Genomic DNA, 57671 nt, shown 5'->3' with positions numbered 1-57671 from the left:
GTACGCGCCCGTGGTCACGCGCTTCGTCACGTATGACGTGCAACTCGATCCCGATATCGTCGCGTATGGGGAGCGCATTCTCGCGCTGCCCGAAATGCAACAGTGGATCGCCGAAGCACAGAAGGAAGTCGATGAAATCGACGAACTCGACGTCGAGTTCTAGCGTTCGAGCGTTTTAGACGCGGCGCACGGGGCGCCGCGTTGCTGCCGTACCGATTTATTTGCGCCCGCTCAGCTTGAACACCGAGACGACTTCCGCGAGCTTGTCGGCTTGCGCGCTCAGGTCGGCGGCGGCCTGTTCGGCATCGCTGACGAGCGCCGCGTTCTGCTGCGTCACTTCGCCGATCTGCGTGACGGCCGTGTTCACCTGCTCGATGCCGCTCGACTGCTCCTTCGAAGCGACGCTGATTTCGCCGATGATCGTCTGCACCTGGCCGACGCGCTCGACGATCGAGCGCATCGTCGTGCTCGCTTCCTCGGCGATGCGGAAGCCGCTCGACACCGTCGCCGTCGATTCGGTAATGACCGCTTCGATTTCCTTCGCCGCCGCCGCGCTGCGCTGCGCGAGCGCGCGCACTTCCGACGCGACCACCGCGAAGCCCTTGCCGTGCTCGCCCGCGCGCGCCGCTTCGACGGCTGCGTTCAACGCGAGAATGTTGGTCTGGAACGCGATGCCTTCGATCACGGTCGTGATGTCCGCGATCTTCTTCGACGACTGGCTGATCTCGCCCATCGTCGTGACGACGCGTTCGACCGCGCGGCCGCCGTCGAGCGCCGCTTCCGATGCGCTCGTCACCAGCGTGTTCGCCTGCGCCGCGTGACCGGCGTTCTGCTGCACCGTCGACGTGATTTCCTGCATGCTCGCCGCCGTTTCTTCGAGGCTCGCGGCCTGCGTGCCGATACGCGACGCGATCTCTTCACTGCTCGCTGCGATCTTCGCCGTGCCGTCCGTCATATCGGACGAGGCGGTGCGCACCTGCGTGACGATGCGCGCCAGACCTTCGCCGATGCCGTCGATGGCCTGCATCAGACGGCCGATTTCATCGGCGCGCCGGTCGTGACTCGCCGACACGCGCACGCTCAGGTCGCCCGACGCGAAACGCTCCGACGCCTTCGCCGCTTCGTCGAGCGGGCGCGACACGAGGCGGCGCACGGCGATCAGGAACACGACAGCAAACACGCCGACCAGCACGAAGCCGATCAGCATGAAGCGGTTGCGCGTCGAGACCACGTCGGCCATCACTTCGTCGCGCTTCGCGACGCCGCCGACCAGCCAGCTCCACTCCGGCACCGTGACGAACGACACGAATTTGTCCTGCGCGCCCGTTTCGCCGAGCGTCGCGTCCGCGCTCTTGTATTCGATCTGGCCTTCTTTCTCGTCGAGCATGCGCTTGTAGGGCGCCGCGTTCTCGTCGCCGACCTGGCCCGCTGCCGCCGGATGCACGAGCAGCTTGCCGCGATCCGCGCCATTCGACGCATTCATCACGAAGTAGTAGCCCGTGTCGCCGATCTTCAGCTGACGGATGCCGTCTTCGACCGACTTGATCTGCGTGTCCACGTCGACGCCGACGAACAGCGCGCCGATCACCTTGCCGCTCGCATCGTTGATCGGTTTGTACTGCGTGATGTAGCGCTTGCCGAACAGTGTCGCGAGACCCGTGTAGGTCTTGTTCGCCGCGACCGGGCCGTAAGCCGGGCCCTTGCGGTCGAGCAGCGTGCCGATCGCGCGCGAGCCGTCCTGCTTTTTGAGCGAGGTCGTCACGCGCACGAAATCGTCGCCTGTGCGGGCGAAAATCGTCGCGATTGCGCCGCTTTGCGTGAGGAACTGGTCGGGAATCGAGAAGTCGTTGTCCAGCACCTTGTCGCCCGCCTTGAAGACGGGCGCCTGGGTGCCGCTGACGTCGATTTTCTGCGACTCGTCGAGCGAGTAGTTCGGCGGCAGGAAGCTCGCGAAGAGCGTCATCGAGCGGCCGACTTCGGCGGTGAGCGCCTTGTCGAACAACGAGATCATCGCCGCGATCGAGCGATCTTTCTCGGTCATGCGCGACAGCACCTGGTCGCTGATCTGTGTGCCGGCGGTGCGGGTCACCGCAAATGTGAACGCCGCGAAAATGGCGGCGACCAGCGCGCACGACAGCATGGCGAGCCTGGCGCCCACGCTGGCGCGGCGCAATGAAAGGATATCCATGTGTGGTTTTGCAGATAATGGGATGAGAGCTGCCCCCAGTGCGTCGAGCGACGTGTAGAGACAGGCTGAAACCTATTTACGGCAAAACCGGGCCTTTCCTTTAATTTTGAAAGGTAGAGATTTGATTTAAATCAATGCGTTGAACGCCAGGTTCGTAGTAGGAGCGCGTTGGTCACGACGCTGACGCTCGAAAACGCCATCGCCGCGCCCGCGATCATCGGGTTCAGGAACCCGAACGCGGCAAGCGGAATGCCGATCAGGTTGTAGACGAAGGCCCAGAACAGGTTCTGGCGGATCTTGCTCCACGTGCGGCGGGAAATGTCGATAGCGTCGGCGACCAGCGCCGGGTCGCCGCGCATCAGCGTAATGCCCGCCGCGTGCATCGCGACGTCGGTGCCCGTCGCCATCGCGATGCCGATGTCGGCGGCGGCGAGCGCGGGCGCGTCGTTGATGCCGTCGCCCGCCATCGCGACCACGCTCGACGTGCGGATCTTCAGGTCGTGCACGACGCGCGCCTTGTCGGACGGCAGCACCTGCGCGTGAACCTCGTCGATGCCGAGCGCGGCGGCCACGCTCTGCGCGCTGCCGTCGTTGTCGCCCGTCACGAGCGCGCTTTTCACACCCATCTGCGACAGCCGTTCGATCGCGGCGCGCGCGCCCGGCTTCAGCGTGTCGCCGAACGCGATCAGCGCAAGCGCCTGTGTCGGCGCGTCGGCGTTGCCGCGCTTGATGAGCCAGGAAATCGTATTGCCTTGTGCCTCGAGTTCGCGAGCGCGTCCGGCGAGGGCGGCCGGCGGCGCGACATTCAGCTCGCCCAGCCAGCGGGTGCTGCCGATCGCGAACGTCTCGCCGCCGATATCGGCTTCCACGCCGCGTCCCGCAATGGCGCGCGCGTCGCTGCCGGTTTGCAAGGGTGTGCCCTTATCGTCCGCGTTTTCCGCTTCGAACGCTTTCACGACAGCCTTCGCCAACGGATGCTCGCTGTGCCGCTGCACGGCCGCCGCCAGCGCGAGTGCTCGCGTCCGGTCGACGCCTTGGGCCACCTCGAACGCCGTGACTGACGGCTGGCCGACCGTCAGCGTGCCCGTCTTGTCGAACGCGACCACGCGGACCTGATGCGCGATTTCGAGCGCCTGCGCGTCCTTGATCAGCACGCCGTGGCGAGCGGCGACACCCGTGCCCGCCATGATCGCCGTGGGCGTGGCAAGGCCGAGCGCGCACGGGCAGGCGATCACCAGCACCGCGACCGCGTTGAGAATCGCGGTTTCGGCGTCATGCCCGGCGAGCAACCAGCCGGCCAGCGTGACGAGCGCGATGGCCAGAATGGCCGGCACGAAGATTTCGCTGACGCGGTCCACCAGCCGCTGAATGGGCGCTTTTTCCGCCTGCGCCGTTTCGACGAGCCGGATGATGCGCGCGAGCGTCGTCTCCGCGCCGATGGCCGTCGTCGTCACGGTGATCGCGCCTTCGCCGTTGATCGAGCCGGCCGTCACGTGGTCGTCGGGCTGCTTCGGCACGGGCAGGCTTTCGCCCGTAATCAGCGATTCGTCGATGTGCGTGCGGCCTTGCAGCACGGCGCCGTCGACGGGTACGCGCTCGCCCGGCCGCACCGCAACCGTCATGCCGACGCGCACCTGCGCGAGCGGCACCTCGTGCTCTTCCGTCCCGACGACGATGCGCGCGCGGTCCGGCCGCAGCGCGTTGAGCGCGCGGATTGCATCGGTGGTCTGGCGCTTCGCGCGCGCTTCGAGCCATTTGCCGAAACGCACCAGCGTAATCACGACCGCCGACGCCTCGAAGTACAGATGCATCGTGTCGCCCGGATGCAGCGCCATCTGGTAGACGCTCACGCCATAAGCCGCCGACGTGCCGAGCGCGACGAGCAGATCCATGTTGCCGGACCACGCGCGCACGGCTTTCCACGCGGCCCGGTAGAAGCGCGCGCCGAACACGAACTGGACGACGGTGGCGAGCGCGAGTTGCAGCGTGGCGGGCAGCATCGCGTGCAGACCGAGCGGTTCCGCGAACATCGGCACGATGAGCGGCAGCGTCAGCAGCGCGCAGATCACGACGGCGCCGAGTTCGCGGCGTACGGCACGGCGCGCGGTGGCGTCCTTGTCTTCGGTGGCGGCGGGCGCGGTGTCGTCGGCGGTCAGCGGCGTCGCCTGATAGCCCGCTTTCGTGACGGCCGCGATCAGCTGATCGACGCCGACCGCGCCGTTGGTCGTCACGGTCGCTTTTTCGGTGGCGAGATTGACGGTCGCGGAGGTCACGCCGGGAATGCGCGCGAGCGCCTTTTCGACGCGGCCGGAGCACGCCGCGCAGGTCATGCCGCCGATCGCGAGTTCGGCGGTCTCGGCGGTCGGTCCGCCGCCGCTCGCGGGCGGCGCGGCGTCCTGCGCCGGCTGCGCGTCGTAGCCTGCTTTGCGCACCGCGCTGACCAGCGTGTCGACGGCGACGGACGCGTCGGCGTCGACGGTGGCTTTTTCCGTCGCCAGGTTCACCGACGCCCGCGCGACGCCCGGCACTTTCGCTAGCGCCTTCTCGACGCGCAGCGCGCACGACGCGCAGGTCATGCCGTGAATGTCGAGTTCCGAGGAGGCCGCCTGGCGGGATGAATCGGCGGTGCGAGGTGTGGCGAGTTCTGTCATGACTGCGAGGCTCCAGTTCGCGCGAGGGCGCATCGTTGGAACCAGTATTGACCTTCCCATGATGGGAAGGTCAAGGGGGAGATTGCAGATTTGCCCGACGTCATGCGTAAAGTCAGTCCTAATCGAGAGCAGGCGGCGCTTCCAGCATCGCCTCCGACACCGCGCGCTGCGCATCGCTGCCGCGCTCGCCCAGTGCGCTGGCCGCACCGCGCCGGTCGACGGATGCCTTGTTCTGGCCCAGTTTCCATTTGCCCGTCAGCCGGGTCACCTCGATTTCGATGCCGACGATGGCGCCGAGCATCTGCGAGATGAAGTCGGCGGGTGCGTCGCCCATCTTCCACGGTACTGGCTCGCCGGCTTCCATCTTGCGCGTGAGCCTCGCGACCAGCCCGCGCACGAACGCTTCGTCGTCGCGCACGGCGATCCGGCCGTGCGCATGCACCACCATATAGTTGTAAGTCGGCACCTGGCGATGTGTCTCGTGCTTGCTCGGATACCACGTCGGCGAGATGTAGGCGGTTGGCCCCTGGAAGATCACGAGGGCATCGGGCCGCTCGGCCGCTTCCTGCCAGACGGGATTGCCGCGCGCGACGTGGGCCCGTAGCGTGCCGTGCGGACCTTTTTCGGCGTCGAATTCGAACGGAACGTGATTGGCATCGAGCCCATTCGGGCCGATGGTCACGAGCGCGCCGAGCGGATGATCGGCGATCAGCCGATGGAGCGTTTCCGGACGGTTTTCTTCGAAATGGGCGGGCACATACATGACTCGGCTCCAGGGCGTGAAACGGCGGTTTGGCCGCCGCCAAACGGCTAACCGTACCGCAAAATTCGCGTGGGCGCTCACGTTCTCGCCTTATTGCTTGCGGGCTGGGCGCGGATAAGTTAAAACCCGATCTCAGAACAGGAATGTCAGGACAATTCGGCAAGTCTGGCGCGGGCGGGGGCTCGGCGGATCGGGCCCGTCCTGGCTCGAGATGACATCCAGGACCGCGGTTCATCGAATGATAAAAAATCGCCGAGATCAGTTTCCGTTTCAATTGGCCTGCGCGACGCTCGCAGGCGTGGCATTCCTCTCCGGCTGCTCGTCGACGCCCATCGTGGCGCCCAAGCCCACGGGCTGGATCAAGGACGAAGTCGCCGACTCCTATGTCTTCGCGTACCCACTCGTGCTGATGGGCGCGGCGCGCGACGCCGCCGTCGGCACGGGTCCAGGCCAGGCGCCCGTGAACACGCTGCGTCACGCGTCGGCGCTGCCGCCCGTCGGTGCGCACAATCCGCCGACGCCCGGCATCGACACGCTCGATTCGACCGCGTGGCTCGACGTCGGCGACGAGCCGGTGATCGTGTCACTGCCGTCGTCGGCGGGCCGCTATCTGGATGCGCGCGCGCTCGACATGTGGACCAACGTGCTGTGGTCGACGAGTACGCCGGGCACGGCGCATGTGTCGGGCATCAAGGCGCAGGCGGTGGCGTTCGCGAAGCCTGACTGGAAGGGCGATCTGCCCAAGGGCGTGAAGCGTATCGACGCGCCCACGCGCAATGTCTGGCTCGACGTACGAATCCAGTCGAACGGCGGGCGCGACCTGACGGCCGTGCGCAAGCTGCAGCGCGGCGTACGCGTGCTGCCGCTGTCCGTCTATGTGGGCGAGGAGTCGGCTGCGTCCGTTGCGCCGCGCAGCATGCCCGCCGACGCGAACCCCGGCACGCCCACCGAGCAGGTCGCGGCACTCGACGCGAAAGGCTTCTTCGATCGCGTCGCGCAACTGCTGCCCGACAATCCGCCTTCCCCCGACGATCCGCATGCGCTCAAGTTTCTCTCGGACCTGGGCGTCAAACCTGACGAGCCGGTCGAGTTGCCCGCCAAAGCCACGGACGCGATCGCCGGCGGTCTCGCCGACGGCCGTGCGCGCATCGCGACGCCGCCCAGCAACATGCTGACGGCGAACGGCTGGAGCTTTTTCGGCGAAGGCGTCGGCAACTACGGCCCCGACTACGCGCTACGTGCATATGCGGCGTACGCGCAGCCGGGCATCGGCACGAAGGACGACGAAGTGCGCGGCAGCGTATCGCTCGACAGCGACGGCCATGCGCTGAACGGCGCGAACCGCTACGTGATGCACTTCGCGCCGAACCAGGTGCCACCCGTGCGTGGCTTCTGGTCGGTCACGGCGTACACGAAAGACGGCGCGCTCGGCGACAGCACGCCGTCGCGGGCGTCCGTCGGCGACAAGGCGGGCGTGCGGCGCAATCGCGACGGCTCGGTCGACGTGACGGTGTCGGCGGCGAAACCGCGCAAGGCGTCCAACTGGTTGCCCGCCCCGCGCGGCGATTTCCAGATGGTGATGCGCCTCTACGCACCGAAGCCCGAAGCCAGCGACGGCACCTGGCAGCCGCCTGCCGTCGTTCGTCAATAAGGGTATCGATAAGCGGCTCGACAAATGGCAAACGTGTCGGTCGCATGACGGCGCGGCACGTTCTCACAACTGAAATCGGGCCGCTTACACTTTCTCACTTTTATTCGCCTGCAACGGTCGTCATTCTCATGACATTTGATGGTTTGCCGGAAGTTCGCGACGTATACTTCCGGCAAGCTGGATCTTCGTCACAACGGCGAGCTTTGCGCCGCCCTACCCGCGACCGAGCATGGCAAGCCCCACCAAAGCAACACTCGCTTCCTCCTTTCAGACCGTCCGCGAAGTAGCGCAAGGACGGCGCGCAAGACGCATCGTTCTCATCGTTTTCGCCGTGCTGGTCGTATTCGGCCTGCTGGGTTTCTTCGCGGCGCCGCCGCTGATCCGTCACATCGCCGAACAGCAGCTGAGCCAGCAACTGGACCGGCCCGCCAGCATCGGCCGGATCGCGCTCAATCCGTACACGCTCAATTTCGAAGCCGACCGCGTGCATATCGGCGAGCGCGGCGGCCAGGGCGATTTCGTCGACATCGAACGGCTGATCGTGCGCACGTCGTGGAGTTCGATTTTCCGGCTCGCGCCCGTCGTCGATGAAGTGCATATCGATTCGCCGCGCTTCACGATCGTCCGCTACGACGCGCAGCGCTTCAATTTCACCGACCTGATCGAGAAGTTCTCGAAGCAGCCGTCGAAGCCCGACAGCAAGCCCGCACAGTTCTCGATCTCGAACATCCGTATCGAGAACGGCAAGATCACCTTCGACGACCGGCTGCTCGGCGTCACGCATGTGATCGATCAATGGCGACTCGGCATTCCGTTCATTGCCACGCTGCCGTCGAAGACGGACATCTTCGTCGAGCCGCTGTTGCGCGCGCGCATCGACGGCAGTCCGCTCGCGATCGACGGACGGACCAAGCCGTTCGCCAAGTCGCACGAATCGCAAGTGTCGTTGCGCTTCGAAGGGCTCGATGTGCCGAAGCTGCTGTCGTATTCGCCGTCGAAGCTGCCTGTCACGGTGCAGGCAGGCAAGCTGTCGAGCGATCTGAACGTGACCTTCGTGATGACGGAAGACGCGCCGACGCTGCGCATCACGGGCACGACGGATCTCACCGACATCGACGTGCTCGACGAGCACAAGGCGCCGTTCTTCGCCGCGCGTTCGCTGCATGTGGCCGCGCAGACGCTGGAGCCGCTGAAGAGCGTCTATCGTTTCGACGACATCCGCCTCGACTCGCCAACCGTGCATCTCGCGCGCGACAAGAGCGGGGTGCTGAGCGTGCAGCGCACATTCGCGCCCGCGCCGGCCGCGAGTGAGCCGAAAGCCGCCAGCGCGCCTGCCGCGCCCGCCGTGGCATCCGGCGCGAGCGGCGCAGCGGCAGCCGAAGCCGCCAAGGCGGCGCCGCCGCTCGATCTGCAGATCAAGCATTTCGCGTTGTCCGACGGTGTTGTCGACGTGCAGGACGAAGCGGCATCGCGACCCGTATCGGCGGGGCTGAACAATCTGGCCGTCACGCTCGACGACTTCACGACGCTCGGCAAGACCCCCGCGCGCTACACGCTGAACACGAAGGTCCAGAACCATCCGCAGAGCACGCTCGGCGTCACGGGCAACCTGACGCTCGCTGCCAAAACGGCCGATGCGAAGATCGACCTGAAGTCGGCGCAACTGCCCATTCTGCAGCCGTATCTCGACACGGTGACGGCGGCGAAGGTGCTCGACGGCACGCTCAGCGTGCAGTCGAACCTGAGCGCGAACTGGTCGAAAGAGCCCGTGGATCTGCAGATCGGCGAGAGCCAGCTCGACCTGCAATCGCTGAAGCTGGCGGCCGCAGGCGCGAAGCAGCCGGCCGTTGCGATTGCGGACGGCAAGGCGAGCATCAAGCATGTGGATCTGGCGGCGCGCAAGGCGGAGATCGACGGCGTCGATTTGACGGGACTGTCGGTCGACGCGCAGCGCCTGAAAGACGGCACCATCGATCTGGCCGCGCTCGCCGGTCCGCCGCACGAGGAAGTGCACGAGCGCACCGTGATCCACGCGGCGAAGAAGGCGACGCAGGAAGGACCGCCGTGGCACTACAGCATCGGCGAACTGAATCTGAAGAACAGTGCGGCGACCTTCACCGACAACACGACGCCACGCCCCGTCAAAGTTGACGTGACGCCGCTGAACCTCAAGGTGCAGAAGATCAGCGACGACCTGAGCCGCGCGCTGCCCGTCGATCTGCAGGCGACGGTGAACGGCAAGGGCACGCTCGGCGTGAAGGGCGACGTGACGGCGACGCCGCTCAAGCTCGCGCTGAAGGTCGACGCGAACCGGCTGGATGCCGCCGCGTTCGAGCCGTACTTCGGCAGCGCGTTGAACGCGACCGTCGCGAGCGCGCTGCTCAACGCGAGCGGCGACGTCACGCTGGCACAAGGGGAGAAAGCGAAGGGCGTGCGTGCGACGTATCGCGGCGACGCCGCGCTCGTCGACGTGCGGATGATCGACAAGGCCACGTCGGACCCGTTCGCGGGCTGGCGCTCGCTGGCGCTGACGGGCATCAAGGCGAATTACGACGAGCGCGGCACGGACGTGGATGCCGCCAAGGTCACGTTCGCGAACTTCTACGGCCGCGTGCTGCTCGACGCGCAAGGCAAGCTGAATCTGAAGGACGTGGTCGCGCACGAATCTGGCGCGCCGCAGTCGCTGACACGCGATCAGAGCGGCAAGGGCAAGGAGCCGATTCCGTTGAGTCCGCCTGCCGCGTCGGAAGCGCAAGCCGCGGCGACGCCTGCTTCTGCTGCTTCCTCGACGAATACGGCCGTGACGGCGGCGACGCCGCCGCAAAGTCCCGTGCGTCTGCACTTCGGCCAGCTCGTGCTGCAAAACGGCCGCGTCAACTACACCGACAACTTCATCAAGCCAAACTACTCGGCGAACCTGATCGCGATCCAGGGCACGGTGGGCGCATTCGGCACGGAGTCGAAGCAGTCGGCGCCCGTCGACGTGTCGGCGAAGCTCGCGGCCAACGGCCCCATCACGATCCGTGGTTCGGTCAATCCGCTGATCGCGAAGCCTGCGCTCGATCTGACCGCCACGGCGCACGGCATCGAACTGACCAATCTGACGCCGTACTCGGCGAAGTACGCGGGTTATCCGATCACGAAGGGCAAGCTGAACGTCGATCTGCACTATCAACTGGCGAACGACCAGTTGACGGCGAACAACCACATCTTCATCGACCAGCTGACGTTCGGCGATCACGTCGACAACGACACGGCGACGAAGCTGCCCGTGAAGCTCGCCATTTCGCTGCTGAAGAACTCGCGCGGCGAGATCGACGTGGACATTCCCGTGTCGGGTTCGCTCGCGAACCCGGAATTCAGCGTCGGCGGGCTGATCTGGCATGCGGTGCTCAATCTGCTGCAGAAGGCCGTGACGGCGCCGTTCACACTGCTCGCACACGCATTCGGCGGCAACGGCGAAGAACTCGGCTATGTCGAGTTTGACGCGGGTTCGGCCGTGTTGTCCGACACGTCGCAGAAGAAGCTCGACACGATCGTAAAGGCGCTGTCCGACAAGCCGTCGATCCGCCTCGACATCATCGGGCGCGTCGATCCCGCCGTCGATACGCCGGCGCTGCGCACCTTGTATGTCGACCGGCTTGTGCGTCAGCAGAAGATCAAGGACACCGTCGGCAACGGCGAGAGCGTCGATCCGATGACGATCAAGGTCGACGACAAGGAATACGACAAGTACCTGACCAAGGTCTACAAGGATTCGGACTTCAAGAAGCCGCGCAATATCGTCGGCCTGACCAAGACGCTGCCCGACGACGAGATGAAGGCCGCGCTCGCCGAGCATGCGCCCGTCAACGACGCGAGCCTGCGCGATCTCGCCCAGCGGCGCGCACAGGCCGTGCAGCAGTACTTCGAAGGCAAGATCGACAGTGGGCGCGTGTTTATCGTGGCGCCAAAGCTCGACGCTTCGGGCATCAGCGACAAGGGCGCGACGACTCGGGTGGATTTCGGGTTGAAGTAACGCGCGTTTCGATCAATGGAGCCGGCGCCCGTCATGCGGCGCCGCGCTCACGCTTCTTCACATGTTTGCCGCGTTCGAGCGCGCGCACGTCAACAATCGTCAAGGATGACGGATCGCGAGCGGGTTCGTTTAGGATGCCAGCCTTTGCGCCGCCTGGGCGCAACGATTCCGGCTAACCAGGGCACCTGGCTATGCGCGTCGCGCTCACGCAAGCGGCCCGGTCGAGGAACTGCGAGAAAACCGTCGATGCGCATCGTCCGATGCCATTCCGAAGACGAGCTATCGCTTGAAAAAGAAACCCTTGCTGCGCCGCCTCGGAGCTTCCGTGTCCTTCCTGCTGCTCGCGAGTGTGTTGCCTGCAGCGGCATCGGCGGCTGGCGCGAAACACAAGCCGGCTGATCCCCGGCCGCGTCAACGGGCGAAGAATGCGCAGCACGGCGCGACCGTCGATCCGCACGCCGCTTCACATACTGCTTCACATACGGATACACACGCTGACCCGAGACATCAGGCCAATCGGGCTGCGCACATCGCCCACGCGGCGAGCGTGAAAGGGCACGCATCGCGCTTCCGGCAACTGGGGCTCGCGTCCTGGTACGGACGCGGCTTTCATGGACGCCGCACCGCGAACGGCGAGCACTACGACATGTACGCGATGACGGCCGCGCACCGCACCTTGCCGCTTGGTTCGTATGTGCGCGTGACGTCGCTGGCGAATGCGAGAACCGTGGTGGTGCGCATCAACGACCGCGGGCCCTACGCGCGCGGCCGCGTGATCGATCTGTCGTATCTGGCTGCGTCGGAGCTCGGGATGCATCGCGCGGGCGTGACGAAGGTGGCGATCGAGCGCGTCGACAAGCCCGAGGTGGAGCGGATCGCGCATCGTCAGATGCATCTGACGGCGCACGGGTAACGCGCCACTTGCCTCGTCAAGCCGCCCGCGTCGGCACGACCGCCGTATTCAATGCAGTGCGCTCGATCACGCGGGCGAGCGTGTCGAACGACGGCCCGATGCGTTCGTTCGGCACGCATGCATAGCCGAGCAGCAGGCCGCGGCGCTCCGGTGTTTCGCTGTTGTAGTACGACGCGAGCGGACGCACGATCACGCCCGCATCGTAGGAAGCCGCCGTCACCTCGCGGTCGTTCGCGTGGTCGGGCAGACCGAGCACCAGATGCAGCCCCGCTTCGTCGCCCATCACGGGCAGCGCGTCGCCGAAGCGCGCGGTGATCGCGTCGATCAGGATCTGGCGGCGCTCGCCGTACAGCGCCCGCATGCGCCGCACGTGCGAGGTCAGATAGCCGTCCATGATGAATTCCGTCAGCACCGCCTGCTGCATTAGCTGTCCTTCGCGATACAGCTCGGCGACGCCCGTGCGGAACGTATCGACCAGATGCTCCGGCGCGATCATGTAGCCGATCCGCAAGCCCGGAAACAGCATCTTCCCCAGACTGCCGACGTAGATCACCTGGCCCGCGTCGTCGAGGCCCTGCAGCGACGCGAGCGGCCGGCTGCCATAGCGGAACTCGCTGTCGTAGTCGTCCTCGATGATCCACGTGCCGTGCTGGCGCGCGTATTCGAGCAGCGTGCGGCGGCGCGCGAGGCTCATCACCATGCCGAGCGGATACTGATGCGACGGCGTCACGAGTGCGATGCGCGGCGGCGACTGCAAGTCGGATTCGCGCGGATTGAGCCCTTCGTCGTCGACGGGCACGGGCACGAGCGTCAGCCCCGACGATTGCAACACGCTGCGCGCGCCCCAATAACACGGCTCTTCGACCCACGCGCGGTCGCCGACATCCGTCAGCAGACGCACGGCGAGATCGATCGACTGGTGAATGCCCGTCGTGATGATGATCTGGTCCGGCGTGCACTTGACCGAACGCGCGACCCGCAGATAGTCCGACAACGCGCGCCGCAGCGGACGATAGCCGCCGCCGGGCGCATAGGTCAGCAGATCGGGATTCGCTTCCTTCCAGAGCTTGGCTTGCAGGCGGCTCCACGTGCGCGCCGGAAACTCGGCGACATCCGGCACGCCCGGCATGAATGCGCCCCACTGTTTGGCCGACACGCCAGCCTGTCGAATGAGCCGCGCGCCGCGCGTCGACAGGCCGCTTTGCGCCGGTGCAGCAGACGACGCACTGCCGGCCGCGCTCGCAAGCGTACCGACCGCGCCAATGGAGCCACTCGCCGCCGATGACACCTTGCGTGCGTTGACGGCGGCCGTGTCCGGCCGCGTGTCGGCGACATAGGTGCCGCTGCCCGTGGTCGAGATCACATAGCCTTCGGCCGTGAGCTGGTCGTACACGTGCAGCACGGTATTGCGCGCGATGCCGAGGTCCGACGCCAGCACGCGCGAGCTGGGCAGCTTCGCGCCCGGCAGCAGTTGGCCCGTCAGGATGGCCTGCTGCATCAGTTCTAGCACTTGACGGTAGACGGGTTCGGCCGCCGTCCGGTCAAGCCGCGCGGCGAGCCAGTCCGACAGGATGACGTGGTCCAAGTGGTTCTATCCGGAATTATGAAATGGTTCCCTATTGTAGAACCGTAACGGGCTATAGTGGATCACGCAATCGACGCGATTCTTCAAAACGGGTGGAACCATATCTGCGTAGAAACCCGTAGATATTGTGGAATTGACGCGAGCTTCGACAGCTTTGCATGGGGCCGCAATTCGCGCTAAAGCGCTAACTGCGGCCGACAGCTTTGCATGGGACCCAAGTAAGCGCTAAAGCGCCAACTCGGGCCGACAGCTTTGCATGGGGCCGCAGTAAGCGCTAAAGCGCCAACTGCGGCCGACAGCTTTGCATGGGACCCGAGTAAGCGCTAAAGCGCTAACTCGGGTCGACAGCTTTGCATGGGACCCGAGTAAGCGCTAAAGCGCTAACTCGGGTCGACAGGAGACCGACACGATGAAGACCGAAGACGTAATCGTCAGCTTTCGGGGTGTGCGCAAGACCTATGACGGCGAAACGCTCGTCGTCAAGCAACTCGATCTCGACATCTATCAAGGCGAGTTCCTCACGCTGCTCGGGCCGTCGGGCTCGGGCAAGACCACCTGCCTGATGATGCTCGCGGGCTTCGAATTCCCGACGGGCGGCGAAATCTGGCTCGACGGCCAACTGCTCAACAACGTGCCGCCGCACAAGCGCAACATCGGCATGGTGTTCCAGAACTACGCACTGTTCCCGCATCTCACCGTCGAGCAGAACGTCGCGTATCCGCTGACGGTGCGCAAGCTGCCCGCCGACGAACGCGCGCACAAGGTCAACAACGCGCTGAAGATGGTCCGCATGGAAGGCTTCGCGAAGCGTTATCCCGCACAGCTGTCCGGCGGCCAGCAGCAGCGTATCGCGCTGGCGCGTGCGCTGGTGTTCGAACCCAAGCTCGTGTTGATGGACGAGCCGCTCGGCGCACTCGACAAACAGTTGCGCGAGCACATGCAATACGAACTCAAGTCGCTGCACGAAAAGCTCGGCGTGACGTTCGTCTACGTCACGCACGATCAGGGCGAGGCGCTGACCATGTCCGACCGCGTCGCCGTGTTCGACAAGGGCATCGTGCAGCAGCTCGATACCGTCGACAGCCTGTACGAATCGCCGTGCAACGAGTTCGTCGCGAACTTCATCGGCGACAGCAACCGGCTGCGCGGCACGATCGCGAATGTCGACGGCGACTACTGCGAGTTTCACCTGATCGACGGCACGCGGCTCGTCGGGCGCAATATCGGTGGCGCGCAGGCGGGTGCGCAAGGCATCGCATGTATCCGGCCTGAGCGCATGAAACTCGCGGCGGGTGCGTCGAAGCCCGGCGCGAATGCGCTGGCGGGCGAGGCGCGCGGCCTCATCTATTTCGGCGACCACGTGCGCATGCGCTGCGGTCTGCCGCAACAGGACGAGTGCTTCGTCAAGGTGCCGCTCGGCACGGACGCGCTCGACGGCTTCGCACCGGGCGTGCCCATCGCGCTCGAGTTCGCGCCGGAACATCTGCGCGTATTCGCGTGAACAGAAACACAACAACGTCAACGTCGTAAGCAGTCCATCACACCATAGAGGAACCATCATGAAGAAGATCGTGCAATCGCGCTGTGCCGTGGCTGTCGGCGCTTTCGTCCTCGCGCTCGGCGCTGTCGCGCAGGCGAACGCGGCGGAACTGACGGTCGTGAACTTCGGCGGCGCGAATGGCGACGCGCAGAAGGCGGCATTCAACCAGCCGTTCGAAGCGAGCAGCGGCTCGAAGGTGACGGCCGTCGAATACAACGGCGAGCAGGCCAAAGTGAAGGCGATGGTCGAAGCGAAGCATGTGAACTGGGACGTCGTCGAAGTCGAATCGGGCGATCTCGGCCGTGGCTGCGACGAAGGTCTGTACGAAAAGCTCGACTGGTCGAAGCTCGGCAAGAAATCGGATCTGATTCCGGAAGCGCCGCAAACGTGCGGCGTCGGCATCTTCGTGTGGTCGACGGCGATGGCGTACAACGCCGACAAGCTGAAGACGGCGCCCGCGAGCTGGGCCGACTTCTGGGACACCAAGAAATTCCCCGGCAAGCGCGGCATGCGCAAGGGCGCGCGCTACAACCTGGAGTTCGCGCTGATGGCCGACGGCGTTGCGCCGAAGGACGTCTACAAGGTGCTCGGCACGAAGGAAGGCCAGGACCGCGCGTTCAAGAAGCTCGACGAGCTGAAGCCGAATATCCAGTGGTGGGAAGCGGGCGCGCAGCCGCCGCAATTCCTCGTCGCGGGCGACGTGGTGATGTCGACGGCGTATAACGGCCGTATCGATGCCGCGCAGAAGGAAGGCAAGAACCTGAAGGTCGTGTGGAACGGCAGCATCTACGACCTCGACTACTGGGCAATGCCGAAGGGCACGCCGAACAAGGCGCTGGCCGAGAAGTACATCGCGTACACGATTTCGTCGAAGCCTCAGCAGGAGTACGCGAAGCACATCGCGTACGGCCCGGTGAACGAGTCGGCGATCAAGTCGCTCGACGCGAAGACGCTCGCCAATCTGCCGAATTCGCCTGCCAACGGCAAGAACGCCGTGCTGCAGAACCTGACGTTCTGGACCGATCACGGCGACGAACTGGAGCAGCGTTTCGCGTCGTGGGCGTCGAAGTAAGCGTTTCGCGTTGAACGATGCGGCTTTCCTGGCGGAAGGAGAAAGCCGCATCGCCGCTGTACGAAGCAACGGCATGCATGGCTGCATGAGAGGCAGGAGAATAGTGTGACCACGATCACGATCGCCGCCGACGCGGCTCCCGAGTCGACGGGCAAACTCAAGCGCGAGCTGAAGGCAGCGGAAGCGAAGAAGCGCGCAGTGGCGCTGCTGCTGATCGCGCCGCTCGCGATTTTTCTGCTGATGATTTTTGTCGTGCCGATCGGCGCGCTGCTGACGCGAGCGGTTCAAAACCCCGAGATCGCGACGGCGCTGCCGCATACCATCACGGCGTTGCGCGACTGGGATCGCAAGTCGGCGCCGACTGATGCTGCTTACGCGGCCCTCGCGACCGATCTCACCGCGGTCGCCGACGGCGAAGCGATGGGCGCGCTCGCACGGCGTCTGAATACGGAGATTCCCGGTTATCGCTCGCTCGTCGCGAAGACGGCGCGTGCGATGCCGCTCAACGACGACGCGGGACACGCGCTGCCGCCGGCGCAGGTGAAGGCGAAGATTCTCGAAGTCGACGAGCGCTGGGGCGACGCGAAGTACTGGCAGGCGATCGCCAAGAACGGCAGCACATATTCGCCGTTCTATCTGCTCGCCGCGCTCGATCACAAGCAGGACGCATTCGGCAACATCATTCCGACCGATCCCGAACAGCAGATCTATCTCGCTGTGTTCAGCCGCACCTTCGTGATCGGTTTCGCGGTGACGGTGTTCGCTTTGCTGCTCGGTTATCCGCTCGCGTACTGGATCTCGACGCTCAACGAACGGCGCGCGAACCTGGTGATGATCCTGGTGCTGATTCCGTTCTGGACGTCGATTCTCGTGCGCGTCGCCGCGTGGATCGTGATTTTGCAGAGCGAAGGTCTCGTGAACAAGGCGCTGATCGGCATGGGCGTGATACACGATCCGTTCGCGCTGCTGTTCAACCGCGTCGGCGTATATATCTCGATGACGCACATCCTGTTGCCGTTCATGATCCTGCCGCTTTACAGCGTGATGAAGTCGATTCCGCCCACCTATCAGCGGGCGGCGGTTTCGCTCGGTTCGCATCCGTTTGCCGCATTCTGGCGCGTGTATGTGCCGCAGACTTATCCGGGTATCGGCGCGGGCGCGCTGCTGGTGTTCATACTCGCGATCGGCTACTACATCACGCCGGCTTTGCTCGGCGGACCGAACGATCAGATGGTCAGCTACTACGTTGCGTACTTCACCAACGTGACGATCAACTGGGGCATGGCGTGTGCGCTCGGCGGACTGTTGCTCGCTGCGACGCTCGTGCTGTATGTGATTTACGGACGCTTCACGCGTTCGAACGTGAGCCTGGGTTGAGGAGCGCGCGATGAAAATGGCCAAACCGATGTTCGCGCCGCACACGTCGACGATCGAACGCATCTGGTACTTCACATTGCGCGGGCTTGCCGTGTTGACGCTGCTGTATCTGATCCTGCCTGTGCTCGCGATCGTGCCGCTGTCGTTCTCGTCGAGCACGTTCCTCGTTTATCCGATTCCGGGCTGGTCGCTGCGCTGGTATCAGAACCTGGTCGCCTCCGATGAATGGCGGATGGCCGCGAAGAACAGCTTCATCGTCGCGCCGTCGGCGACGGTGCTGGCGACCGTGCTTGGGACGCTCGCGGCGATCGGGCTGACCAAAGCCAACTTCAAGGGCAAGGCGTTGCTGATGGCGATACTGATCTCGCCGATGATCGTGCCTGTCGTTGTGGTCGGTGTGGGGATGTATCTGTTTTTTGCGCCGCTGGGGCTGGCGAACACGTATATCGGGTTGATCATGGCGCATGCTTCTCTTGGTGTGCCATTCGTCGTGACTACGGTTGCCGCTACGCTTCAAGGCTTCAATTACAACCTTGTGCGGGCGAGTTTGTCGTTAGGCGCGAGTCCTGTGAAGACCTTTTTTAGTATCACGTTGCCGGTGATTGCGCCTGGTGTGATTTCGGGTGCACTGTTCGCGTTTGCCACATCGTTCGATGAGGTCGTCGTTACGCTGTTTCTCGCTGGCGCGGATCAGACTACTTTGCCGCGGCAGATGTTTACCGGTATTCGCGAGAACATCAGTCCTACTATTGCTGCGCTGGCTACGATTCTTATTGTGTTTTCAACCTGTTTGCTGCTTGCGCTTGAGTGGCTGCGGGGGAGGAATGCTGCGCGGGCTGTGGCGGTGTAGGGGGAGGTGTGGGTGTTGGTGTTGGTTCGCTGGCATCCGCGTTTTGGTGTTGGTCGTTCATGCGTTGCCCCTGTGCGGGGCGGCACCTACTTTTCTTTGCAGCGGCAAAGAAAAGTAGGCAAAAGAAAGCCGCTCACACCGCCAATCCTTGTTCTTGCCTGCGGGCCCCCAACAGTTCTTACACTTCACGCGGCAACGTGCTTGTTCGCGCCCGTTGCCAGCGTGCTCACTCACGCATCACCCGCTTCACACTCCCGCGTCACGGACTGCGTTACCAGACGTCCACGGCCGCCCAGGTGGCAAACTGTGTGTAGGCCATCGCGACGAAAGTGCACCACTCCGGACCGAAAAGCGGGATCGGTGTCGTAGAAGCGCGAACGTATATGGCGCGACCACCTACACACAGTTTGCCACCTGGGCGGCGTAGACGAGTCGCTGCCGCTGGCTGGCTGCGGGTGACTGGAGCGGGTTGTGCGCCTGTTCGAGGCGCTGGCAACGGGCGCAAAACAAAGTGTTGCCGTGTGGAGTGCGGGACCCGGTGGGGGCCCGCAGGCAAGAACACGGGCTGGCGGGGTGAGCCCGCTTTCTTTGCTTACTTTCTTTGCGGCGGCAAAGAAAGTAAGTGCCGCCCCGCACAGGGGCAACGCTAGCAAACCGAAGACAAAACGCGGATGCCAGCGACAACAGCACAGCAACAGGCAAACCGGATGCCAGCGACAACAGCACACCAACAGGCAAACCGGCTCCCAGCAACACCGCAAAGCCCTTCACAAACGTTGACAACTCAAGTCACGCACTGCGTTAAAACACCGGTTCCAATCCCTAACAATGGAACCTAAATCTATGGAACACGGCATCATTGCCTGGCTGATCATCGGCTGCGTCGCGGGCTGGCTCGCCAGCGTCCTCGTCGCGGGCGGCGGCTTCGGCGTCATCATCGACATCGTCATCGGCATCGTGGGCGCGTTCATCGGCGGATGGCTGTCAGGCGCACTGCATATCTCGATCGGCAGCGGTTTCATCGGCTCGATCATCACCGCGCTCATCGGCGCTGTGATCCTGCTGTTCGTCATTCGGCTTTTCCGCCGCGGATAACAACCGGCCAACATGCTAACCCGGCCGTGTCCGGGTTAGCTTTGGACGCTAACGTCCCGCTGTCTGATCCGCCGATCCCATCGGCGTCATCCCGCCCAGCGCCTGAAACAGCGCCGCCGTATCAGCGAGTCGATCAGCCTGCGCGCGCGTTCTGTCGAGTGCCGTCTGCAACGCCTGTCGCTGCGTATCGATCAAGCCGAACTGACTGACCCCGCCCGCCGCATATTGCGCCTGCGCAATCTTCACGCTCGCTTGTGCCTCCGAATCCGCTTCGTCGCGCGCCTGCAATGCGTGCGCGTCGTCGTTCAGTGCGTGCAGCGTATCGGCGACCTGCTGCAGCGCCTGCAACACCGTCTGCCGATACGACGCGGAAGCCGCATCGTAAGCAGCCTGCGCGGCACGCTTCTTCGCGCGCAGTTCGCCGCCGCGAAAAATCGGCTGCGTCAGATTCAAGCCGATATTCCACACGTTCAATCCATTGACGACATCCTCGATGCGCGTGCGCTCGGAACCAAATCCCGCCGACACGATGAACTGCGGATACAGATTTGCCGTGGCGACGCCGACGTTCGCGCTCGCCTGATGCAACAGCGCCTCCGATGCGCGAATGTCGGGCCGCTCCCGCGCGAGCGTCGACGGCAGCGTGACGGGCACGGTGTCGGGAAGATGCAGCGCATCAAGCGTGATGTCGTCGAAATGCGCCTGCGACGGCGCGACGCCAAGCAGAATCGCGAGCTGATGATCGGCCTGCGCGAGCTGTGTCTCAAGTGGCGGAATCTGTGCGCGCGTCTGCGCGAGCAGCGTGCGCTGCGTGCGTACATCGAGTTGCGCAACGCCACCCGCCGCGTAGCGTCCTTCGATGATCGTCAACTGTCGAGTCTGCGCATCCGCGAGTTGCTGCGTCAACGCAAGCTGCTGTTGCAGCGACGCGCGCCGGATCGCCGCCGATACGACATTGCCCGCCAGCGTCAGACGCGCGGCATCGAGTTCATACGTCTGATAGTCGACTTGCGCGAGCAGCGCTTCGAGCGCGCGACGGTTGCCGCCGAACACATCGAGCGCATACGACACGCTCACCGACGCATTGAACAACGTGAACGGTCCGGGGTTCTGCACGTTCGGAATGCCGAATGCAGCAGGATCGACCTTCTGACGCGAGCCAGAGAGCTTCGCGTCGACTGCGGGGAACTGCGTTGCGCCCGCTTGCGCAACGTAGTTTTCGCGCGCCTCGATAAGTTTGGCGCGCGCTTCGTCGAGTGTGAGGCTGTGTTGCAACGCTGTGTCGACGAGGCGGTTCAGCGCGTCCGACTGAAACTGCGTCCACCATGCAGGCAGCGCATGGTCAGCGGAAACGAGCGTCTGCGCAGCACCCGCGGCCTGCGTCGTGGCGGGCAGCGTTTCGCGCGTGTACGACGGTGCGTCGGGCGCGGCGGGCGAATGAAAGTCCGGGCCGACCGCGCAGCCGTATAGCGCGAGTGCGAACAAGGGTACGTAGCGTTTCATCGTCGACCCTCCTAATCCAGCGTGCGCCGATAGAAGCGCACGGCAACGGCCATCACGATGACGGTGAAGATCGCGACGGGCCACACGGACGGCCACAGGTCCGCCCAGCCATTGCCCTTGAGCAGAATGCCACGCACGAGCCGGTTGAAGTAGGTGAGCGGCAGCAGATTGCCGATCCATTGCGCCCACACGGGCATGCCCGCGAACGGGAACATAAAGCCCGACAGCAGCAGGCTCGGCAGAAAGTAGAAGACGGTGAGCTGCATCGCCTGCAACTGGTTCTGCGCAATCGACGACAACGTGATGCCGACAGTCAGGTTCGCCGCGATGAACAGCAGCGCCGCGACATACAGCGCCACCAGACTGCCGACGAACGGCACGTTGAAGACGAAACGCGCCGCCGCCAGAATAATCGACGACTGCACGAGCCCGATGGCGATATACGGCACCAGCTTGCCCGCGATCACTTCGAGCGGCAGCACGGGTGTCGCGAGCAGGTTTTCCATCGTGCCGCGCTCGCGCTCGCGCGTCATCGCCAGGCCCGTCATCATCACCATCGTCAGCGTGAGAATCGTGCCCATCAGGCCCGGCACGACGTTGTACTGTGTGACGCCTTCGGGGTTGTACAGCTTGTGGATCTGCACGTCGAAAGCGGCAGGCGCGCCGTTCAGGCGGGCGAGCGGTCCGGTGAGGTCCTTGTCCGCGACCGACTGCACGATGCCAGGCAGCGCCGCGAGCGGCGCCTGTGTCGCGGTGGGATCGGTGGCGTCGGCCTCGACGAGCAGCGCGGGCCGCTCGCCGCGCAACAGCCGTCGCGAGAAATCGGCGGGAATCGATAGGACGAACGTCACGTCGCCGCGCGCCAGCGCCTGGCGGCCCGCTTCGTCGTCGGGCAGCGTATCGACGATATGAAAGTAGTCGGAGTTCTTCATCGCGGCGACGAAGCTGCGCGAAAACGGACTCTGATCGCCGACGATGATAGCCGTGTGCAAATGCTTCGGATCGGTGTTGATCGCGAAGCCGAACAGCGCGAGCTGCATGATCGGCAAGCCGACGATCATGCCGAACGTGATGCGGTCGCGCCGCAACTGGATGAACTCCTTGAGCACGATGCCCCACCAGCGCGTCACGGAAAAGAAGCGGTTCACGATGATTTTCCGTAGTTGTCGGCCGAGCGCGCCATCATGTAGATGAACACGTCTTCGAGACCGGTATCGATCTGTTCGATGCGAACGGGCAGGCCGGAGGTCACTTCTCCAATCGCCTTTTCGAGCGCTGCATGGTCGTGGCCGCTCGCATGCAGCGCGGAGCCGAACACGACGGTCTGATCGACGCCGGGCGTGTTGCGCAAGCGCTCCGACAGTTCCGTCAGACGCTCGCCGTGGATGGACCAGGTGGCGAGCGCCTGCGAATCGATGACCTGCTGCGCCGTGCCCTGCGCGAGCAGCTTGCCGTAAGCGATGTACGCGAGCTTGTGGCAGCGCTCCGCTTCGTCCATGTAGTGCGTGCTCACCAGCACCGAGATGCCCTGCGCGGCGAGTCGGTGCAGTTCTTCCCAGAAGTCGCGGCGCGCGGTGGGATCGACGCCGGCCGTCGGCTCGTCGAGCAACAGCAGCTTCGGTTCGTGCAGCATGCACGCGGCGAGCGCGAGCCGCTGTTTCCAGCCACCCGACAGCGCGCCCGTCATCTGGTCAGCGCGCGTCTGCAAGCCGAGCGTTTCGAGCGCGCGGTCGACCTTCTCCTTGCGGTCGCGCATCTGATAGATCCGTGCGACGAAATCGAGGTTCTCGCGAATCGTCATGTCTTCCCAGTACGAGAAGCGTTGCGTCATATAGCCGACATTGCGCTTGATCTGCGCACTGTCGCGCACGATGTCGTAGCCGAGGCAGGTGCCGCTGCCGGAATCGGGTGTGAGCAGACCGCACATCAGGCGGATCGATGTCGTCTTGCCGCTGCCGTTCGGGCCGAGAAAGCCGAAGATCTCGCCGTGCGCGACCTGCAGCGTCACGTCGTTGACGACGTGCTTGTCGCCGAAATGCTTGTTGAGGTTGTGCACGTCGATCGCAAGCGAGCCTTGCTGCGAACCGTTTTGGGTATTCATCGCAGCGTCACCGAAACGGGCTGGCCGGGATGCAGGCGCGGTGCATCGTCGACGGAAGGATGGGCTTCGATCATGAACATGAGCTTCGCGCGGCTTTCGTTGCTGTAGATGACAGGCGGCGTGTATTCAGCCGAACTCGACACGTAGGTGATCTTCGCGTTCACGTCCGCTGCGCAGCCGTCACAGTGAATGACCAGCGTGCGGCCCGGCGCGAGCGAGCCGACCACGGTCTCGGGGACGAAGAAGCGCACCTTCACGTTTTGCGGCGGCAGCATCTGCACGACGGGGCTGCCCGCCTGCACCCATTCGCCGACGCGGTACAGCGTGTCGTAGATGCGACCCTTGGCGGGCGCGTTCACGCGTTTCTGGTCGAGCTTCCATTGGGCCTGCGCGACGGCCGCCTGCGCCGCTTCGACCTGCGCGGACTGCGCGAGCAACTGCTGCGAGCGGCCCGGCAGCCGCGCGACCTGAACCTCATGCGTCAGCTCGCGCACCTGTGCGTTGGCGGCATCGGCGGCGGCGCGAGAATCGTCGAGCTGGCCCTTCGGAATGCCGCCGACGCGATACTGGGCTTCGTCGCGCGTCAGTTGCAGCGTAGCCTTGCGCGCATTCGCGATGGCCTGTGCGAGTTGCGCCTTCGTCACGTCGACTTCGGGCGGGCGCTTGCCCGTCTGGATATCGGCGTATTGCGCGCGGGCCGACGCGAGTTGCTGCTGCGCCTGCTGCAATGCCGCCGTTTCGTCGACGGATTCCAGCGTGAAGACGGGCGCGTCCGCGGCAATCTGATCGCCGCGCGCGACGTCGAGCCGCGTGAGCTTGCCCGACTGCGACGAGCCGAGATACACGAACTCGCCTTCGACATAGCCCTGCCAGGTGTTGTCGGCACGATGCGAGCATGCACCAAGCGTGCCGCATGCGACGAGGGCGATGACTAGCCATACGGTGCGCCAGGGGAAAGGGAACGGCTTCATGTGCTGGATCTCGTGGAAGGACGGCGTGCCGTCTTGCGCGCCGTACGCGCGGCCGGCGCACGCATGCCGCCGAGCAGCAACGCCGTCACGTGTTGCTGCAGCGTTTCGCGATCGATGGCGGGGAAGCCGCGAATGCTTTGCCATACTTTCGCCGCGGCTTGCGGCAGCATCACGAGCGCGATGATCGAGTTGAACATCAGGAGCGGATCGAGATCGGGATTGACCGCGCCTGCCTGCTGCGCTTTCTTGATGCGTGCGCCGAAGCGTTTGATGTTGTCGAACGGAATGCGCGTGATCATGCGGTCGCGCAGCATGCCGCCTTCATTGATGACTTCGCGCAGCCAGAGCGGCGGCAGCCAGGGCATGCGGGCCGTTACGTCGAACAGACGCGTGACGAATTCACCGACCATCACAAATGGGTCCTCGTTTGAATCGTCCCCGGCGGCGCTCCAGACGAAACCGACAGAAGGCGCAAGCCGTTCCTCGACGATCGCGTCGAGCAGCGTCTCGCGATTCGTGAAGTAGTAGTGCACGAGCGCCGACGTGACCTCCGCACCCGCCGCGATCTGCGCGACCGTGGTGGCCGCGATGCCGCGTTCGGAGAAAAGGCGGGTGGCGGTATCGAGCAGGTGCTCGCGCACGTCGAAATTCTCGATGGCAGGGCGGCGGCCGCGCGGTTTGGCCGGTTGACGGTTCGGGTTCATGAGACGGAAGACTAATTGACGAGTTAGTTAAATTCAAGCGGGTTTACCTCAAGTGCGGCAACCTGCCTCTCGCTGGATGTCGAACGCGTCTGTTCCGAACGTCGTCGTGCCTGTCCCGCCGGAGAAAGCTTTCGCTCGCCCGATTTACTGACCTATGCCGTCAGCATTATCCGAAGTCAAATAACAAATCAGCGGTGAAAAGGCGCGAGGAAAAAGATAGGGAATGCAGAATATTCCGCAGAATAAATGAGGTGGTAATGAATTAGAATCATCGCCGTAACGGGTATGTAATCGACAGGCATCTCGCACGCATTGGCAGCTGCACCGCGAATCAATATGGAGAAAGGCAGTTGGCTTCTATACTCATCGTGGACGATCATCCGGCATTTCGTCTTGTCATCAAGACTCATCTATTGCAATTGCTCGGCTGTCAGGAAGTCTTTGAAGCGGACAATGGTCAATCCGCGCTGGAAATGGCACGTCAATTTACACCGGACCTGACCATTCTCGATCTGGATATTCCGCGCATAAATGGCCTCGATGTGCTCGCGCGCCTGAAAGCCGTATATCCCGGCATGCGCGTGCTGATCCTGTCGAGTCACGATGCGGCCACTTTCATTTCCCGCGCCATGCGCGCGGGCGCTCAAGGTTTCGTCAGCAAGTCGCAGGACGTGAAGGAAATCATGCGCAGCGTCGAGGCGGTGATGTCGGGCTACAGCGTGTTTCCCGTCGCACCCGTGGGTGCGGGTCCGGGCGCGCAGGGCTTCGTCGAAGAGAGCCGGCTGGATCTGCTGTCCGACAAGGAACTCGTGATTCTGCAAATGCTCGCCAAAGGCCTGTCGAACAAGACCATCGGCGACGCGCTCTTCATCAGCAACAAGACGGTCAGCAGTCACAAGACGCGCTTGATGACCAAGGTAGGCGTGGAAACGCTCGTCGAACTGGTCGACTTCGCGCGGCGCTGTGGCATCGCCACGGCCCAGCAATGATGGCCGCTTGCGCGCGCCGCGCGTTCGGGCGCGCGGTGGAAGCGAATGCACTGCAGGAAAGAATCGATGTGCTCGCGCTCGGTGACCGTGCCGTTGCGCAGGACGTCACAAGTGCGCTGATTGATACGAATGGCGCAACGCTGCGCTACATGAGCACCGCTCAGGAGAGCGGGGACTGGGACGGCATGGGGCGCGCGGCACATCGGCTCGCGGGTTCGTTGAGCATGCTGCAATGCAGTCGAGAGATTGCGCTGGCGATGCGTCTGGAGCGGGCGGCACTCGAGCATGACGCATGGGCGATCGCCACGTTGCTTCCCATCGTGACGAAAGCGATTGCCCGTTTGAACGAGCAGCTCAGTGCACTGCTTGCCTGAGCAGCGAGCGTCTGGCATCTATCGTTGACGTTGCGGCAATTAATACTTGTGAGCGTCGAGACAGGCATTTTCTCCTGCACAGACAAATTGACGCTCTATACTGATCGATAGCGCGGCTGAGCAGCCTTCCCCGGGGCAGCATCGACCAGTTGCGCAAACCGCGCACGGTTCTCTGATCGTCTCCACCGTGTCTCGCGGTGTTTGGGCCCGCGTTCTGCGGGCCTTTTATCGTCGGTGCCTGCCCGCTCAGGTGCCGGATTGCCAGCGCGATCCGCGGCTGGCGAGGTCGTTCATCTGCGCCCTGATGCGCTCGACGAGTCCGTCGAGCAACGCGTCGTCGTCGCGCTCCGGAGCAGAACTCATGCGCTGCAATGCGTGCATGAGGCCTTGATTTCCGACGATGCCCACGGCGCCCGCGAGCTTGTGCAACGCGCGCCGCGTGCCTGGCGCATCGCCCGATGCGCGGCGCTCTGCGAGATGATCGAGGTCGTTTTCCATCGACTGTTGCCAGTCGCGCAACAAGCCATCGATGTCCACGCCTTGCGCGGCGAGCGAATCGAGCGCGGTGAAATCGTATGTCTCGAGATGTATCGCGGCGGGCGCCGCACGGTGTCGTGAACCGGCGGGAAGCAGCCGCACGAGGGCCGCATCGAGTGCGTTCAATCCGGACGTTTTGACGAGAATCGCACCGAACAATGTGCGGTCGCGATCGCTCAGCTTCGTATCCGGATTCGCCGACAGCAGGATGATCGGCACGTCGTGGCCAGAATCACCAGACGACGCGCGCACGTGACGTGCAAGCTCGACACCGTTCATGCCGGGCATCTGCAGGTCGGTGATCAGCAGATCGACGCGTTCGCGGCGAAGCAAGCCAAGCGCTTCTTTGCCCGAACTCGCGCTGACACAGCGATAGCCGAGCACATCCAGTTGCCGTGCGAGCACCTTGCGGTTGACCTCGTTGTCGTCGACGACGAGGATGTCAGGCCGGTTCGAAGCGGGACGGACGGGTGCCTGCAACGGCATGGCACGCATTTCGGGGCCGCTGCGCGCATCGCAGATTTTCCTGAGCGCCGCCCACGAAAGCGGATTCAGCGAGAGTTCGATGCGGCCGTCGCGATTGCGCACGCCGCCCGGCAGCGCATCGCGCGTGACGACGATCAGGCGCTTCTCGCCATGCGCCGACGGTGCCTGACCCGCTTCGACGAAGCGATAGTCGATTTGCACGGGCGGCTTCGCATCCGACTGCAATGTCGTAATGCCGAGCTTTCTCAAGAGTTCGCAGATCGACTGGCGATCCGCATAGTTGTCGACGTCGACGCTGGCCCAGCGACGCTCGTGGCCGTACGCGGGCCACTCGTGCCGCTCGATCGTGAACGGCGCATGCAGCGCGACGCACACGCCGACGCGTTTGCCTTCGAGGATCGTAATGTCGCCGCCCATTTTTCGCGCGATCACGCGAGCAAGCGCGAGGTCGGGATGCTCGCGCAGGCCGGTCGATTCCATGATGGCCGGATGCGCTCCGGAATGAGGAGGGTGTATCTGCGCGTTCGCTACTGTCGCCACTGCCGCGCCATTGATGCCGATCACGATGCGCTGCGCACCCGCGTTCAGCGACTCCGCACGCGCCGAGAGCGTGACGACGCCCGGGCCGGCCGCTTCCACCGTGTACGCAAGCAGGTTGAATACGATTTGCCCGAGTCGCGCGCGGTCGGCGAGTATGCGCGCCGCAACCGAACGGTCAATGCACACTTGCAGCCGCATTTGCCTTGCCGCAGCGATGGGCGCAACGAGCAGCGCGGCAGCGTCGATCAGTTCGCGTAGATCGACGGCATCTTCATCGAAGACGACATCGCGGTCTGCGGGCGGGATGCTGTCGAGCGCATCGTGCGCGACCAGCGCGAACGTTGCGGCCGCGGAGTGCAGCGTCGCACTACTGCCCGTCTCGGGATCGAGCCCATTGCTCAACGCTTGCGCGCCCGACACGATCTTGTGCTGCGCGCGTTGCAACATGCGGAGATATTCGGCGATCGCTGCCGCGCGCTCGGTCCGTGCGGCTTCGCGTTGCGTTTGCGCGAGGCCGGCCTTGAGCGTCGCATTGTCTTGCTGCGCGCTGCGCAGCGATGCGTCGAGATGGTCGATCTGGAGCGCGAGCGCGTGCTGTGCGTCGTACGAGTGGGCGGCGGCGCACAGTCCGCGCGCCAGCAGGAGCAGCGCAGCCGCCGTCGAGCCCGCGAGCGGCTCATCGTATGCCGCGAACGAGCCGAACAGCGCGAGTGCGCCGACGGGCGCGCGCAGTCCAAAAGTACGAGCGAGCAACGATGCAGTGCCGGACGGACGCAGGTTCATGCGGACACCGCGTCAGTCGATCAGTTTGTGGAGCGTCGCAAACTCGATCAGCGCGGCGAGCGACGACAGGCCCAGCTTTTCGCATAGCCGCGTCTTGTAGGTGCTCACCGTCTTGTCGCTGAGGAAGAGCCGGCTTGCGATTTCCTTGTTGCTGACGCCGCGCGCCAGGTATTGCAGCACTTCCATTTCGCGCGGCGACAACACGTTAAGCCCGCCCGGTTTGTTCGCGTGCGGCGCGTTGGCTGGAAAGCAGTCGAAACCCAGCAGCACCGTGCGCGCGGCAGTCAGCATTTCCGTCAGTTCGCGGCCCTTGCTGACATAACCATTCGCACCTGCCTGCTGCGTGTGAAGCGACATCACGTGATCGGGTTTGGCGGACAGCACCAGGATGCGCATACGGTCGTCCTGTGCGCGAATGCGGCGAATCATCGAGAGGCCATCGAGGCTCGGCAGATCGAGATCGAGCACGACGAGGTCTGGATTCAGCGATAGCACCATTCTCAATCCTTCTTCGCCGTCGCCAGATTCTCCTACAACCTGTAGTTCAGTGTCCGAACGAAACACGCTTGCGATTGCGTCGCGAATCATCGGATGGTCGTCAACGATGACAATTCTTTTCATTTTTTGGCCCATTTCTTATCATCGTGACCCGAAAACCTGCCGTTTTTCAAAGGATCACTGCGAGAAAAATCAGGTAGGATTCTAGCAAAGCGGAAAACTCCGGATTGCTGATTAACTATAGAGACCGCTCAGTTTGTGTAGAAGGAAAGATCCTACATTCTTACAGTGAATCCGAATACCGTTCCTAACAATTCAAGACCCTTTCGAACGATGATCGTTGACGATCATCCGGTCATGCGGCGCGCACTGCGCTATGTGCTCGACGAATCCACCGATTTCGACATGGTCGCCGAGGCCGGCTCCGTGGCCGAAGCCTTGGCGTCGGCAGTGGCGTTCGATCTCTCGCTCGCAATCGTCGATCTGCGTTTGCCCGATGGCGACGGACTCGATCTGATCGCACAGCTGCGCAACGCGAAGCCGGGATTGCGAATCGTGGTCTTTTCGTCCGTCGACGAGCGGCTCAATGGCGTGCCTGTGCGCAACGCCGGCGCCCATGGTTTCGTCAGCAAGCTTCGCGGCCCGGATGAGCTGCTCGCCAGCCTGAGACTGGTGATGATCGGCTACACCTGCTTTGCGTCCGAACTCGTCGAACCCGGGAGCGTGACGCTGTCGCGGCGGGAAACCTCCGTGTTGCATCGCTTGATTCGCGGACAGAGCAATGTCGATATCGCGTCGTCGCTCAATCTGAGCCCCAAGACGGTCAGCACGTACAAGATGCGGATCATGCAAAAGCTCGATCTGCAAAACGTCGTCGATCTGGTCGAATACGCGAAGACAAACGGGCTCACGAACTAGCCCGGCAATGGAGCGGCTGCGATGACGGATGGATGGGGGCGCGTGCTTGCCGAAGGGCCGGACGATCTGCGGGCGACGCTGATGCAAGCCATCCGCGACGACCTGAATGCCGCCTTCGATGCGCTCGCCGAAGGCGACGCAGTACGCGTCGCTCATTTCGCGCATCGGTTGAAGGGCGCGGCGCAGCTGTCTGGCGATGAGCACGCGACAGCGCTGTGCGCCGCGCTGGAAGCGACGGGGCAGGCAAGCGATATCGAACGCGCCCGCCTGCTGCTGGTGGCGCTCAGATGTGCCTTTAGCGCCGCGCGAGCCGGCGATGCTTCGCCTGTCAGCGGACGGGAACTCCAGTAGTGACAGCGCCGCGTGTGATGCTCAATTCGACCCGCCGATCAGGCGCGAGGCAGCGAATCAACTGCTGCTGGTTGCGTTCGTCGCATTGCGCGAGTGGATTCGCGGCGCCCATTCCTCGCGCGCCGATCGGCGCTTCGATGCCACCCGCAGTGAGATAACGCTTCACGGTCTCCGCGCGCATCGCCGAAAGCCGCGCGTTATGCGCGCCGCTGCCCAGCCTGTCCGTGTAGCCTTCGACGCGAATGGCCGTCACGTCGCCGGCCTGCTTCATGTCGCGTATCAACTGATCGAGCTTGACCCTGCCTTCAGGCAACAGACCTTCGATGTCGCCGCGGTCGAACGCAAACGTCGCGTCGCCTTGCAGCGTCACCTTCGGCGCGGGTTCCGGCGACGGCGCGACGACAGGCGGCGTGCACGCGGCGAGCGCCGCATCGATTTGCGGCAAGGTCTTCGTCACCTCGTCGACGCGCTGCGTGCCCGCCTTGAAGTCCCGCGTCCACGCCTCGTGACCCGCGTGAATCATCTCGACCTCGGCGCAGGCGGTCAGGCGCTGCGCATGCGAACACGAAGCGAACGCCGGCGCTGCCTTCGCCGTAAGAATCTGCTTCCACAGATCCGGTCGCACGACGGCCGAGGTGCGCAAATCGGGATTTTCTGCGTACAGTCCGCCGCCCGTCTCCAGCGCGGCCGCGAGACGGCTCGCTTCGCGCAACGCTTCTTCGACGAAACCCCAGTGATTCCAGTGCGAGCGCTCTTCGCGCGCGGCATCGAGCCAGCATTGCGCCTTGAATCCGAAATAGTTGTCCTTGTGCGGACCGAGCGCGTCGAGACGCGCCTGAATCGAGTCGATCGCGCTTGCGTTGTCGGCGGTGCGATGCAGATCGAGCCATGCCGGGTTGGCCGCGCCCGCCGCGTCGTCCTGCGTCGCGTCGAAACCACGTTGCAGAACGGTCGGGTTCTGCACCTGCAGCGCGTCGCGCGAGGCCGTCGACGTGCAGCCGGCGACGAGCGCCGACAACGCGACGCACGTCCGCGTCATCAATGAATGCTTCATGTGTGATTCCATCAGGAAAGGGCTGCGCGGCTTGCCTGCCGCGCAGCCCGGTCAGATCAGCGGATCAGTTGCCGAACACGATGCCGAGGCCCGCGCGGACGATCGTGCTGTTGCCGCCCGCGCTCGACACGCCGAGGTTGTAGTTCACCGTGCCCTTCTCGTTCCAGCGCGAAACGCCGACGCCGAGCGCCGCCGTGCCGCGATAGCCGGCGACGCCCGCATTGAGCGTCGTGCGTCCGGGCAGATACGGCGTGACGATGTTCAACGCCGACGCGGATGCGATGCCGCGCCGGTTGTCGCGGTCCATGTCCTGCATGCTCTTGTAGACGCCGTTGATCGCGCTGCTCATCTGCCCGACGTTGACGGCATCCGTTGCCGCCGTGCCCGCCGCGACGTTGGTGATCTGACGCTCCGCTCCCGCTGCGCCTACCGATACGCTGTTGTCGCGATCGGCCACCGAGTTCGCGCCGAGCGCGACGGCATTCGCAGATGGAGCCGATGCGCCCGCGCCGAGCGCGACGGACTGATCGCCCGTCGTCGATGTGCGCGCACCGATCGCGATCGCCGAGTTCCCTGACGCGTTCGCGCCGGTGCCGATCGCGATGGCGTCCTGGCCCGTCGCCGTGCCCACGGGCAGATCGTCGACGACGACGGCCGGCGTGAAGTTCGTGATCTGCGTCGACACGTAGCTCTGCATCTGCCGCAGGTTCACGGCGTCGAACGCATCGACGGCATCGGCGACGTTCTTCAGCTGCGTCGGCGAGCCGCCCGCGTTGAACGTGACACTCGATTTCGACGCGCCGTCGTACGCGACGAGGGCGTTGGTGACGACGCCCGTCGACGGATCGACGGCAATGCCCGCTGCCTTCAGCTGCTTCAGGTTGACGGCGTCGCTGTCGAGCTTCGCGTCGGCGACGTTCGTCAGCGTGACGGGCGTGCTTGCACCCGCGCCGCCGAGCGTGACCTTGTTGCGCGCCGACGAGTCGTACACGAGCCCGTTCGGATTGCCGCCCGTCGCGAGTGCGGAATCGACGGCGGCCAGCGCGCCGCCGACGCTGCTGTAGGTCGATCCGCCGATTGCATAGGCGGGCGCCTTGACCTTGCCGTCCGCGCCGACTGCGGCGCCGCTGCCGAGCGCGCCCGCGACCGTGTTGGCCGTGTTGAAGAGCTGGCCGCCGTTCACGGCATCCGTGCCGCCGGACACGAGCAGAGCAGGCGCGACGTTCGTGAGTTTGACGGGTGCGGATGCGCCCGCGCCGCCCAAGGTGACGCGATCGTGCGCGGACGTGTCGTACGAGACGGCATCGGGCGAAGCGCCGCCTCCCGACGCAGCCGCAGCGGCAAGCGCCGTGCCGACGTCGTTGTAGGTGCGCCCGCTGATCGTATAGACCGGCTGTTTCACCGAGCCGTCGCTGGCGAGGTCCGCGCCGCCGCCGAGCAGATTCGCCACACCCTTGAGTTGCAAGACGTTGACGGCGTCGGTCGTCGACGTGCCTGCTGCGACGTTGATGATCTGCCGCTGAAATGACTCGCTGCCGACGGAGATCGTGTTTGCACGCGAGGCGATCGAGTTGGCGCCGAGGGCGACGGCGTTCGAGGCGGTCGTGAAGGTCGTCGACCCGTTGCCGAGGGCGATCGAGCCGATGCCGTTGGCGTCCGCGTTCGAGCCGAAGCCCATCGAGCCGTCTGCCTCTGCGGTAGCCATATAGCCGAGCGCGACGCCGTTCGTCGCGTTGAAGCCCGTCGACGCGCCCGTGCCGATGACCGTCGCATTGACTGCCAGCGCGGCCGTCCCCTGACCGACCGCCGTCGAACCTTCGCGCGCGGCCCCGGCGCCCGCGCCGACGGCCGTGGCCTTGGCGCCGCCCGCCGTCGCGAGCGTGCCGACGCTGGTGGTATTGACCGAAGTCGAGCTTGCGCCGGGACCGATCGCCAACGCATTCGCGTCGTTCGACGTCAACGTCGCATTGGCCGCCGTGGTGGTCGCACTGACGGCGATGTAATCCAGCGGATTCGGCGCGCCGAGCAACGTCGAGCGAAGGCCGCTACCCGAGTGCGGTATCTGATCTTGCAGTTCGGCTAATTGCTTCATCGTGACGGCGTCGTCCGAGTTGACGCCGTCGGCGAGTTTTGTGATGCGTCTCAGTGCTCCCTTCGCCCCCACGGAAATGACGTTATCCTCGTAGGTCTGCGACCCTTCGCCAATGGCCGTCGAGCCGTCGAAGTTCGCCACCGCGTTGTGACCGACCGCGACGGTGCCTACGCCGGTCGCGCGTGCGCCAGGCCCAATGGACATCGCGTAATTGCCGTTGCTCGCGGCGCCTGCTCCGAGTGCAAGCGCAACCTCGCCCGTTGCGACGGGCAGCGCCTGGTCGGTGGTGTTCTCGGGCGGGCGGATCTTGAAATAGCGGATCGTCTTATCCACTGCCGTCAGCGCATTGCCCACATCGCTATACGACTTCTCACCGATCACATAAGTCGGCGCGCCGATCTTCCCATCGCTGCCGACGGCCGCACCGCCGCCCAGCACCGCCGCCGTCGAACTCGCGACATTGAAGAGCTGCGAGCCGTTGACCGCGTCGCGGCTGTTCGAGGCGATCGACCCCGCCGCGACGTTCTTCAGCGCGACGGGCGAAGTGACCGTCGTGCCGCCCAGCGTCACGCTGTTGCGCTGCGTGGCGTCGTCATATAGCACGGCGGCCGCGAGTACGCCGCTGGACGATGCATCGACGGCCGACCTGAGCTGGCTCACGTTGACGGCATCGGTTTCCGCCGCCCCTGCCGCGACGTTCGTCACACGGCGCTCGTTGCCTGTCGATCCGACGGAGACTTCGCCGACGGGTGTCGTGCCCGCCAGCGCCGTCGTGCCGGGTTGATAGGCGGGCATCGTCAACACCGCATTCGTCGACGCGTTCGCACCGAGCGCCACCGAGTTCGACGCGCTTGCCTGCGCGTTGTTGCCGAGCGCCATCGAACCGGCCTGCGTGGCCTGCGCATGTGCGCCGATCGCCACGGCACCCGTATCGTTTGCCTGGGCTTCGCCGCCGATCGCGATCGCGTCTTCGCCGCTTGCGAGCGAATCGTCGTGCGCCGAATTCGCATGGAAATACCGGATGCCGCCGCCGAGCATGATGTTGTTGATCGTGTTCGATACGTTGCCGACATTTGCGCCGACGTTCGCGACGTTCTGGTTCGTCTGGTACAGCTGCGAGCCGTTGACGGCGTCCATGCTGTTGGCGTTCAGCGCGCCTGTCGCGAGATTGGTGATCTTCGTGCCGCTCGCACCTCTCAACGTGACCGTGGCTTTCGACGATGCGTCGTCGTAGGCGACAAATGCGCTCGTCGCGTTGCCACTCGTATCGAACGTAGCGCCGAGGTCTTTCAGTTGCTTCACGTTGACGGCATCGGTGTTCGCGCTGCCCGCCGCGACGTTCGACAGCTTCACGGCCGTCGTCGCGCCCACGCCGCCGAATGTGACCTTGTTTTTCGACGCGCTGTCGTACGCGACGAATGCGCTCGACACGTTGCCGTTGTTATCGAACGAAGCACCCAGGTCTTTTAGCTGCTTGAGGTTGACGGCATCCGTGTTTTGCGTGCCGGCCGCGACGTTCACGATCTGCCGTTCCGCACCACCTGCACCGACAGACACCGTATTCGCGCGATCCGCGATCGAGCCCGTACCGAGCGCGACTGAACCGACCGCTGTGGTATGTGCGTTACTGCCGATCGCGATCGCATTGTCCATCGACGCCTGCGCATTGCCGCCGATCGCCACCGAATTCGCGCCCGTCGCCTGCGAATCGGCGAGATCCGAAGTCGCGTGGAAATACTTCAAGCCGCCGCCTGTCGCGAGATTGTTGAGCGTGTCGCTCATGTTGCTCACGTTGCCTGCGAGATTCGCCACATTGCCGGCGACGTTCGCGACGTTCTGGTTTGTCTGGTACAGCTGCGAGCCGTTGACGGCGTCCATGCTGTTGGCGTTCAGCGCGCCTGTCGCGAGATTGGTGATCTTCGTGCCGCTCGCGCCCCTCAACGTGACTGTGCCCTTCGACGATGCGTCGTCATACGCGACGAATGCGCTCGACACGTTGCCGTTGTTATCGAACGAAGCACCGAGGTCTTTCAGTTGCTTCACGTTGACGGCATCGGTGTTCGAACTGCCCGCCGCGACGTTCGAGAGCTTCACGGCCGTCGTCGCGCCCACGCCGCCGAATGTGACCTTGTTCTTCGACGCGCTGTCGTACGTGACGAATGCGCTCGACACGTTGCCGTTGTTATCGAACGAAGCGCCCAGGTCTTTCAGCTGCTTGAGATTCACGGCGTCCGTGTTCTGCGTGCCTGCCGCGACGTTGACGATCTGACGTTCCGCACCACCTGCGCCGACAGAGACCGTATTCGCGCGATCCGCGAGCGAACCCGTGCCGAGCGCCACCGCACTGGAAGCTGTCGAACGCGCGTTGCTGCCGACCGCGATCGCATCGTCCGTCGACGCCTGCGCATTGCCGCCGATCGCCACCGAATTCGCGCCCGTCGCCTGTGAATCGGCGAGTACCGAACTCGCGTGGAAATACTTCAGGCCGCCGCCGTCGTTCAGATTGTTGAGCGTGTCGCCCATGTTGTTGAGCGAGCCCGAGAGATTCGCTACGTCCTGATTCGTCTGGTACAGCTGCGAACCGTTGACGGCGTCTGTGCTGCTGGCATTCAGCGCGCCTGCCAGCAGATTCGTCAGCTTCGTGCCGCCCGCGCCCTTGAGCGTGACTGTGCGCTTCTGCGCGTCGTCATACGCGACGAACGCGCCCGTCGCGTTGCCGCTCGCGTCGAATGTTGCACCGAGATCTTTCAGCTGCTTGAGGTTCACGGCATCGGTGTTCGCACTGCCCGCCGCGACGTTCGACAGCTTGACGGGTGAAGCAGCACCCACGCCGCCGAGCGTCACCTTGTTGTGCGCGGCGGTGTCGTATCTGACGGCATCGGTCACATCGCCGCCGCTGTGTGCGGCGGCGTCGATGGCGGCGCCGACATCGTTGTACGTCGTTCCGCCGATCACATAGGTCGGCTTCGCGACCGCACCGTCGCTGCCGACGCTTGCGCCGCCGCCAAGCGCGCTCGTCACGCCCTTGAGCTGCGTCACGTTGACGGCGTCCGTGTTCTGCGTGCCCGCCGCGACGTTGACGATCTGGCGTTCCGCGCCGCTTGCTCCAACGGACAGCGTGTTCGCGCGGTCGGCGACCGATCCGCTGCCGAGCGCGATGGCGTTCGACGCGTTGGCGTGCGCGTTGGCGCCGAGCGCGATTGCATTCGCGTCCGCTGCCTGCGCGGCGCCGCCGATGGCGATCGAGTCGCTGCCAGTGGCGCTGGAGTCGTCGAGTTGCGAAGTCGTGTGGAAATACCTGATGCCGCCGCCGGTCATGATGTTGTTGACCGTGTTCGATACGTTGACTACGTTTGCGCCGACGTTCGCGACATTCTGGTTCGTCTGGTACAGCTGCGCGCCGTTGACGGCGTCCTTGCTCGCCGCGTTCAGCGCGCCTGCGGACAGATTGGCGATCTTCGTGCCGCTCGCGCCCTTCAACGTGACCGTGCCCTTCGACGTCGCATCGTCATACGCCACGAACGCGTTCGCCACGTTGCCGTTCGTATCGAACGACCCGCCGAGGTCTTTCAGCTGCTTGAGGTTCACTGCGTCGCTGTTTGCAGTACCGGCGGCGACGTTCGTCATCTTCACCGCGTTCGCAGCACCCGAGCCTCCGAGCGTCACGCGTGTCTTCGACGCATCGTCGTAGGCGACGAAGGCGTTCGTCAGGTTGCCGTTGGTGTCGACGTTCGCGCCGAGATCCTTCAACTGCTTGAGGTTTACGGCATCGGTGTTCTGCGTGCCCGCCGCGACGTTGACGATTTGCCGCTCCGCGCCGCTCGCGCCGACGGAGACGCTGTTCGCGCGATCCGCAAGCGCGTTGGCGCCGATCGCAACGGCATTGTTCGCCGTGACGCGTGAATTGCTGCCGAGCGCAATGGCATTCGATGCCGTCGCCTGCGCATTGCCGCCGATCGCGACCGATTCCGCTCCCGCCTGCGAGTCGATCAGCGACGAGTTCGCGTGGAAATACTTCAGGCCACCGCCGTCGTTCATGTTGTTGAGCGTGTTGCTCGCGTTGCTCAGGCCGGCGATGACGTTCGCGACGTTCTGGTTCGTCTGATACAACTGCGATCCATTGACGGCATCGAGGCTCGACGCGCTCAGGCTGCCCGCCGCGACGTTCCGGATCTTCGTGCCGCCAGCGCCCTTCAGCGAGACGCTCGCGTTCGACGCGTCGTCGTACGCGACGAAAGCGCTCGTGACCGCGCCGCTGGCGTCGATGTTCGCGCCGAGATCCTTCAGTTGCTTCACGTTCACCGCATCGGTGTTCGCGCTGCCCGCCGCGACGTTCGCCAGCTTCACCGGCGACGCTGCGCCCGTGCCGCCCAGCGTCACCTTGTTGTGTGCGCTCGTGTCGTATTTCACGGCATCGGGCGAGCCTGCGCCCGCAGCCGCGGTGAGCGCCGCGCCGACGTCGTTATAGGTCGTGCCGCCGAGCACGTATGAAGGATTCACCAGCAAGCCGTCCGCGCCGACGCTCGCGCCGCCGCCGAGTGCCGACGTCACGCCCCTGAGTTGCGCGACGTTGACGGCGTCGGTATTCGCCGTGCCCGCTGCAACGTTGACGACCTGGCGCTGCGTGGCCGCATTGCCGACAGAGATCGAGTTCGCACGATCCGCGATCGAACCGCTGCCCAGCGCGATGGTGTTCGCGGCCGTCGCCGTCGCCGCCGTGCCGAACGCCATCGCGTTGCTGGCGACGGTGTACACGAGCGCGTTATAGCCGATCGCCACCGAACCCGCGCCGCCCGCAATCGAGAACGAGCCGAAGCCCATCGCGTTGGCGCCTTCGGCATCCGCCATGTAGCCGATCGACACGCCGTTCTGCGCATTGAAACCCGTCGAAGCGCCCTGGCCGATCACGGTCGAGTTGAGCGCGAGCGCGGCGGCACGCGAGCCGACGGCCGTCGATCCGGCGCGCGCGGCACCCGAGCCCGCACCCACGGCGACGGCATTCACGCCTGACGCGTTCGCTGAAGGTCCGATTGCCATCGCGTTCAGATCGCTCGATACCTCGGTGGGCGAGCCCGTCATCACGTTTGGGCTGACCTTGATGTAGTCGAGCACCGAGGTCTCGGTGAGCAGGGCCGAGCGCAGCGTGGGCTGCGTCTGCGTCGACAGCGATTTTTGCAGCGCGCTCAGTTGGCCGACGGTCGCGGCGTCCGTTGCCTTGACGCCGTCCGCGACGTTGGTCACGCGCTTCTCGCCGCCTTTGCGGCCCACCGACACCGTACCGGATTCATACGCCTGCGCATTCGAGCCGATCGCCACCGAGTCGTCGTATTGCGCACGTGCGCCCGCGCCGATCGCGACCGCGCGATCGCCCGATGCATACGCCGCGCCGCCGATGGCGGTGGTCTCGACACCGTTGGACAGCGCCTGCGAAGCCGTCGACGACACCTTCACGTACTTCGCCGTCACTTGCACGTCCTGACCGACCGCGCCGATCGCGTTGATCGCGCTGCCCATGTCGTTATAGGTGACGCCGGAGATCACATAGGCGGGCGCCGCGAGCGTGCCGTCTACCTTCACCGACGCGCCCGCGCCGATCGCGCTCGCCACGCTGCTGGTCGTCGCGTAGATCTGCTTGCCGGTGACGGCGTCCGTGCTGCTCGCGTTGATCGCGCCGTTCGCGATGTTCGTCAGCGCGACGGGGGCATGCGCGAGCGTGCTGCCGAACGTCACGCTGTTGTGCGCGGCCGTATCGTAGTTGACGCTGCTGGCGGAGCCGCCACCGCCGCCGCCGCCGCCCGCCGCTAGCGCGTCGAGCGCTTGCCCGACGTTGTGATAGGTCTGGCCGCCGATCTTGTAGCTGGGCGGCGTGATCGAGCCGTCGGCGGTGTTGGCACTCGCGTCTCCGCCGAACGACGCCGCCGTGCTCTGTGCCAGCGCGCTCATGCCGCTGCCCACGTCGCTAAAACCTTGCTGAGTCGCCTGCGCGAGCTGGAACATTTGCGAGCCGTTGATCGCGTCGGTGCTGGTTTGCGTGATCGCGCCGCCGGCGACGTTCATCAGCTTCACGGGATGCGTCGCGCCGATGCCGCCCAGCGTCAGCGCGTCGTGCGACACCGAGTCGTAGACGACGAGATTCGGCAGCGTGCCGCCCGTCAGCGCGTTCTGCACGGTGGTGTTCAACTGCGCGACGTTGACGGCGTCGTTGTCCGCCGTGCCGGCTGCCAGGTGTGTGATCTGGCGGCGGGTGAGATCGTTGCCTACCGAAACCGTGTTCACGCGGTCGGCGACCGAACGGGAACCGAGCGCAACCGAGCCGCTGGCGAGCGCCGTCGCATTGCCGCCCAACGCGACCGTTTCCTGGCCCGCCGCCGATGCATCGGCGAGCGTCGACGCCGCGTGGAAATATTTCAGGTCCGTGGGCAGGACGACGTTGCCGCCACCACCCCCGCCGCCGCCCCCTCCGCCGCCGTTGCCGCCGGCACCCGCGATGGCGGCATTCAACTGGTTCACGTTGACGGCATCCGTGCCTGCCGATCCCGCCGCGACGTTGACGATCTGCCGCTCGGCGCCTTGCTTGCCCACCGACACCGTATTGCTGCGCGTCGCGACCGAGCTTTCGCCGAGTGCGACCGAGCCGTTCGCGAGCGCGGCGGCATGCGAGCCGAGCGCCGTCGAAGTCTGCGCGGATGCGAGCGCGTGTCCGCCGACGGCGACGGTGTAGATATCCGCCGCCTGCGCGTTGCCGCCTACCGCGACGGCGTGATACAGGCCGTCAGCCTTTGCATCGATGCCGACGGCGAGATTGGCCGCACCCTGCGCGAGCGCTTCGCCGCCGATCGCGATCGGTCCGTTGCCCGCCGTCGAGCCGGGCCAGCCATAGGTCGAGCCGTCCTTGCTGACGCCGTTCGCCTTCGCCGCGCCGCCGATCGCGATTGCATCGCCGCCACCACCGCTCGCCGACGATTCGCCGAGCTTCGAGTCGACATGGAAGTACTTCAGGTTGTTGCGGTCGTAGGTGTACGCGTACGCATCCTGCGCATTGACGCCGTTGTACGTGATGTTCGTCGTATTGCCGCCGCCTCCGCACCAGAAGAGGAAGCAGAAGAAGTCGCTGGTCGGGGTGGGCGTCGTGAGGTTCGCCGCGCTCGAAGTCGGCTTCGGCGTCAGTGCGGGATCGGCCGCCCAGGCCGCGCCGTATGTGCCGAACGTGACGGCCGATGCAAGCGCCGCCGATGCAATGTTGAGCGCACAGCGGCTCGACTTCTTGCCGTGTGCGCGAATGTTTTCCGCCGCGGCGACGTAGGTGCCTGCCGCTTCGTTCCACACGGATTGATAGGTTTTGTTCATGCCTCGCGTTTTCCCTTGAATAAACGATGAATCGAGCGGAATGGCAACGCGGCTTTAAAACGCCGTTGCCGGTTCCGGTTCGACGGGGAAATCTATTCGCGAGCGGTGTTTCTAAATATCAGTTGAAAAGGCGTCGTGTGTAGGAATTTGCTGGATATTTGCAGGAAGAATGGAATCGATTAATGTCTTCAGGCGTTTTATCGATTGCACGTAATGCCGATACGCCTGGATGGTTGTGTGGTATGGCGGATACGCCAGATCGGTCGGGTAATCGATTGGGAAAATTGACTTGAAAAATGCAGAAATGTCTTCAGCGAATTTCAATTCGGCGTTTTTATACTGGTTTCCCTGTCTGGTTATTGAACCGAATAACGAGGCAATGAATTGATTCCGTATCGTGTAATTCCCTTTATTATTTCTGGCTCGTCCTTATGAAAATCTCCCTCAAACGTCAACTTCGCAAACAGGCCGGTCAGGGCATGACCGAGTACATCATCATCGTGGCGCTGATCGCGGTCTCGGCGATCGCCGTGTATGCGTCGTTCGGCAAGACGATTCGCGAGCAGACGGCCGGTCTCACGCATGAAATGTCGGGCACGGACAGCACGTCCGATATCAACGACGCACGCGCAGCGGCAACGGACGGCAAGAGCCAGGCCGACAAGAACAAGGGCATGGGTGCGTACGGCAGCGACGGCAGTCTGTCGACGGGCAACAAGTAAGCGTCGCGCGTCGTCGTCATGAAACGCACGTCCCGTCGGCGATCGGGCTCGCACGCAGGCCAGGCGCTGGTGCCCGCGCTGCTGTTCCTGCTGGTCGGCGGCGTCGGTCTGTATGTCGCCTTCGGGTCGTTCCAGATGACGAGCGCAAAGATCAAGCTGCAGAACACGGCCGATGCCGCTGCGTACAGCGCCGCCGTTCTGCAGGCCCGCGACTACAACTTCTCCGCGTACACGAACCGCGCGATGGTCGCCAATCAGGTGAGCGCCGCGCAGGTGGTCGCGCTGAAGTCGTGGATCGACGAACTCGACAACACGTATATGGGCAACCCCGACACCGAGCAACTCGTGACGACCTTCGCCGACCATCCTGCGTTGTGGCGCACGCCGAAGGACCGTGCGCGGCTCGATATCGCGCCTGTGCGCGCGACGCTCGATGCGCTGCTGCCTGCCGTCGCGAAAGGCGTCGGCGGCATCACGCGCGCGCTCAGCGATGCGCAGGCGAACTATCACGCTGCGACGTTTGCAGCTGTGCCCGAGGTCGCGAACGACGTCGCGCAGCACAATCAGCACGACACGCACGTCACGTCCGGCTACTTCACGAGTCCGCGCAACGCCGCGCAACTCGCCGCGTGGCATACGTACACGCGCACCGTCACGCCCGCAGGCAATCTCGACGCCGATCATTTCGCCGGCGTCGTGACCGATCCGTCGACGCTCGACCACTTCGTGAAAGCGCGTGTGTCGTCGCGCAGCGTCGCGCCCGATTATCAGCAGCTCGACGATTCGAGTGCGCGCTGTCCGGGTGGCGGACGTATCGCGATTCGCGTCGCGCATGTCGGCGGTACGCAATTGCGCAGCGACAAGAAGGGCTGGCAATCGATCGACGCAAGCACGGCGCACATCACGATCACCTGCGTCGATACATTCGACGCCATTGCGGGTCACGGCGGCAGCACGAACGGCGAAGTGAGGAGCTACATGACGCATCCGCCGTTCGTCGCGTGGAGCGACTGGAAGGGCTACGGCGGCTATATGAACTTTGGCGATCCGGACAGCACGCAACCGGGCATGAACGTGCCCGCCGCGATGGCCGAGCAGTTCACGCAAGGTCCGGGTGTTTCACTCGATACGGCAAACGGCGGCTTGTTGCCGTATCAGGACATCGCGCATGCGCCGCTTGCGAGCGAAGCGCCGCGCATCACGATAGAAGTGGAGCGCATGGCCGCGACGCTCGCGAAGACAGCGGGCATCGGCGGAGCGGGCCGCATGCGCGTCGACGACGGCAGCGCGAGCGGCGCGATGCGCACGCTGGCAAGTGCGCATGCTTTCTTCGTGCGACCGTCTTCGAACGCGCTGGACGACGGGCTCGCAGGCGCGTTGCTCGATGCGGGCGCATGGCGGCGCGAGGACGGCAAGATCGAGTATCCGAGCACATTCAGTCCTTACTGGCAGGCGTCGCTTGCACCCGTCAGCGAGGAAGAACGCGCCGCCGCGCAGGCCGCTCAGTTTCCGTCGGATGCACGCGCCACCACGCCATGAAGACATGCATGAGACGGCGCGCCCGCGCGCAATCCGGTCAGGCGCTGATGGAGTTTCTCGTCGCGACGATGCTTGCGACGAGCGTGCTGCTGCTGGGTATCGTCATGCTCGGCAGGTTCAACGATATCCGCAATCACACGCTGATGGGCGCGCGTTACGCGGCGTGGGAACGCACTGTGTGGATCGATGCAGCAGCGAGCGGCCCCACGACGCGCAACTGGTTCGCGCGCTACGGCACCGACGCGTTGCAGGTGCAGAAAAGCGATCAGCAGATTCAACGCGAGTTGCTTGCGCGCTTGATGGCAGGCGGTGATGCAGAGCGTCGCTCACAACCTGCGATGTGGAAAGACCCCAGCGGAACCGCGCTTCTCGACGACGCGCGCGATGTCACGGTCCGTACGAACGAATCCGGCCTGTCGCTGCAACTCGACGCTTATATGTCGAACGGTTTTGGCTCGATGCCGACGGCAGCAGGCGGTGCGCCGTTCTCCGCGACGCTCGATTTGCCGTCGGATGCTCTGCGATCCGCCACATTGCGGATCGCGACGGGCATGCACAGCGACGCGTTGCGGCGCCTCTGGAAAGGCTTCGACGGCTTCGTGATCGATGACACGAATGTGCTGCTCGCCAACACCTGGCTGCCCGAAGGTGCGCCGCGCGCCGAAGCGTTGTTCGCGCAGGCCGTTCCCGCAGCAAACGCGCCGTTGATCGTGCCTTCGCTGTATCGGAAGTTGCGTGTGTATGCGCCTGAAATCGATACGCTCGAATTCGGCCGCATCCGCGCCGACGTCGTGCCTGCGGACCGGCTTGCGCGATGAAGGTCGCATCGATGTGGTTCTTCGCTTGGGCCGTGATGCTGTCGATGTCACCGCTTCAAGCAATGGCCGCAGGCCCAGCTTGCGACCGTCAGCCTGTCCACGCATCGCATGTGCAGATGATCGGCCGCGACATGCTCATCGAAGGCGTACCGGCGTCCATCTACGGCATGACGTTCAGCGGGACGTCCACGGAAGTGTCGAACGAATTCCGTGCGTTCTGGGCGCAGGCACACGTTCCTTCAATCGAGCGCCGCGACGTATCGGGGCTTCTGCTCGCGGCACTCGACGGCGTGTGTCATTACGTGCTCGTCATGCCGTCGCGAGGAGACAGCGGGCCGACGAAGGGGTTGCTGAGCGTCATGCGTCTGGACGGCGCAGGCGCCACGCATCGCGTCGATGCATCGCTCGTTCGGCTGCCTGATGGAGCGCGAACGGTTTTAGATGTCGAAAGCCGTGACGGACGACAGGCAGGGCGCACGTGGCTATTCGACATGTCAGGCGAAACGAAGGAAAGCGCGCAACGCTACGCGCGTCAGCTTCAACAATCCGGCTGGCGAGTCGTTACGCAGATGCCCGCGCTGCGGCTCGACGGATCACAGCACACAACGGGTCACATGCTCGCGATGCAGCGCGGCAGCGAGCGGATCGACGCCGTTTTCTCCAACCGCAACGGACCGACGGAGGCCGTGATCCATGCGACGACGGGCCCTTGAAATCAGATGCCCGCGCAGCGGGATGCAGCGCGGCCAGGCAGCCGTCGAGTATCTCGTCGTGACGGCTGTGATCGTGGCCGCACTGGTCGCGGGCGGCGATCAGTCGATCATCAGTCAGCTTTGTGCGGCGTTCAGATCGCTGTATCGCGCGTATAGCTTCGCGCTCTCCTTACCGTAGCCACTTCGCTTTGAATACGATGTTCAGGAAGATCAAGTTCCATTCGCTGCTGGGCAATGCGTGGCTGCTGTTGCTCGCTGCCGTGCTGACGGCGGGCGCGCTCACGTGGTTCGTCTATCGCTATCTCGGCGAGCGCGAAGCGCATGTGCGCGCCGAAGTGACGGGCAAGCTCACGCAGCGCGGCGTCGAAGTCGTCGTGCCGCGCCGCGATGTGCCGGCCGGCACGCCCTTGTCGAGCGATGCGTTCGTAGCGCGCGAGATTGCCGCCGATCTCGTTTACGACGACATGGTTCGGGTCGATGCTTTCGACGCATTCCGCAAGGCGAAGCTCGTACGTGCCGTGATGCATGGTCGGCCGCTGCGCATGAGCGATATCGACGCGCTGCGTGGGCGCGACTTCTCCGACACGCTGCCCGCCGGACAGCGCGCGTTGACACTGGAAATCGACGCGGTGAATTCGACGGCGTCGATGCTGCGGCCCGGCAATCGCGTCGACATGTACTGGGTCGGCGCGCAAGCCGATACGTCGGCAGGCGAGGGCAACGCGGTGCGCCTGTTGCTTCCCGCTGTGCTGGTGCTCGCGACCGGCCACAGCGTGAAAGCCCGCGATGCAGGCGACGTGGACGAACCGGCCAACGCCTCGCGCTATGACACCGTCACGATGCAGGTGCCCGCTGCCGACGCGCCGCGCATCGTGCTCGCGCAAAAGATCGGCACGTTGCGGCTCATTCTTCGCAACGCCGATGACGACACGTCGGCATCACCCGTTGCGTTGACGGAAGGCGACGTGTTCGGCGCGCAGCGTGCGGCGCACTCCGAGTCTGTCGAAGTGATTGCGGGCGGTGGCTCAGGCGCGCCGACGGCGAGCGTCGCACAGGTCGCACCGATGTCATCGGGCGACGCGGCGAATCCGCGCGAGCGCAGTCTCAGTGCGAGCGAACCCGCGTCCACTTCGCCGACGCTGTTCGATAGCGCTGCCGTCATCGCGAAGCAATTGCAGCAACACGCTACGCACCGCATCGGCGGGCAGAACTAAAAAATCTTGAGTCATCGATGAAAGCAGGTTTCTATTCCAATGCGCTGCGATGCTGCACGAGTGCAGCACTTTTCATGACCTGTCCCGCCTTTGGTACGAGCGCAGCAGATGCACTCGCCGCGCAAAGCGCCGCCGTGCTCGATCTGTACAAGGGCGAGGTGCGCATGCTCGACGTGCCCGGTACGATCAGACGCATCGCGATCGGCAACGGCAAGCTCGTGACGGCGAATGTCGTCGATGGGCGCGTGATGCTGCTTGCCGAAAGCGCGGGCATCACGTCGCTCGTCGTGTGGAACGAGCGCGGTGTCGCGCTGCAGACGACGCTGCGCATCGCGAAAGGCGACGTCGGCATGTCGGCGGCTCAGTTGCGCAGCGTATTGGCGGCGGTGCCCGGCCTGCGCGTGCAGGAAGTCGGGCCGAACATCGTGTTGTCCGGCAGCGTGCATCGCGACAAGGCGGCCGCGGTGAAAGCCGCCATCGCCGATATGACGAACGTGATCGACACGACGATGATCGACGAAGGCGACGCGCTCAAGAAGACCCTGCATTTCAAGGTGCAAATCATGGAAGTGACGCGCACAGGGCAGAAGGACATCGGCATTGCCTGGGACAGCCAGTTCGCTGGACCGCAGGTGTCGGGGCAGGGCTTTATCGGTTCCGGCGCAGCGAGCGGCGCAAACTTCTTTCTTGCGGGGATTGCGTCGACCATCACCTCGCGCATCAACTTCGCGATCAACAACGGCGACGCGTTCATTCTTGCGGCCCCCGAGCTGAATACGAAGAGCGGCGGCACGGCATCGTTTCTCGCGGGCGGCGAAGTGCCGATTCCAAAGGCGGGCGCGCTCGGCACGACCGACGTCGAATACAAGCCGTACGGTATCCGGTTGAACATCAAGCCCGTTGTCGATGCGAACGACGTCATCTCGGCGACCGTCCAGACGGAGATCAGCCAGATCGATCCGTCGGTGTCGTATGGCGGATTTCCTGGCTTTCTGACGCGCAGCGCCAGTTCGGACATTTCTCTGCGCGCGGGCGAAACGATCGCCATTTCGGGCCTCGTCAGTGCGGATGCGTTGAATGCATCGGCGGGTATGCCGTTTCTCGCGAGGCTGCCCATCATCGGGCAACTGTTCCGCTCGGACAGCTTTCGCGCGAAGAACAGCGATCTCGTGATCTTCGTCACACCGCTGATCTCGGAGCCGTCGCGTGAACCGAATACCACGCTGCTGGCGCGTGCGCAGGAAGGCGCACGACGCTATGCGGAACAGTACGGTGCGCGCAGTCCGCTCGATGTGCCCGTTCTACCGCCGGCGCCTTCGGACGCACCACACAATCCCTCACACTGAAGAACATGCTGAAACTGCAAGTGCAATCGCGCAATGCGCCCGCGCGCAAGGTCCACATCGACGGCGTGTGCACGATCGGCCGCGACCCGTCTTGCAATATCGTGATCAAAGGCATGCTGGTCGGCCGTACGCATGCGCGCATCGTGAAGGACTTTCATGCGTGGTATGTCGAGGATCAGGGCGGCATCGTCGCGACGACGGTGAACGGCGCGCCGGTCGTGCGCTATGGACCGCTTGCGGAAGGCGATCAGATCGAGATCGGCACGACGCTGCTCATAGTCGAGGCGGCGCAGGTGACGCTTGCCGCTCCGGCGCATGCGGCGCGGCCCGTGCCGGACGAACCCGCTTGCGTCGATGCCGGCACGCGAGAGGAGATGAAACCTCCACGTACCGACGAGTCGCAATACATCGCGCCGATCAACAGCCCCGAAGGCATCGACTTGCGCAAGCTGTTGCACATGAAGGTGATCGACGCGCTCGATCTGCGCCGCCTGAACGTCTCGCGGATGGCCGACGACGAACTGCGCGCGACAGTCGGCGACGCGCTCGACGATATCCTCGCGCGCGATACGAATTTTCATCGCACGGACATTCCGCTGCCGACGCTCAAGAAGAGCGTGTTCGACGAAATCATCGGACTCGGTCCGCTCGAAGAACTGATCGCCGATCCGACGATTTCCGAAATCATGGTCAACCGGCACGATGAAATTTTCGTCGAACAGCAAGGGCGATTGCGGCGCTCGCCCGTGATTTTCACCGACGAGCGCGCGGTGCTCGGCGCCATCGAGCGGATCGTCGCACCGATCGGACGGCGTATCGACGAAAGTTCGCCGATGGTCGACGCGCGTCTCAGGGACGGCTCGCGCGTGAACGCCGTGATTCCACCGCTCGCGCTGAAAGGGCCGAGCATGACGGTGCGAAAGTTTCCGCAGCACAAGCTGCGCGGCAACGATCTGCAGGCCTTCGGCTCGCTGTCGCCCGCGATGCTCGCGTTCTTGCGCACGGCTGTCGAACATCGCGCGAACATCGTGATATCGGGCGGCACGGGCTCGGGCAAGACGACGCTGCTCAACGTGCTGTCCGACTATATTCCGGACGAAGAGCGCATCGTCACAGTCGAGGACGCGGCCGAACTGCAACTGTCGCAGCCCAATCTCGTCGCGCTCGAAACGAGACCGGCGAACCTGGAAGGCAAGGGCGCCGTCACGATACGCGAACTCGTGCGCAACTGTTTGCGGATGCGGCCCGATCGTATCGTGGTCGGCGAATGCAGAGGCGGCGAAGCGCTCGACATGCTGCAGGCGATGAACACGGGACACGACGGCTCGCTGACCACGGCGCACGCGAACTCGCCGCGCGATTGCATCGCGCGTCTCGAAGTGATGACCTTGATGGCGGGACTCGATCTGCCCGTGCAGGCGATACGCGAACAGGTTTGCGCGGCCGTCGACATCATCGTGCAGCAGACGCGCTTCTCGTGCGGCTCGCGGCGCGTCACGCACATCACGGAAGTCAGCGGTATCGAATCGGGTGTGATCCAGTTGCTGGATGTCTTCGTGTTCATGGAAGCGGGCCTCGACGAAAACGGCAAGATTCGCGGGCATTTCGTGCCCACTTCGTATATCCCCGACTTCTATCAGGATCTGATGCGCCGCCGTATTCCCGTCGACACCGCCATTTTTACGCACAGCGAGTGAGGCTCTACTGATGAATTCCCTTCTTCTGTTCGTGTTTTTCGGCGCATCGCTCTCGATCTGGTTCATTGCTTATGCGGTGCGGGCGTCGCTCGCGAACGGCTCGCGTCATCTCGCGAGCGAAGTCGAACGATCGCTCGCCGATGTCTTCGTGTTCGTGAATCGCCAGAAGACAGCGGCCGCGACCCTGATCGTGATGGCCGTAGTGCCCGTGCTTGCGTTGCTATTGAGCGGCAGTTTTCTGGTTGCGTTCGCGTCGCTGCCGTTCGTATGGTGCGTGCCGCGAAGGGTGCTCGCATGGATGCGTGCGCGGCGCATCCGCACGCTCGAGCGCCAGTTACCCGACATGCTGTTGATGATCGCAGGCGGCTTGCGGGCAGGCGCGAGCTTTCCGATCGCGCTCGAAAGCGCGGTGCAGGAATCGGGGCCGCCAATCGCGCAGGAATTCGATCTGTTGCTGCGCGAGATTCGCCTCGGTATCGATCTCGATGTCGCGATGCGCAATATCGAAAAGCGCATACCTGTACCCGACTTCATGATGGTGACGGCCGCCGTGACGATATCGCGCGAAGTCGGCGGCAATCTCGCGGAAGCACTCGAATCCGTCGCGAGTACGCTGCGAGACAAGCTGCAAATGGAGGGCAAGATTCGCGCGCTGACATCGCAGGGACGCATGCAGGGCATCGTGATGACCTGCTTGCCGCTCTTCCTGATGATGGTGCTGCGCGCGATGGAGCCCATTGCGATGGCGCCGCTTTTCGCGTCACCCATCGGCTGGGCGACGCTCGCAGTGATCGCGGTGATGGAGCTGCTCGGCTATGCATCGATTGCGCGCATCGTGCGCATCAATGTGTAGGCGCCCATGCTGACTGTGTCGATTGCGATAGGCGTGGGGCTCGTGCTGGTGTGCGTGCTCGCGCTGTATGCGGCGCTGCGCCTGTTGCGCAATGTGCCGAACGAAGATCGAACGTGGCTCGATGCGCTGCCGCTGCTGCTGCGATTCATCTGGCCCATCGTCAATTTTCTCGCGCATTACAGCGCTGGCTGGTTCAGCGAGCGTTTGATTGAACGCACCAACGCACAACTGCGTCTCACGTCGCTCAACTTCCTGATGAACGCGCGGCAGTTTCTGGCGTTGTCGATGGTGTCGTCGTTCGGCGTCGTGCTTGTCGCGTCGATCGTGATGCTCGCGAGCGGCCTGTTTTCAGCGGCCGTTCTGTGTCTCGCGATGTGTGTCGGCTTTTTCTATCCGCGCATCTGGATGCGCGACGTGCGGCGGCGTCACGTCGCCACCGTGCTGCGGCAGTTGCCGATCTATCTGGACTTTCTGACGCTTGCCGTCGAAGCGGGACTCAACATCAACGGCGCCATACAAAAGGCCGTCGAGAAAGGCCCGGATGGGCCGCTGCGGCGCGAATTCGAGCACGTGCTGCGCGATCTGAAATCGGGCTTGAACCGTAGCGATGCGTTGCGGCGCTTCGACGAACGTCAGCGGATCGGCGAAGTGTCGAACCTGGTTCGCACGATAGCGCAAGCGGAACGAATGGGTTCAGGGCTCGCGAAGACGTTGCGCTTCCAGTCCGGGCAGCGGCGCGCGGAACGCTTCCAGCGAGCAGAGAAGCAGGCGATGGAGGCCCCCGTCAAACTGGTGTTCCCGTTGCTCGTGTTCATCTTTCCCGTGACGTTCATCGTTCTATTTTTCCCGATTGCGATGAAGTTCATGCAAGAAGGCCTGTTGTGAAGCACGCGCATCTGATTCATCGTGGCGAAGCGAGGCGTATTGCGGTCGACGTGGCTGACAGGCCGTTCGAGCGCATGCGTGGATTGCTCGGACGCTCGGGCATCGATGCGGACCGTGCACTGTGGCTCGAACCATGCAACGCCGTGCATACGTTCGGCATGCGCTTTCCGATCGACGTGGTCTTTATCGATAGATGCGGCTGCGTGCTGGCCGTTCATCGCAACGTGGGCCGCGCACGAGTGCTCGTTTGCCGGCGGGCGCGCAGCACGGTGGAAATGCGCGCGCATGCGGCGCAGGCGTGGCATATCGATGTCGGCGATACGCTTGCATGGAGGGCTTCGGCGTGAAGTCGCGCAACTCCGGCAAACGCCGTGTGACGGGGCAGGGCATGACGGAGTTTCTCGTCGTCGTGCCGCTGCTGTTGTTCTTCGGCTTTGTGACCGTGCAGTTCGTGCTGCTGTATCAGGCCAGGTCGACACTCGATGTTGCCGTGCTCGAAGCCGCGCGCGAAGGAGCCGTCAGTCACGGTTCGATGCGGGCGATGCAGGCGGGGCTCGCGCGCGGACTCGCGCCGCTGTATGCGCGCCGCGCAGATGTGGCGGGTGTGCGGTCTGCGCTTGCCGGCGGGCAACGCGCTGCGTCGGAGGCGTCGTCGATGATGATCGTCAGCCCGACGGCCGCGATGGTGCGCGACTTCGCGCGTCCGCGTTTCTATCCGGATGAAGGCGTCGCGCACGATGAAATCCCCAACGACACGCTGATGTATCGCGACACAGCGCACGGTGCGGAATCGGATGTGAATGTGCAGGACGCGAATCTGCTGAAGCTGCGGGTGCACTATTGCTTCGATCTGGTCGTGCCTTTGGCGAACAAGGTGCTCTATTACGCGACGAATGTGATCGGCAATATCGCCGCCAATGGCGTGTTCACGCGCGAACCGGCGGACGCGAATGTCGATGCATATGGCTCGCCGAGGCGGCCCGACAGTATGTGCAGAACGACGCTATTCGATGGATCGATGCGCCAGCACTGGCCGGTTGCGCTGGAGTCGGAGGCGATCGTGCGGATGCAGTCGCCGTTTCGCGCGGATGCGGCGAACGATGCACTTGCGGCGACACGACGGTAATGCCGATGCGTCATTTCGTCTTCGCCGCGATCGTGGCTTGCGGAGTGGGCCGTTGCGTCTGCGAAGCGAAAGCGGGCGGCACGGTCGAGATGTTGATCGGCGGAACGCGTGATGTCGATGCGAACGCTGTGATGGATCAGCCGCTTATCGTCGAGTTCGGCGACGCGTATGGCGACACCCATGCTGCGCTTTCGAAAGTGCTCGCGTGGACATCGCTCGTCGAGCGGGTTGCGAAGCGTATCGGTGTCGATCAGGCGTTGCTGATGGCTGTGATCGATGTCGAATCGGGCGGGAATGCGTTGGCCGTGTCGCCGAAGGGCGCAAGAGGTTTGATGCAACTGATGCCTCAAACAGGCCTGCTGCAAGGCGCGGATAATCTGTTCGATCCTTACCAGAACGTGATGGCGGGCGCGCGTTTGCTCGATGCGCTCCTCGCCACATTTGGCGATGTATCGCTGGCGCTTGCCGCATACAACGCCGGGGAAGGGGCAGTGCGCAAATATGGCGACACGATTCCGCCGTATGCGGAGACGCGAAAGTATGTGCAGCGCGTGATGGAGCGAGTGGCGGCCTATCGGCGCTGAACAAAAAAAAGCCCGGCATGACCGGGCTTCTAAAAGTTACTGCGTCCTCACAGAGAACGCAGCACCTGCAAAGCGATGACTTACGCCGCGAGCAGCGAGCGCAGCACGAACGGCAGGATACCGCCGTGCTTGTAGTAATCGACTTCGATCGGCGTATCGATACGCAGCAGCACCTGCACGCGCTGTTCCGAACCGTCCTTGCGATGGATCACCAGCGTGACTTCCTGTTGCGGCTTGAAGTCTTCGCCGAGACCTTCGATGTCGTACGTTTCTTCGCCCGTGATGTTCAGCGACTGGATGCTGTCCGAGCCCTTGAACTGCAGCGGCAGGACGCCCATGCCGACCAGGTTCGAACGGTGGATACGCTCGAAGCTGCGTGCGACGACAGCCTTCACGCCCAGCAACTGCGTGCCCTTCGCCGCCCAGTCGCGCGACGAGCCCGTGCCGTACTCTTCACCAGCGAAGATGACGGTCTGCGTGTCGGCATCGATGTACTTCATCGCTGCGTCGTAGATCGACATCTGTTCGCCGCTCGGCTGGTGAATCGTCAGGCCGCCTTCGACGCGCGTGCCGTCTTCCTTCGCCGGGATCATCAGGTTCTTGATGCGGACGTTCGCGAACGTGCCGCGCATCATCACGTCGTGGTTGCCGCGGCGCGAGCCGTAGCTGTTGAAGTCGGCCTTCTGCACGCCGTTTGCCTTCAGCCACTTGCCTGCGGGCGAATCTTCCTTGATCGAGCCTGCCGGGCTGATGTGGTCGGTCGTGACCGAGTCACCGAAGATGCCCAGTGCGCGCGCGCCCTTCACGGCGGCGATGCTCGACGCCGGCTCCATCGAGAAGTCCGTGCCGAAGAACGGCGGCTCGGCGATGTAGGTCGACTTCGGCCAGTCGTAGACCTGGCCTTCTTCGCCTTCGATCTTGCTCCACAGGTCGCCCTTCTTCGTGAGCTGCGCGTAGTTCGTGCGGAACGCGTCGGCGTCCAGTGCGAACTTGAGCAGCGCGTTGACTTCTTCGCTCGACGGCCAGATGTCGCCGAGATAGATGTCGCGGCCGCCCTTGCCCTTGCCGACGGGTTCCGTCATCAGGTCGCGCGTGATGTTGCCCGCGATTGCGTAAGCGACGACCAGCGGCGGCGACGCCAGGAAGTTCGCGCGGATGTTCGGGTGGATACGCGCTTCGAAGTTACGGTTGCCCGACAGCACGGCTGCCGCGACGATGTCGTTCTTCGTGATCGCTTCGTTCAGTTCCGGCGTCAGGTCGCCCGCGTTGCCGATACAGGTCGTGCAGCCGTAGGCAGCCAGCGTGAAGCCGAGCTTGTCGAGGTACGGCAGCAGGCCCGTCTTCGTCAGGTATTCGGTGACGATGCGCGATCCCGGAGCCAGCGACGTCTTGATGTGCGGTGCCACTTCCAGACCGGCTTCGACGGCCTTCTTCGCCAGCAGGCCGGCGGCCAGCAGCACGCTCGGGTTCGACGTGTTCGTGCACGACGTGATCGCGGCGATCAGGATGTCGCCGTTCTTCACGTTGACGCCGTTGGTCGTCGTGTATTGCGTGTCGAGATCGGCCGCCTTCTTCGCGAAGCCGTTTTCGTTGACGGGCTTCGAGAACAGGTCGGTGAACGTCGACTTGACGTGGGTGATCTCGATGCGGTCTTGCGGACGCTTCGGACCGGCCAGCGACGGCGCGACCGTGCCCAGATCGAGCGTGACGACCTTCGTGTAGTCGATGTCGCCGGCGTCGGGAATGCCGAACAGCTCCTGCGCCTTGAAGTAGTTTTCGAAGGACGAGATTTCGGCGTCCGTGCGGCCCGTGCCCTTGAAGTAGTCGATCGTCTTTTCGTCGACCGGGAAGAAGCCCATCGTCGCGCCGTATTCCGGCGCCATGTTGCCGATCGTCGCGCGGTCCGGCAGCGACAGCGAGCGCGTGCCTTCGCCGAAGAACTCGACGAACTTGCCGACAACCTTCTCCTTGCGCAGCAGTTCGGTGATGGTCAGAACCAGGTCCGTCGCCGTCACGCCTTCGCGCAGCTTGCCCTTCAGGTGCACGCCGACGACGTCGGGCGTCAGGAAGTACACCGGCTGACCGAGCATGCCCGCTTCCGCTTCGATGCCGCCCACGCCCCAGCCGACCACACCGATGCCGTTGATCATCGTGGTGTGGCTGTCCGTGCCGACCAGCGTGTCCGGGTAGTACACGGTGTCGCCGTTCTCAGCCTTCTTGTGCACGCCGCGTGCGAGGTATTCGAGGTTCACCTGGTGAACGATGCCGACGCCCGGCGGCACGACCTTGAACGTGTCGAACGCCTGCATGCCCCACTTCATGAACTGGTAGCGCTCGTTGTTGCGCTGGAATTCCAGCTTCATGTTCAGATCCAGCGCACCCTTCTCGCGGAAGTGGTCGATCTGCACCGAGTGGTCGACGACGAGATCCACGGGAACCAGCGGCTCGATCGACTTCGGGTTCTTGCCCGCGCGCTGCGCGACGCCGCGCATGGCTGCGATGTCTGCCAGCAGCGGCACGCCCGTGAAGTCCTGCAGCACCACGCGCGCCACGACGAACGGAATTTCATCGACGCGCGCTGCCGTCGGCTTCCAGTTCGCGAGCTGTTCGATGTGCTCTTCCGAGATCTTCTTGCCGTCGTAGTTACGCAGCACCGATTCCAGCACGAGGCGGATCGACACCGGGAGACGGTCGATCTTCACGTTCAGTGCCTTGCCGAGCTGCGGCAGCGAATACAACTTGCCTTTGCCGGAACCGCTGTCGAATTCCTTGAGCGTTTTGTGGAGGTTGTGGGCCATGATAATTTTCCTGGGGTTTTCGAGGAAATGACGTTGCTACGCTTCTTAACTCAAATAACGTACAGATCGACGTATTCATTGACCGGCATCGCTTCGAGCTTTGCCTGATCCAGCGACACATCGAGGATCGCCTGTTGCTGCTTCGCCGGAAAGCGCCGCGCGAGATTCGTCCTGAACTTCTCCACCAGCAACGGAATGCCCTCGGCGCGGCGACGCTTGTGACCGATCGGGTATTCGACGACTACTTCGTCGAATGTCGAACCGTCGGCGAACTCGACCGTCAGCGCATTCGCAATCGAGCGCTTGTCCGGGTCGTGGTAATTCTTCGTGAATTGCGGGTCTTCCACGCATTGCATCTTCGCGCGCAACGCGTCGATGCGCGGATCGCGCGCGACTTCGTCTTCGTAATCCGCCGCGGTGAGTCGACCGAAAATCAGCGGCACGGCGATCATGTACTGGATGCAGTGATCGCGGTCGGCTGGATTATTCAGCGGGCCTTTTTTATCGATGATGCGGATGGCGGCTTCGTGCGTGCGGATCGTGATCTTCGCGATGTCTTCGACGCGCTTGCCGCTCGCGCGCAACTGCCCGTGCAGCGTCATCGCTGCTTCGGCAGCCGTCTGCGCGTGGAATTCGGCGGGGAACGAGATCTTGAAGAGCACGTTCTCCATCACGTACGAACCGTACGGGCGCTGGAAGCGGAACGGCTGTCCTTTGAACAGCACGTCGTAGAAGCCCCACGTCTTCGCGGTCAGCACCGACGGGTAGCCCATTTCTCCCGTCTTCGCGATCAGCGCGAGACGCACCGCACGCGAGGTCGCATCGCCTGCTGCCCAGGACTTGCGCGAGCCCGTGTTCGGCGCATGGCGATAGGTGCGCAGCGCATGTCCGTCGACGAACGCCTGCGAGACTGCGTTGATCAGCTCATCGCGCGTCAGACCGAGCATCTGGCCGACGACGGCCGTCGAAGCCAGCTTCACGAGCAGCACATGGTCGAGGCCGACCTTGTTGAACGAGTTTTCGAGCGCGATGCAGCCTTGAATTTCGTGCGCCTTGATCATGCCGATCAGGACGTCTTTCATGACCAGCGGCTGTTTGCCGTTGGCGATGGCGGTGCGCGAGAGCCAGTCGGCCGTCGCGAGAATGCCGCCGAGGTTGTCCGACGGATGGCCCCATTCGGCCGCGAGCCAGGTGTCGTTGAAGTCGAGCCAGCGGATCATCGCGCCGATGTTGAACGCGGCTTGCACAGGATCCAGCTGGAACGACGTGCCCGGCACCTTGGCGCCGTTCGGGACGATCGTGCCCGGCACGATCGGTCCCATCAGCTTGGTGCAGGCAGGGTAGGACAGGGCCTCGAGTCCGCAGCCGAGCGTATCGATCAGGCAGTTGCGCGCCGTCTCCAGCGCGAGATCGCTCTCGAGCCTGTGATTCAGCACGTAGTCGACGATATCGACCAGTACTGTGTCCGGATCGGGCCGGACGTTGGAGATCGGTGCGGACATCGAGGTTATCCCGTCAGCTCCGTGTTACTGAGCCTTGTTGATGGCGTTCGACTGCGTCGGCGCAGGTGCGCCTTCCGTCATGGCAGCCGTCTTGCACTCGTCGGCCAGACGCGAGCTGTCCTTGTCCGAGAACAGCATCGCCTTGGTCGGGATCACGACGAGGTCCATGCCGCTTGCCGCGTCGTGGAAACGGTCTGCGCCCGTCGTCGTGGTTTCACGCGGCAGGTTGTAGTTCTTGTTGCCCCAGTGGACCGTGACGATCTGGTCGCGCTTCATGTCGCCCTTCATTTCGAACGACAGACCTTCGTTGCACGACCACTTTTCCGCGCCTTCCGGTACCGGATCGACCTTGGCTTCCTTGGCCGGGTTCGGCTTGCGCTTGATCAGGCGCTTGGGCTGCGGTGCCTTCGGCTTGGCGTGGGTCGTCGTGGTTGACGATTGTGCGAACGCGCTGGGCGCCGTCACCAGCAGTGTCGAAGACAGAGCGCCAATAACGGTAGCGATCAGCAGTTTTTTCATGGGAGAGAACCTTTCTATCTAATTTCAAGAGATTAAACAGTGCGCGATTGCAACTTCGCAACCGCCGGGGACTGCACGCGCCCCGAGAGCGCACAGCGGACGCTATTTTCTCCTATTTAGCGCCACGAACTTCAAATTCTCCGGTCCCGTGTAATTCGCGCTAGGCCGAATGATCTTGTTGTCGACACGTTGCTCGATGATGTGCGCGGCCCAGCCGGACGTGCGCGAGATCACGAACAGCGGCGTGAACATGGCCGTCGGCACGCCCATCATGTGATACGACACGGCGCTGAACCAGTCGAGATTGGGGAACATCTTCTTCACGTCGGCCATCACGGTTTCGAGGCGTTCCGCGATGTCGAACAGCTTCATGTTCGACTGCTCCTTCGACAGCTTCTTCGCGA

The 57671-nt window shown here is 63.9% G+C and carries 43 protein-coding genes (1 of these 43 running past the window's edge); 26 read left to right on the top strand and 17 right to left on the bottom strand.

Annotation, left to right across the window (positions count from 1 at the left end):
* A protein-coding gene (locus tag G3N95_RS06065; protein ID WP_205969104.1) for a glutathione S-transferase family protein crosses the window boundary here: on the top strand, positions 1-163 show its 3' portion. 503 nt of this gene lie to the left of the window's left edge; the window shows 163 of its 666 coding nt (coding positions 504-666); the start codon falls outside the window, past its left edge; it ends in the stop codon at positions 161-163.
* A gap of 54 nt (positions 164-217) precedes the next feature.
* Here G3N95_RS06065 and G3N95_RS06060 read toward each other — a convergent pair whose 3' ends face one another.
* The 3 genes from G3N95_RS06060 to G3N95_RS06050 all read right to left on the bottom strand — a co-directional run bounded on the left by G3N95_RS06060 (position 218) and on the right by G3N95_RS06050 (position 5602).
* Positions 218-2188, bottom strand: coding sequence for a methyl-accepting chemotaxis protein (locus tag G3N95_RS06060; RefSeq protein WP_205969103.1), 1971 nt, complete (start codon positions 2186-2188; stop codon positions 218-220).
* Positions 2189-2319: 131 nt separating this feature from the next.
* Positions 2320-4839: a heavy metal translocating P-type ATPase gene (locus tag G3N95_RS06055; RefSeq protein ID WP_205969102.1), complete on the bottom strand. Its 2520-nt coding sequence runs from the start codon at positions 4837-4839 to the stop codon at positions 2320-2322.
* 118 nt (positions 4840-4957) lie between these two features.
* Positions 4958-5602: an FMN-binding negative transcriptional regulator gene (locus tag G3N95_RS06050; RefSeq protein ID WP_205969101.1), complete on the bottom strand. Its 645-nt coding sequence runs from the start codon at positions 5600-5602 to the stop codon at positions 4958-4960.
* A 238-nt stretch (positions 5603-5840) separates the two neighbouring features.
* On the opposite strand from G3N95_RS06050, the gene G3N95_RS06045 reads away from it, so the two are divergent.
* The 3 genes from G3N95_RS06045 (at position 5841) to G3N95_RS06035 (ending at position 12184) form a co-directional block, all read left to right on the top strand.
* On the top strand, positions 5841-7253 hold the full coding sequence (locus G3N95_RS06045; RefSeq protein WP_205969100.1) for a DUF1254 domain-containing protein: 1413 nt from the start codon (positions 5841-5843) through the stop codon (positions 7251-7253).
* A gap of 229 nt (positions 7254-7482) precedes the next feature.
* Entirely contained in the window at positions 7483-11271 is a 3789-nt protein-coding gene (locus tag G3N95_RS06040; protein ID WP_205969099.1) for a DUF748 domain-containing protein, read from the top strand.
* A 286-nt stretch (positions 11272-11557) separates the two neighbouring features.
* Entirely contained in the window at positions 11558-12184 is a 627-nt protein-coding gene (locus G3N95_RS06035; protein WP_205969098.1) for a septal ring lytic transglycosylase RlpA family protein, read from the top strand.
* A 16-nt stretch (positions 12185-12200) separates the two neighbouring features.
* Here G3N95_RS06035 and G3N95_RS06030 read toward each other — a convergent pair whose 3' ends face one another.
* On the bottom strand, positions 12201-13769 hold the full coding sequence (locus G3N95_RS06030; RefSeq protein ID WP_205969097.1) for a PLP-dependent aminotransferase family protein: 1569 nt from the start codon (positions 13767-13769) through the stop codon (positions 12201-12203).
* 409 nt (positions 13770-14178) lie between these two features.
* Between G3N95_RS06030 and G3N95_RS06025 the strand changes: the two genes are divergently transcribed.
* From G3N95_RS06025 to G3N95_RS06005, 5 genes are all read left to right on the top strand, one after another.
* The gene (locus tag G3N95_RS06025) at positions 14179-15270 is read left to right on the top strand and encodes an ABC transporter ATP-binding protein (RefSeq protein ID WP_205969096.1); all 1092 of its coding nucleotides are present in this window, start codon (positions 14179-14181) and stop codon (positions 15268-15270) included.
* Between the two features lie 58 nt (positions 15271-15328).
* Complete coding sequence (locus G3N95_RS06020) at positions 15329-16381, top strand: ABC transporter substrate-binding protein (RefSeq protein WP_205969095.1); 1053 nt, start codon at positions 15329-15331, stop codon at positions 16379-16381.
* 105 nt (positions 16382-16486) lie between these two features.
* Positions 16487-17758, top strand: a complete 1272-nt coding sequence (locus tag G3N95_RS06015; RefSeq protein WP_205969094.1) for an ABC transporter permease — start codon at positions 16487-16489, stop codon at positions 17756-17758.
* A gap of 10 nt (positions 17759-17768) precedes the next feature.
* Positions 17769-18608 (top strand): ABC transporter permease, encoded by an 840-nt coding sequence (locus G3N95_RS06010; RefSeq protein WP_012403613.1) that lies wholly within the window; start codon positions 17769-17771, stop codon positions 18606-18608.
* 843 nt (positions 18609-19451) lie between these two features.
* A complete protein-coding gene (locus tag G3N95_RS06005) occupies positions 19452-19703 on the top strand; it encodes a GlsB/YeaQ/YmgE family stress response membrane protein (RefSeq protein ID WP_205969093.1) in 252 nt (83 codons plus the stop codon).
* Positions 19704-19751: 48 nt separating this feature from the next.
* Here the strand turns inward: G3N95_RS06005 and G3N95_RS06000 are convergent, their stop codons facing one another.
* Genes G3N95_RS06000 through G3N95_RS05980 form a run of 5 tightly spaced genes read right to left on the bottom strand, consistent with a single transcriptional unit; the run spans position 19752 to position 24982 of the window.
* Positions 19752-21206 (bottom strand): efflux transporter outer membrane subunit, encoded by a 1455-nt coding sequence (locus G3N95_RS06000; protein WP_205969092.1) that lies wholly within the window; start codon positions 21204-21206, stop codon positions 19752-19754.
* A gap of 11 nt (positions 21207-21217) precedes the next feature.
* Entirely contained in the window at positions 21218-22354 is a 1137-nt protein-coding gene (locus G3N95_RS05995) for an ABC transporter permease (RefSeq protein ID WP_205969091.1), read from the bottom strand.
* Positions 22351-23307: an ABC transporter ATP-binding protein gene (locus G3N95_RS05990; RefSeq protein WP_205969090.1), complete on the bottom strand. Its 957-nt coding sequence runs from the start codon at positions 23305-23307 to the stop codon at positions 22351-22353. Before G3N95_RS05990 ends, G3N95_RS05995 begins: the two co-directional genes overlap by 4 nt.
* Positions 23304-24278 carry an HlyD family efflux transporter periplasmic adaptor subunit gene (locus tag G3N95_RS05985; protein WP_205969089.1) on the bottom strand — a complete coding sequence of 325 codons (975 nt, stop codon included), beginning with the start codon at positions 24276-24278 and terminating at the stop codon, positions 23304-23306. The genes G3N95_RS05990 and G3N95_RS05985 overlap by 4 nt, the downstream gene beginning before the upstream one ends.
* Complete coding sequence (locus G3N95_RS05980; protein ID WP_205969088.1) at positions 24275-24982, bottom strand: TetR/AcrR family transcriptional regulator; 708 nt, start codon at positions 24980-24982, stop codon at positions 24275-24277. The genes G3N95_RS05985 and G3N95_RS05980 overlap by 4 nt, the downstream gene beginning before the upstream one ends.
* A gap of 350 nt (positions 24983-25332) precedes the next feature.
* On the opposite strand from G3N95_RS05980, the gene G3N95_RS05975 reads away from it, so the two are divergent.
* Together G3N95_RS05975 and G3N95_RS05970 are read left to right on the top strand one after the other, a co-directional pair.
* Positions 25333-25971: a response regulator transcription factor gene (locus tag G3N95_RS05975; RefSeq protein WP_205969087.1), complete on the top strand. Its 639-nt coding sequence runs from the start codon at positions 25333-25335 to the stop codon at positions 25969-25971.
* Positions 25968-26345 (top strand): Hpt domain-containing protein, encoded by a 378-nt coding sequence (locus G3N95_RS05970; protein WP_205969086.1) that lies wholly within the window; start codon positions 25968-25970, stop codon positions 26343-26345. Before G3N95_RS05975 ends, G3N95_RS05970 begins: the two co-directional genes overlap by 4 nt.
* 246 nt (positions 26346-26591) lie before the next feature.
* Here the strand turns inward: G3N95_RS05970 and G3N95_RS05965 are convergent, their stop codons facing one another.
* Positions 26592-28691, bottom strand: coding sequence for a hybrid sensor histidine kinase/response regulator (locus tag G3N95_RS05965; RefSeq protein ID WP_205969085.1), 2100 nt, complete (start codon positions 28689-28691; stop codon positions 26592-26594).
* Positions 28692-28703: 12 nt separating this feature from the next.
* Positions 28704-29279, bottom strand: coding sequence for a response regulator transcription factor (locus tag G3N95_RS05960; RefSeq protein ID WP_241018289.1), 576 nt, complete (start codon positions 29277-29279; stop codon positions 28704-28706).
* A gap of 243 nt (positions 29280-29522) precedes the next feature.
* Here G3N95_RS05960 and G3N95_RS05955 point away from each other — a divergent pair, with 243 nt between their 5' ends.
* A complete protein-coding gene (locus G3N95_RS05955; RefSeq protein ID WP_205969083.1) occupies positions 29523-30107 on the top strand; it encodes a response regulator transcription factor in 585 nt (194 codons plus the stop codon).
* A 21-nt stretch (positions 30108-30128) separates the two neighbouring features.
* A complete protein-coding gene (locus G3N95_RS05950; protein WP_205969082.1) occupies positions 30129-30458 on the top strand; it encodes an Hpt domain-containing protein in 330 nt (109 codons plus the stop codon).
* Here the strand turns inward: G3N95_RS05950 and G3N95_RS05945 are convergent.
* Positions 30436-31512 carry an OmpA family protein gene (locus tag G3N95_RS05945; protein ID WP_205969081.1) on the bottom strand — a complete coding sequence of 359 codons (1077 nt, stop codon included), beginning with the start codon at positions 31510-31512 and terminating at the stop codon, positions 30436-30438. The two genes, G3N95_RS05950 and G3N95_RS05945, sit on opposite strands and share 23 nt — an antisense overlap.
* Positions 31513-31576: 64 nt before the next feature.
* Positions 31577-40951 (bottom strand): ESPR-type extended signal peptide-containing protein, encoded by a 9375-nt coding sequence (locus G3N95_RS05940; RefSeq protein WP_205969080.1) that lies wholly within the window; start codon positions 40949-40951, stop codon positions 31577-31579.
* A 431-nt stretch (positions 40952-41382) separates the two neighbouring features.
* On the opposite strand from G3N95_RS05940, the gene G3N95_RS05935 reads away from it, so the two are divergent.
* The 13 genes from G3N95_RS05935 (at position 41383) to G3N95_RS05875 (ending at position 52448) form a co-directional block, all read left to right on the top strand.
* Positions 41383-41673 (top strand): pilus assembly protein, encoded by a 291-nt coding sequence (locus tag G3N95_RS05935; protein WP_205969079.1) that lies wholly within the window; start codon positions 41383-41385, stop codon positions 41671-41673.
* An 18-nt stretch (positions 41674-41691) separates the two neighbouring features.
* Positions 41692-43212: a hypothetical protein gene (locus G3N95_RS05930; protein WP_205969078.1), complete on the top strand. Its 1521-nt coding sequence runs from the start codon at positions 41692-41694 to the stop codon at positions 43210-43212.
* A gap of 8 nt (positions 43213-43220) precedes the next feature.
* Positions 43221-44030, top strand: a complete 810-nt coding sequence (locus G3N95_RS05925; RefSeq protein ID WP_241018280.1) for a hypothetical protein — start codon at positions 43221-43223, stop codon at positions 44028-44030.
* Positions 44027-44743, top strand: a complete 717-nt coding sequence (locus tag G3N95_RS05920) for a hypothetical protein (protein WP_205969076.1) — start codon at positions 44027-44029, stop codon at positions 44741-44743. Before G3N95_RS05925 ends, G3N95_RS05920 begins: the two co-directional genes overlap by 4 nt.
* A gap of 22 nt (positions 44744-44765) precedes the next feature.
* Positions 44766-44921 (top strand): hypothetical protein, encoded by a 156-nt coding sequence (locus tag G3N95_RS05915; protein WP_346778363.1) that lies wholly within the window; start codon positions 44766-44768, stop codon positions 44919-44921.
* A 19-nt stretch (positions 44922-44940) separates the two neighbouring features.
* Positions 44941-45957, top strand: coding sequence for a Flp pilus assembly protein CpaB (cpaB, locus tag G3N95_RS05910; RefSeq protein ID WP_205969074.1), 1017 nt, complete (start codon positions 44941-44943; stop codon positions 45955-45957).
* 74 nt (positions 45958-46031) lie between these two features.
* Positions 46032-47303 carry a pilus assembly protein N-terminal domain-containing protein gene (locus G3N95_RS05905; RefSeq protein WP_241018279.1) on the top strand — a complete coding sequence of 424 codons (1272 nt, stop codon included), beginning with the start codon at positions 46032-46034 and terminating at the stop codon, positions 47301-47303.
* 5 nt (positions 47304-47308) lie between these two features.
* Positions 47309-49000, top strand: coding sequence for an ATPase, T2SS/T4P/T4SS family (locus G3N95_RS05900; protein WP_205969072.1), 1692 nt, complete (start codon positions 47309-47311; stop codon positions 48998-49000).
* Positions 49001-49010: 10 nt separating this feature from the next.
* The gene (locus G3N95_RS05895) at positions 49011-49853 is read left to right on the top strand and encodes a type II secretion system F family protein (RefSeq protein WP_205969071.1); all 843 of its coding nucleotides are present in this window, start codon (positions 49011-49013) and stop codon (positions 49851-49853) included.
* A gap of 6 nt (positions 49854-49859) precedes the next feature.
* Complete coding sequence (locus G3N95_RS05890; RefSeq protein ID WP_205969070.1) at positions 49860-50738, top strand: type II secretion system F family protein; 879 nt, start codon at positions 49860-49862, stop codon at positions 50736-50738.
* Positions 50735-51085, top strand: a complete 351-nt coding sequence (locus G3N95_RS05885; protein ID WP_205969069.1) for a DUF192 domain-containing protein — start codon at positions 50735-50737, stop codon at positions 51083-51085. The genes G3N95_RS05890 and G3N95_RS05885 overlap by 4 nt, the downstream gene beginning before the upstream one ends.
* Positions 51067-51864, top strand: coding sequence for a TadE family protein (locus G3N95_RS05880; protein ID WP_205969068.1), 798 nt, complete (start codon positions 51067-51069; stop codon positions 51862-51864). The genes G3N95_RS05885 and G3N95_RS05880 overlap by 19 nt, the downstream gene beginning before the upstream one ends.
* Positions 51865-51869: 5 nt before the next feature.
* Positions 51870-52448: a lytic transglycosylase domain-containing protein gene (locus tag G3N95_RS05875; RefSeq protein ID WP_241018278.1), complete on the top strand. Its 579-nt coding sequence runs from the start codon at positions 51870-51872 to the stop codon at positions 52446-52448.
* A gap of 80 nt (positions 52449-52528) precedes the next feature.
* On the opposite strand, the gene acnA is transcribed toward G3N95_RS05875, so the two are convergent.
* The 4 genes from acnA to G3N95_RS05855 all read right to left on the bottom strand — a co-directional run.
* Entirely contained in the window at positions 52529-55246 is a 2718-nt protein-coding gene (gene acnA / locus G3N95_RS05870) for an aconitate hydratase AcnA (protein ID WP_205969066.1), read from the bottom strand.
* A 50-nt stretch (positions 55247-55296) separates the two neighbouring features.
* Positions 55297-56748 carry a bifunctional 2-methylcitrate dehydratase/aconitate hydratase gene (locus tag G3N95_RS05865; protein WP_205969065.1) on the bottom strand — a complete coding sequence of 484 codons (1452 nt, stop codon included), beginning with the start codon at positions 56746-56748 and terminating at the stop codon, positions 55297-55299.
* A gap of 24 nt (positions 56749-56772) precedes the next feature.
* Entirely contained in the window at positions 56773-57267 is a 495-nt protein-coding gene (locus tag G3N95_RS05860; RefSeq protein WP_205969064.1) for a hypothetical protein, read from the bottom strand.
* Positions 57268-57369: 102 nt separating this feature from the next.
* Positions 57370-57671: citrate/2-methylcitrate synthase (locus G3N95_RS05855; protein ID WP_277397995.1), on the bottom strand; the 302-nt coding region annotated here is incomplete at its 5' end.

The organism is Paraburkholderia sp. Tr-20389, from assembly GCF_017104565.1.
Taxonomy (GTDB): domain Bacteria; phylum Pseudomonadota; class Gammaproteobacteria; order Burkholderiales; family Burkholderiaceae; genus Paraburkholderia.
Note: the sequence above shows the minus strand (reverse complement) of the source record. Positions and strands in the feature narration are given on the sequence as shown.

Coding starts and splice junctions, on each gene's coding strand:
- G3N95_RS05980 (WP_205969088.1), bottom strand. CDS start 24,982: ATGAACCCGAACCGTCAACCGGCCAAACCGCGCGGCCGCCGCCCTGCC.
- G3N95_RS05960 (WP_241018289.1), bottom strand. CDS start 29,279: ATGATTCGCGACGCAATCGCAAGCGTGTTTCGTTCGGACACTGAACTA.
- G3N95_RS06010 (WP_012403613.1), top strand. CDS start 17,769: ATGAAAATGGCCAAACCGATGTTCGCGCCGCACACGTCGACGATCGAA.
- G3N95_RS05860 (WP_205969064.1), bottom strand. CDS start 57,267: ATGAAAAAACTGCTGATCGCTACCGTTATTGGCGCTCTGTCTTCGACA.
- cpaB (WP_205969074.1), top strand. CDS start 44,941: ATGTTCAGGAAGATCAAGTTCCATTCGCTGCTGGGCAATGCGTGGCTG.
- G3N95_RS05905 (WP_241018279.1), top strand. CDS start 46,032: ATGACCTGTCCCGCCTTTGGTACGAGCGCAGCAGATGCACTCGCCGCG.
- G3N95_RS05985 (WP_205969089.1), bottom strand. CDS start 24,278: ATGAAGCCGTTCCCTTTCCCCTGGCGCACCGTATGGCTAGTCATCGCC.
- G3N95_RS06045 (WP_205969100.1), top strand. CDS start 5,841: ATGATAAAAAATCGCCGAGATCAGTTTCCGTTTCAATTGGCCTGCGCG.
- G3N95_RS05915 (WP_346778363.1), top strand. CDS start 44,766: ATGCAGCGCGGCCAGGCAGCCGTCGAGTATCTCGTCGTGACGGCTGTG.
- G3N95_RS05895 (WP_205969071.1), top strand. CDS start 49,011: ATGAATTCCCTTCTTCTGTTCGTGTTTTTCGGCGCATCGCTCTCGATC.
- G3N95_RS05930 (WP_205969078.1), top strand. CDS start 41,692: ATGAAACGCACGTCCCGTCGGCGATCGGGCTCGCACGCAGGCCAGGCG.
- G3N95_RS06020 (WP_205969095.1), top strand. CDS start 15,329: ATGAAGAAGATCGTGCAATCGCGCTGTGCCGTGGCTGTCGGCGCTTTC.
- G3N95_RS05965 (WP_205969085.1), bottom strand. CDS start 28,691: ATGAACCTGCGTCCGTCCGGCACTGCATCGTTGCTCGCTCGTACTTTT.
- G3N95_RS05925 (WP_241018280.1), top strand. CDS start 43,221: ATGAGACGGCGCGCCCGCGCGCAATCCGGTCAGGCGCTGATGGAGTTT.
- G3N95_RS06000 (WP_205969092.1), bottom strand. CDS start 21,206: ATGAAACGCTACGTACCCTTGTTCGCACTCGCGCTATACGGCTGCGCG.
- G3N95_RS05865 (WP_205969065.1), bottom strand. CDS start 56,748: ATGTCCGCACCGATCTCCAACGTCCGGCCCGATCCGGACACAGTACTG.
- G3N95_RS06040 (WP_205969099.1), top strand. CDS start 7,483: ATGGCAAGCCCCACCAAAGCAACACTCGCTTCCTCCTTTCAGACCGTC.
- G3N95_RS06060 (WP_205969103.1), bottom strand. CDS start 2,188: ATGGATATCCTTTCATTGCGCCGCGCCAGCGTGGGCGCCAGGCTCGCC.
- G3N95_RS06025 (WP_205969096.1), top strand. CDS start 14,179: ATGAAGACCGAAGACGTAATCGTCAGCTTTCGGGGTGTGCGCAAGACC.
- G3N95_RS05875 (WP_241018278.1), top strand. CDS start 51,870: ATGCGTCATTTCGTCTTCGCCGCGATCGTGGCTTGCGGAGTGGGCCGT.
- G3N95_RS06005 (WP_205969093.1), top strand. CDS start 19,452: ATGGAACACGGCATCATTGCCTGGCTGATCATCGGCTGCGTCGCGGGC.
- G3N95_RS05955 (WP_205969083.1), top strand. CDS start 29,523: ATGATCGTTGACGATCATCCGGTCATGCGGCGCGCACTGCGCTATGTG.
- G3N95_RS05990 (WP_205969090.1), bottom strand. CDS start 23,307: ATGAATACCCAAAACGGTTCGCAGCAAGGCTCGCTTGCGATCGACGTG.
- G3N95_RS05900 (WP_205969072.1), top strand. CDS start 47,309: ATGCTGAAACTGCAAGTGCAATCGCGCAATGCGCCCGCGCGCAAGGTC.
- acnA (WP_205969066.1), bottom strand. CDS start 55,246: ATGGCCCACAACCTCCACAAAACGCTCAAGGAATTCGACAGCGGTTCC.
- G3N95_RS05935 (WP_205969079.1), top strand. CDS start 41,383: ATGAAAATCTCCCTCAAACGTCAACTTCGCAAACAGGCCGGTCAGGGC.
- G3N95_RS05890 (WP_205969070.1), top strand. CDS start 49,860: ATGCTGACTGTGTCGATTGCGATAGGCGTGGGGCTCGTGCTGGTGTGC.
- G3N95_RS05940 (WP_205969080.1), bottom strand. CDS start 40,951: ATGAACAAAACCTATCAATCCGTGTGGAACGAAGCGGCAGGCACCTAC.
- G3N95_RS05945 (WP_205969081.1), bottom strand. CDS start 31,512: ATGAAGCATTCATTGATGACGCGGACGTGCGTCGCGTTGTCGGCGCTC.
- G3N95_RS06055 (WP_205969102.1), bottom strand. CDS start 4,839: ATGACAGAACTCGCCACACCTCGCACCGCCGATTCATCCCGCCAGGCG.
- G3N95_RS05880 (WP_205969068.1), top strand. CDS start 51,067: ATGGAGGGCTTCGGCGTGAAGTCGCGCAACTCCGGCAAACGCCGTGTG.
- G3N95_RS05950 (WP_205969082.1), top strand. CDS start 30,129: ATGACGGATGGATGGGGGCGCGTGCTTGCCGAAGGGCCGGACGATCTG.
- G3N95_RS05920 (WP_205969076.1), top strand. CDS start 44,027: ATGAAGGTCGCATCGATGTGGTTCTTCGCTTGGGCCGTGATGCTGTCG.
- G3N95_RS06050 (WP_205969101.1), bottom strand. CDS start 5,602: ATGTATGTGCCCGCCCATTTCGAAGAAAACCGTCCGGAAACGCTCCAT.
- G3N95_RS05970 (WP_205969086.1), top strand. CDS start 25,968: ATGATGGCCGCTTGCGCGCGCCGCGCGTTCGGGCGCGCGGTGGAAGCG.